Source organism: Paenibacillus sp. 37, assembly GCF_008386395.1.
In the GTDB taxonomy this organism is placed as follows: Bacteria; Bacillota; Bacilli; order Paenibacillales; family Paenibacillaceae; genus Paenibacillus; species Paenibacillus amylolyticus_B.
Genome location: NZ_CP043761.1, coordinates 2418560 through 2476230 on the forward strand (window position 1 = coordinate 2418560; position 57671 = coordinate 2476230).

The 57671-nt window shown below is 46.3% G+C and carries 54 protein-coding genes (2 of these 54 running past the window's edge); 48 read left to right on the top strand and 6 right to left on the bottom strand.

Features of this window, described 5'->3' with window-relative positions:
* A protein-coding gene (locus F0220_RS10890) for a beta-galactosidase (protein ID WP_105598178.1) crosses the window boundary here: on the bottom strand, positions 1-318 show its start. Its footprint begins 1710 nt before the window's first position; the window shows 318 of its 2028 coding nt (coding positions 1-318); the start codon lies at positions 316-318; its stop codon lies off the left edge, out of view.
* Positions 319-446: 128 nt separating this feature from the next.
* Here F0220_RS10890 and F0220_RS10895 point away from each other — a divergent pair, with 128 nt between their 5' ends.
* The 16 genes from F0220_RS10895 to coaD all read left to right on the top strand — a co-directional run bounded on the left by F0220_RS10895 (position 447) and on the right by coaD (position 20930).
* The gene (locus F0220_RS10895; RefSeq protein WP_105598179.1) at positions 447-1280 is read left to right on the top strand and encodes an AraC family transcriptional regulator; all 834 of its coding nucleotides are present in this window, start codon (positions 447-449) and stop codon (positions 1278-1280) included.
* Positions 1281-1423: 143 nt separating this feature from the next.
* Complete coding sequence (locus F0220_RS10900; RefSeq protein ID WP_091017368.1) at positions 1424-2212, top strand: alpha/beta hydrolase; 789 nt, start codon at positions 1424-1426, stop codon at positions 2210-2212.
* Between the two features lie 84 nt (positions 2213-2296).
* On the top strand, positions 2297-2962 hold the full coding sequence (locus F0220_RS10905) for an SGNH/GDSL hydrolase family protein (protein ID WP_047842445.1): 666 nt from the start codon (positions 2297-2299) through the stop codon (positions 2960-2962).
* 12 nt (positions 2963-2974) lie between these two features.
* The gene (locus F0220_RS10910) at positions 2975-3856 is read left to right on the top strand and encodes an SMP-30/gluconolactonase/LRE family protein (RefSeq protein WP_105598180.1); all 882 of its coding nucleotides are present in this window, start codon (positions 2975-2977) and stop codon (positions 3854-3856) included.
* A 265-nt stretch (positions 3857-4121) separates the two neighbouring features.
* Positions 4122-4460 (top strand): VOC family protein, encoded by a 339-nt coding sequence (locus F0220_RS10915; RefSeq protein ID WP_091017364.1) that lies wholly within the window; start codon positions 4122-4124, stop codon positions 4458-4460.
* Positions 4461-4779: 319 nt separating this feature from the next.
* The gene (locus F0220_RS10920) at positions 4780-7848 is read left to right on the top strand and encodes a cellulose binding domain-containing protein (RefSeq protein ID WP_105598181.1); all 3069 of its coding nucleotides are present in this window, start codon (positions 4780-4782) and stop codon (positions 7846-7848) included.
* Positions 7849-8119: 271 nt separating this feature from the next.
* A complete protein-coding gene (locus F0220_RS10925) occupies positions 8120-9667 on the top strand; it encodes a response regulator transcription factor (RefSeq protein ID WP_105598182.1) in 1548 nt (515 codons plus the stop codon).
* Between the two features lie 18 nt (positions 9668-9685).
* A complete protein-coding gene (locus F0220_RS10930; RefSeq protein WP_105598183.1) occupies positions 9686-11455 on the top strand; it encodes a cache domain-containing sensor histidine kinase in 1770 nt (589 codons plus the stop codon).
* A gap of 350 nt (positions 11456-11805) precedes the next feature.
* Positions 11806-13089 (top strand): extracellular solute-binding protein, encoded by a 1284-nt coding sequence (locus F0220_RS10935; RefSeq protein WP_223199980.1) that lies wholly within the window; start codon positions 11806-11808, stop codon positions 13087-13089.
* Between the two features lie 141 nt (positions 13090-13230).
* A complete protein-coding gene (locus F0220_RS10940) occupies positions 13231-14121 on the top strand; it encodes a carbohydrate ABC transporter permease (protein WP_036610887.1) in 891 nt (296 codons plus the stop codon).
* Positions 14114-14944 (top strand): carbohydrate ABC transporter permease, encoded by an 831-nt coding sequence (locus F0220_RS10945; RefSeq protein ID WP_036609483.1) that lies wholly within the window; start codon positions 14114-14116, stop codon positions 14942-14944. Before F0220_RS10940 ends, F0220_RS10945 begins: the two co-directional genes overlap by 8 nt.
* A gap of 157 nt (positions 14945-15101) precedes the next feature.
* Complete coding sequence (locus F0220_RS10950) at positions 15102-18149, top strand: beta-galactosidase, LacZ type (RefSeq protein WP_105598184.1); 3048 nt, start codon at positions 15102-15104, stop codon at positions 18147-18149.
* A 171-nt stretch (positions 18150-18320) separates the two neighbouring features.
* Entirely contained in the window at positions 18321-18626 is a 306-nt protein-coding gene (locus tag F0220_RS10955) for a hypothetical protein (RefSeq protein WP_062833752.1), read from the top strand.
* Positions 18627-19078: 452 nt separating this feature from the next.
* Positions 19079-19513, top strand: a complete 435-nt coding sequence (locus tag F0220_RS10960) for an Imm44 family immunity protein (protein ID WP_105598186.1) — start codon at positions 19079-19081, stop codon at positions 19511-19513.
* Positions 19514-19813: 300 nt separating this feature from the next.
* Positions 19814-20422 (top strand): 16S rRNA (guanine(966)-N(2))-methyltransferase RsmD, encoded by a 609-nt coding sequence (gene rsmD, locus F0220_RS10970; protein WP_091017351.1) that lies wholly within the window; start codon positions 19814-19816, stop codon positions 20420-20422.
* A 1-nt stretch (position 20423) separates the two neighbouring features.
* On the top strand, positions 20424-20930 hold the full coding sequence (gene coaD, locus F0220_RS10975; protein WP_085981453.1) for a pantetheine-phosphate adenylyltransferase: 507 nt from the start codon (positions 20424-20426) through the stop codon (positions 20928-20930).
* Here the strand turns inward: coaD and F0220_RS10980 are convergent.
* On the bottom strand, positions 20908-22254 hold the full coding sequence (locus F0220_RS10980; protein ID WP_105598187.1) for a nucleoside recognition domain-containing protein: 1347 nt from the start codon (positions 22252-22254) through the stop codon (positions 20908-20910). The genes coaD and F0220_RS10980 overlap by 23 nt on opposite strands.
* A gap of 313 nt (positions 22255-22567) precedes the next feature.
* Here F0220_RS10980 and F0220_RS10985 point away from each other — a divergent pair, with 313 nt between their 5' ends.
* On the top strand, positions 22568-23608 hold the full coding sequence (locus F0220_RS10985; RefSeq protein WP_105598188.1) for a SepM family pheromone-processing serine protease: 1041 nt from the start codon (positions 22568-22570) through the stop codon (positions 23606-23608).
* A 352-nt stretch (positions 23609-23960) separates the two neighbouring features.
* Here the strand turns inward: F0220_RS10985 and F0220_RS10990 are convergent, their stop codons facing one another.
* Together F0220_RS10990 and hmpA are read right to left on the bottom strand one after the other, a co-directional pair.
* On the bottom strand, positions 23961-25193 hold the full coding sequence (locus F0220_RS10990; RefSeq protein ID WP_105598189.1) for a nucleotidyltransferase: 1233 nt from the start codon (positions 25191-25193) through the stop codon (positions 23961-23963).
* Between the two features lie 218 nt (positions 25194-25411).
* The gene (hmpA, locus tag F0220_RS10995) at positions 25412-26647 is read right to left on the bottom strand and encodes an NO-inducible flavohemoprotein (protein ID WP_149846513.1); all 1236 of its coding nucleotides are present in this window, start codon (positions 26645-26647) and stop codon (positions 25412-25414) included.
* A 461-nt stretch (positions 26648-27108) separates the two neighbouring features.
* Here hmpA and F0220_RS11000 point away from each other — a divergent pair, with 461 nt between their 5' ends.
* From F0220_RS11000 to F0220_RS11100, 21 genes are all read left to right on the top strand, one after another.
* Positions 27109-27615 (top strand): YceD family protein, encoded by a 507-nt coding sequence (locus tag F0220_RS11000; protein WP_047842456.1) that lies wholly within the window; start codon positions 27109-27111, stop codon positions 27613-27615.
* A gap of 67 nt (positions 27616-27682) precedes the next feature.
* Positions 27683-27856, top strand: coding sequence for a 50S ribosomal protein L32 (gene rpmF, locus F0220_RS11005; protein ID WP_017689233.1), 174 nt, complete (start codon positions 27683-27685; stop codon positions 27854-27856).
* A 372-nt stretch (positions 27857-28228) separates the two neighbouring features.
* Positions 28229-28777 carry a transcription factor FapR gene (fapR, locus tag F0220_RS11010; protein ID WP_047842457.1) on the top strand — a complete coding sequence of 183 codons (549 nt, stop codon included), beginning with the start codon at positions 28229-28231 and terminating at the stop codon, positions 28775-28777.
* Positions 28774-29769 (top strand): phosphate acyltransferase PlsX, encoded by a 996-nt coding sequence (gene plsX / locus F0220_RS11015; protein ID WP_017689231.1) that lies wholly within the window; start codon positions 28774-28776, stop codon positions 29767-29769. Before fapR ends, plsX begins: the two co-directional genes overlap by 4 nt.
* An 8-nt stretch (positions 29770-29777) precedes the next feature.
* Entirely contained in the window at positions 29778-30767 is a 990-nt protein-coding gene (locus F0220_RS11020) for a beta-ketoacyl-ACP synthase III (protein ID WP_149846514.1), read from the top strand.
* Positions 30768-30792: 25 nt separating this feature from the next.
* Positions 30793-31725: an ACP S-malonyltransferase gene (gene fabD / locus F0220_RS11025; RefSeq protein WP_149846515.1), complete on the top strand. Its 933-nt coding sequence runs from the start codon at positions 30793-30795 to the stop codon at positions 31723-31725.
* Between the two features lie 37 nt (positions 31726-31762).
* Complete coding sequence (gene fabG / locus F0220_RS11030; RefSeq protein ID WP_017689228.1) at positions 31763-32512, top strand: 3-oxoacyl-[acyl-carrier-protein] reductase; 750 nt, start codon at positions 31763-31765, stop codon at positions 32510-32512.
* Positions 32513-32664: 152 nt separating this feature from the next.
* On the top strand, positions 32665-32898 hold the full coding sequence (acpP, locus tag F0220_RS11035; RefSeq protein ID WP_024630176.1) for an acyl carrier protein: 234 nt from the start codon (positions 32665-32667) through the stop codon (positions 32896-32898).
* A 177-nt stretch (positions 32899-33075) separates the two neighbouring features.
* Positions 33076-34314 carry a beta-ketoacyl-ACP synthase II gene (gene fabF, locus F0220_RS11040; protein WP_062833763.1) on the top strand — a complete coding sequence of 413 codons (1239 nt, stop codon included), beginning with the start codon at positions 33076-33078 and terminating at the stop codon, positions 34312-34314.
* 13 nt (positions 34315-34327) lie between these two features.
* Complete coding sequence (gene rnc, locus F0220_RS11045; protein ID WP_036670338.1) at positions 34328-35032, top strand: ribonuclease III; 705 nt, start codon at positions 34328-34330, stop codon at positions 35030-35032.
* Between the two features lie 219 nt (positions 35033-35251).
* Positions 35252-38821, top strand: a complete 3570-nt coding sequence (smc, locus tag F0220_RS11050; RefSeq protein WP_149846516.1) for a chromosome segregation protein SMC — start codon at positions 35252-35254, stop codon at positions 38819-38821.
* Positions 38822-38929: 108 nt separating this feature from the next.
* Positions 38930-39943 (top strand): signal recognition particle-docking protein FtsY, encoded by a 1014-nt coding sequence (ftsY, locus tag F0220_RS11055; protein WP_149846517.1) that lies wholly within the window; start codon positions 38930-38932, stop codon positions 39941-39943.
* 144 nt (positions 39944-40087) lie between these two features.
* Positions 40088-40735, top strand: a complete 648-nt coding sequence (gene trhA, locus F0220_RS11060) for a PAQR family membrane homeostasis protein TrhA (protein ID WP_017689222.1) — start codon at positions 40088-40090, stop codon at positions 40733-40735.
* A 262-nt stretch (positions 40736-40997) separates the two neighbouring features.
* Positions 40998-41348, top strand: a complete 351-nt coding sequence (ylxM, locus tag F0220_RS11065; protein ID WP_017689221.1) for a YlxM family DNA-binding protein — start codon at positions 40998-41000, stop codon at positions 41346-41348.
* Positions 41349-41411: 63 nt separating this feature from the next.
* Entirely contained in the window at positions 41412-42788 is a 1377-nt protein-coding gene (gene ffh, locus F0220_RS11070) for a signal recognition particle protein (protein WP_062833767.1), read from the top strand.
* A 53-nt stretch (positions 42789-42841) separates the two neighbouring features.
* On the top strand, positions 42842-43114 hold the full coding sequence (gene rpsP, locus F0220_RS11075; RefSeq protein ID WP_017689219.1) for a 30S ribosomal protein S16: 273 nt from the start codon (positions 42842-42844) through the stop codon (positions 43112-43114).
* A gap of 23 nt (positions 43115-43137) precedes the next feature.
* Positions 43138-43368 carry a KH domain-containing protein gene (locus F0220_RS11080; protein WP_024630185.1) on the top strand — a complete coding sequence of 77 codons (231 nt, stop codon included), beginning with the start codon at positions 43138-43140 and terminating at the stop codon, positions 43366-43368.
* Positions 43369-43707: 339 nt separating this feature from the next.
* Positions 43708-44220 (top strand): ribosome maturation factor RimM, encoded by a 513-nt coding sequence (gene rimM / locus F0220_RS11085; protein ID WP_105598194.1) that lies wholly within the window; start codon positions 43708-43710, stop codon positions 44218-44220.
* 1 nt (position 44221) lies between these two features.
* On the top strand, positions 44222-44989 hold the full coding sequence (gene trmD, locus F0220_RS11090; RefSeq protein ID WP_091017334.1) for a tRNA (guanosine(37)-N1)-methyltransferase TrmD: 768 nt from the start codon (positions 44222-44224) through the stop codon (positions 44987-44989).
* A gap of 187 nt (positions 44990-45176) precedes the next feature.
* Entirely contained in the window at positions 45177-45551 is a 375-nt protein-coding gene (locus F0220_RS11095; RefSeq protein WP_105598195.1) for a VOC family protein, read from the top strand.
* 152 nt (positions 45552-45703) lie between these two features.
* Positions 45704-46951: a rhamnogalacturonan lyase family protein gene (locus F0220_RS11100; protein WP_149846518.1), complete on the top strand. Its 1248-nt coding sequence runs from the start codon at positions 45704-45706 to the stop codon at positions 46949-46951.
* A 48-nt stretch (positions 46952-46999) separates the two neighbouring features.
* Here the strand turns inward: F0220_RS11100 and F0220_RS11105 are convergent, their stop codons facing one another.
* Positions 47000-47920 (bottom strand): polysaccharide deacetylase family protein, encoded by a 921-nt coding sequence (locus F0220_RS11105; protein WP_105598197.1) that lies wholly within the window; start codon positions 47918-47920, stop codon positions 47000-47002.
* A 349-nt stretch (positions 47921-48269) separates the two neighbouring features.
* On the opposite strand from F0220_RS11105, the gene rplS reads away from it, so the two are divergent.
* The 10 genes from rplS (at position 48270) to F0220_RS11155 (ending at position 56985) form a co-directional block, all read left to right on the top strand.
* Positions 48270-48611, top strand: a complete 342-nt coding sequence (gene rplS, locus F0220_RS11110) for a 50S ribosomal protein L19 (protein ID WP_017689212.1) — start codon at positions 48270-48272, stop codon at positions 48609-48611.
* A gap of 357 nt (positions 48612-48968) precedes the next feature.
* Positions 48969-49589: a signal peptidase I gene (gene lepB, locus F0220_RS11115; protein ID WP_047842465.1), complete on the top strand. Its 621-nt coding sequence runs from the start codon at positions 48969-48971 to the stop codon at positions 49587-49589.
* 30 nt (positions 49590-49619) lie between these two features.
* Entirely contained in the window at positions 49620-50483 is an 864-nt protein-coding gene (gene ylqF / locus F0220_RS11120) for a ribosome biogenesis GTPase YlqF (protein ID WP_036670353.1), read from the top strand.
* Positions 50484-50949: 466 nt separating this feature from the next.
* On the top strand, positions 50950-51651 hold the full coding sequence (locus F0220_RS11125) for a ribonuclease HII (RefSeq protein ID WP_105598198.1): 702 nt from the start codon (positions 50950-50952) through the stop codon (positions 51649-51651).
* Positions 51652-51696: 45 nt separating this feature from the next.
* Positions 51697-53703 (top strand): hypothetical protein, encoded by a 2007-nt coding sequence (locus tag F0220_RS11130; protein WP_223199912.1) that lies wholly within the window; start codon positions 51697-51699, stop codon positions 53701-53703.
* Positions 53700-54011, top strand: a complete 312-nt coding sequence (locus F0220_RS11135; protein ID WP_091017323.1) for an EscU/YscU/HrcU family type III secretion system export apparatus switch protein — start codon at positions 53700-53702, stop codon at positions 54009-54011. The genes F0220_RS11130 and F0220_RS11135 overlap by 4 nt, the downstream gene beginning before the upstream one ends.
* Positions 54005-54403, top strand: a complete 399-nt coding sequence (locus F0220_RS11140) for a YraN family protein (RefSeq protein ID WP_091017321.1) — start codon at positions 54005-54007, stop codon at positions 54401-54403. The genes F0220_RS11135 and F0220_RS11140 overlap by 7 nt, the downstream gene beginning before the upstream one ends.
* A 323-nt stretch (positions 54404-54726) precedes the next feature.
* Positions 54727-54888 (top strand): paeninodin family lasso peptide, encoded by a 162-nt coding sequence (locus tag F0220_RS11145; protein ID WP_139331839.1) that lies wholly within the window; start codon positions 54727-54729, stop codon positions 54886-54888.
* Positions 54889-54948: 60 nt separating this feature from the next.
* Entirely contained in the window at positions 54949-56151 is a 1203-nt protein-coding gene (locus F0220_RS11150) for a carboxypeptidase-like regulatory domain-containing protein (protein WP_181155342.1), read from the top strand.
* 282 nt (positions 56152-56433) lie between these two features.
* Positions 56434-56985 carry a nitroreductase family protein gene (locus tag F0220_RS11155; RefSeq protein WP_105598201.1) on the top strand — a complete coding sequence of 184 codons (552 nt, stop codon included), beginning with the start codon at positions 56434-56436 and terminating at the stop codon, positions 56983-56985.
* Between the two features lie 250 nt (positions 56986-57235).
* On the opposite strand, the gene F0220_RS11160 is transcribed toward F0220_RS11155, so the two are convergent.
* Positions 57236-57671, bottom strand: partial view of a YifB family Mg chelatase-like AAA ATPase gene (locus tag F0220_RS11160; RefSeq protein WP_105598202.1) — the final stretch only. It continues 1175 nt past the right edge of the window; the window shows 436 of its 1611 coding nt (coding positions 1176-1611); its start codon lies off the right edge, out of view; its stop codon occupies positions 57236-57238.

Consider the following 57671-nt stretch of genomic DNA (forward strand, 5'->3'; position numbering starts at 1 on the left):
GCGTTTGCGTCCATCGGCATCCACACGAAGCACGTCTGGATATTTCTTCGCCATCCAGGCCGGATGGGCAGCCGTACTCGTTGCAAGGCATATATAGACACCATTCTCATATAGACGATTAATCAGTTGGTCGAGTTCTTCAAAACGGTAAGTAACTTCATCAGGCTGAATCAGTGCCCATGAAAATACGTTGATTGTGGCAATATCAATGCCTGCCAATTGGAACATGCGCAGGTCTTCAAGGTGGGTTTCGTGATCCCACTGTTCCGGGTTATAATCGCCCCCGTAGAACATTTTGGGCAGTTTGCTGCTAATCAATGTGTTCACCTCTTGTATAAGAATAATCCTATATTATATGATACATATGACTTTTAAAATATAATAAAAGTAATGACTCATATAAGAATACGGAAGTTTATTTCAGCTTATACCCAAGGAGGCATCCCATGTTTATCTCCCCCCGACATCAACGATATTTCATGACATCACGTGATCAGCCGCTGCCCCTTTATATTGAGAGCCTGGGTTATAACGGCAATCAGGAGAAGGTGTCCAGACCTGTGGGGTATCCCTGTTACCACTGGCTTCAGACCGTGAAGGGAGCCGGAGAATTCAAGTTTGCCGGGTCCACGGTCATACTGGGGGAAGCATCAGGTATTTTGCTGCCACCGAATGAACCGCATGAATATGTGCGCGCCCAAGGAGAGTGGGAGACCCTTTATATTACATTTGGCGGTTCCCAGTGTCCGGCAATCTTGGAGTCACTTAGGCTGGGTGAAGCGGCGTTCCATCAGTGGGAGCAGAGCAGTCCGTTCAACGATTACGGCCAGGAAGTGCTGAATTCAATCAGAAGTGATCAGGATTTGTCGGGACTCGAGGCGTCAGCGGATATATACCGATTTCTGATTTTGCTCAAAAAACATGGCATGACGGGCAATCGGTCTTCGATCTCTCATGCCGTGGAGAGACTCGCTCCGCTCATTGCATTCATGGAACAGCATTATGCGAATCCTGAGATTGGTCTCGAACATATGGCTGACGTCACGGGGATCTCATCCAGACATCTGAACACCTTGTTCAAGCAGTCCTTTGGCATGACAGCCTACAGTTATTTCATTTTGCTGCGCATTCGCAAAGCCAAGGAAATCATGACCGCAGACCATAGACCCACGATTAGGGAAACTGCGGTTAGGGTAGGGTTTCGCGATGCAAGCCATTTTGTAGCAACCTTTCGCAGGATTGAGGGGGTGACTCCTGAACAGTTCCGTAATTTGTACTAACATGTACCCAAATGAACAAAAAGTGATGCCAGGAAGGTATTGATGCGTTAGGGTCATTACCGTTATGATGGTATCGATTCCTGAGATTCGAAAACGTTTAAACGGACCCATGGTTCCGTTCTATTTGGAGAGGATGATTGAAGATGACAACAACGATACCCTTATGGGATCATGCTGCACCATATGCAGCCCAGGGCCATGAAGACGAAATGCCACATTTGATTCCATTTATTCACCCTGGTTCAGAGAGCGCTGTCATTGTGTGTCCAGGTGGCGGTTATGGATTTTTGGCTGATCATGAAGGTGCTCCAATAGCTGAATTGTTGAACCGTGCAGGTATAAGTGCATTTGTCCTGAAATATCGGGTGGCGCCTCACCAGCATCCTGCACCGATAACAGATGGTCAGCGTGCCATACGTTATGTTCGTGCGCATGCTGAGCAGTATGGTATCAACCCTGCCAAGATTGCAGTACTCGGTTTCTCCGCAGGCGGACATCTCACAGCAACATTGGGAACGCTATATGACGAGGGACAACCGGATCATGAGGACCTCATTGAACGCCAGAGTTCACGCCCGGACCGAGTTATTCTCTGTTATCCGGTCATTACGATGGAGTCCTATGGACATGCCGGTTCCCGTGAGAATTTGCTTGGGTCTGATGCGTCTGCCGAGCAGATCAAGGCTTTCAGTGCGGAGCAGCAGGTGAGAGCGGATGCTCCTGAAGCGTTCATCTGGCACACCAGCGCTGACCAGGCAGTGCCTGTAGAGAATAGCTTGCGTTACGCACTTGCATTGGGTGAGCATGGCATTCCCTATGATTTGCACGTTTTTGAAAAAGGTTCACATGGTCTTGGATTGGCTGAGGACAACCATGCGATTCGGGTATGGTCGGATCTGTGTCTCACATGGCTCAAGAATCAAGGCTGGTAATTTTTCTGGCCGGTATCAAGTGAACGGTCCTGACTAATCGAGTAATCCGTATATTAGCGCTTTGAAGCGAAGGAGAAAATAACGATGAAATTGCAAAAAAACGACAAGCTTTTGTTTATCGGGGATTCGATTACAGATTGTGGTCGGGAGCATCCTGTAGGTGAAGGCAGTTCAGGTCTGGGCCATGGTTACGTAGCGCAAGTGTATGCCCTCTTGCGGTCCATCTATCCGGAATTGATGTTGCGTGTCCAAAATGTGGGTAATGGTGGAAATACGATTCGTGATCTGAAACAGCGCTGGGATCGTGATGTGCTTGACCTTAAACCGGACTGGCTGACGATCATGATTGGCATTAATGATGTATGGCGTCAGTTCGACAACCCATTGTCAACAGACTCACATGTGTTTCTTGAAGAATACGAATCCACATTGCGTGAACTGGTGGCTTCGGTTCGTCCCAACCTGAAAGGTCTGGTACTAATGACGCCTTATTATCTTGAGGCCAATCCGGAAGATCCGATGCGGGCAACGATGGATATCTACGGAGAAGCGGTACGCAGGGTAGCCAGTGAGTATGATGCGGTGTATGTGGACACACAGGCTGCATTTGCTCCATTTTGGGATCATTTCTATACGTCTGTGTTGACTTATGACCGGGTACATCCAGATGCAACGGGCCATATGGTACTGTCCAAAGCATTCTTGGATGCCATCGGATTCGAATGGTCAGGCGGCGTCAAATCTGAATAAGGACGTGATGGCATGAGCGACGTAACTGTAGCAGTACAAACCCCGGCATTACTGGGGGAAGGACCAAGCTGGGATGCGGAGAACAATCGATTATTGTGGGTAGATATTGAAAGCTTTAAGGTGCATGTGTATGATCCGGCTACAGGGCAGGATCAGGCTTATGATGTCGGTGAACATGTCGGGGCTGTTGTTCCCTATCGTGGTGACGAAGTTTTGGTTGCTTTACGCAGTGGATTTCATACGTATCACTTGCATACGGGTGAGCTGCATGCCATTGAGGACCCCGAACAAGATAAGGATACCAATCGTTTTAATGATGGAAAATGTGATGCGAAGGGCCGCTTCTGGGCAGGCACGATGAGCATGAATAATGAAAGCAAAGCCGGATCGTTGTATTGTTTGGAGCAAGGGCAACCCGTTCGCACAATGGTACAAGGTGTGTCTACATCCAACGGCCTGGGCTGGAGTCCGGATCGGCAGACCATGTATTACATTGATACCCCGACACGTTCTATTGACCGGTTTGATTTTGATCTGACGGCAGGTACGATACAAAATCGGACAAGTGTCATTCACATACCGGAGGAATTCGGTTTTCCGGATGGGATGACGGTTGATGGTGAGGGCATGCTGTGGGTTGCGCACTGGGGCGGAGGAAGAGTTACTCGCTGGAACCCGCATACATCAGAACTGTTGCAACAGATCGAGGTGCCGGCAGATCAGGTAACATCCTGCTGTTTTGGTGGACCGGATCTCGAAGAGTTATACATTACAACAGCACGTATAGGGATTAAGGAAGAACGTCTGAAAGAGACACCGGATGCGGGCTCACTTTTTGTCATCAGACCGGGAGTTAAAGGGCAAAAGACTCACGCTTATGGTAGCCAGCAATAAACAGGAGCCTATGTAGTGAACCTTAGTGAACTTCTGTCTTGTTTGCCAGGTAAGATACGATTTCATTTTTTAATCTTATATAAAATGTACAAAGGTGCTGCTCTAACAGCATCTTTTTTTGATTTAGATTATCGTCTGTATAGAACAAAAATAAAACGACTTTTCATTAAAGTAACGGACCAAATAGTTCCATTATGTGGTATTATTTGGATTGAAGATAAAACTCTACGGAGGACGTATTAAATATGTAGGAAAGGGTGTAATTATGAAATTAAATCATCTGAACCTAACAGTTACTGATGTTCCAGCTGCTCGCGAGTTTTTAGAGACTTATTTTGGTATGACATGTGAAGGTACGAGAGGAAACGCATTTGCAGTTATGTTTGATGATGAAGGTTTTATTCTCACCCTAATGAAGGGTAAAAACGTACTCTATCCAATGACTTTTCATATCGGATTTCCCCAACCGACCGAACAAGAGGTTGACAGGATATATAGTCTTTTGAAAGACAATGGTTTTGAAGTAGACGCACCTAAGCATGCACACGGTTATACTTTTTATGTTGAAGCCCCTGGTGGATTTACTGTTGAAGTCTTGTGTTAATCTATATCCCATTGAAGTCGCTATTTTAGCGGCTTTTTTGTTGTGTAAACAAGTTTAAACACTGAAAAAAATTTACAAAAATCGGAATTTCGACAGAGGGGTTTGGAGATTGCCAGCGAATGTTATTTATTGAAAGTATTATCCAGATAACCGCGAATCAAGAACAATTATGTAAGCGCTTAACGATATGACTGGAAGGGGGTGAGGCTTCTTGTATCAAGGGATGCATTGATTCGTCTGGCACGCCATCATCAGCACGATGAGACAGCGGGGATAGACCGAAATGCAGTAACGAAGTAGAAGAGGAGGATAAGTTGATATGAGAACGTTTATGGGGAAATTGCGAATGATGAGCCTGACGGTTGCCGTAGTAACCGCCTCGCTGGGAGGACTTGCTGGAACAACAGCGGCGGCACCAAGTGAAGCTTATGAGTGGAAAAATGTGGTGACGGGTGCAGGAGGCGGGTTTGTACCGGGCATTATTTTCAACGAGTCGGAAAAGGATCTGATCTATGCCCGTACAGATATCGGGGGAGCCTATCGCTGGAATGCGGCTGACGAGAGGTGGATACCCTTAACGGATTTTGTCGGCTGGGATGACTGGAACAAGAATGGTGTGGACGCACTGGCTACGGACCCAGTTGATCCTAATCGGGTGTATATGGCAGTTGGGACGTATACGAATTCGTGGGACCAAAATAATGGCTCCATCTTGCGCTCTACGGACCGGGGAGATACATGGCAGACCACAACACTTCCGTTCAAAGTTGGCGGCAACATGCCGGGACGTTCAATGGGAGAACGTCTGACCGTGGACCCAAATGATAACAGTATTCTGTATTTCGGTGCACGAAGTGGTCATGGGTTATGGAAAAGTACCGATTACGGTGTGACCTGGAACGAAGTCACAAGCTTCCCGAATCCGGGAAATTATGTGCAAGATCCTTCGAATGAATATACCAGTGACATCGTAGGTCTGGCATGGATTACGTTTGACAAAACAACAGGTTCGGCAGGGCAAGCAACCCAGACCATCTATGTGGGTGTTGCGGATAAAGCTCAAAGCGTGTATCGCAGCACAAATGGCGGCCTGACCTGGTCAGCTGTTGCTGGTCAACCTACAGGTTATCTCCCGCATCATGGTGTGTTTGATTCAGACGGCAGCCTCTATATTACCTACAGCGATGGTGTTGGACCGTATGATGGGGCAAAAGGTGACGTGTGGAAACTGAATACGTCGACAGGTGTCTGGACCAACATCAGCCCTGTTCCAAGCAGCAGCACGGATAATTATTTTGGATATGGCGGATTGGCTGTTGATGCTCAGAATCCCGGTACATTGATGGTTGCGACATTAAATTCCTGGTGGCCTGATGCCACGTTGTTCCGCAGTACAGATGGCGGAGCGACGTGGACACGCATATGGGAATTTGATGGATATCCGAACCGGAAGTTACGGTATACACAGGATATTTCGGCAGCGCCATGGCTCACATTTGGTACCAATCCTGCCCCACCCGAAACAACCCCGAAACTGGGCTGGATGATCGGTGATCTGGAGATTGATCCGTTTGATTCGGATCGCATGATGTATGGAACAGGTGCTACGATCTATGGAACGAAGAATCTGACAGACTGGGATGATGATGAAAAAATCAATATTTCAGTGATGGCGAAGGGGGTTGAGGAGATTGCCGTACTGGATCTGATCAGCCCGCCAAGTGGTGCACATTTGATAAGCGGGGTGGGGGATGTCTCCGGATTCCGTCATAACAATCTGGACCAGGCGCCAGCTACCATATTTACGAGCCCGAACTATTCTTCCACAGAAAGTCTGGATTTTGCAGAGTTAAGTCCAAATACGATGGTTCGCGTAGGTAAAGCAGATTATGCTGCTGATCCAAATGCAAAATCCATTGGTTTGTCGAGTGATGGGGGGACTACGTGGTATAAGGCCAATGCAGAACCTGCCGGCACAACCGGAGGGGGGACTGTAGCCATCTCTGCGAATGGTAACCGACTCGTATGGAGCACGTCAGATAAAGGTGTACATTATTCGACTGGCGGCAATTCATGGACGGCAAGTACGGGCATACCTGCACAGGCGAAAGTGATTTCGGATCGTGTGAATCCAAACAAATTTTATGGATTTGCAGCGGGTAAAATCTATGTGAGTGTGAACGGTGGTGCTACTTTCACGGCATCATCTGCGACCGGACTTCCGATGGAAGGAAATGCCGATCTGGATGCCGTTCCAGGTGTTGAAGGCGAACTCTGGTTTGCAGGTGGTAGTGAGGAAGAAGGTCCTTATGGATTATGGCATTCCACAGATTCAGGAGCGACATTCACAAAGCTTGCCAATGTAGAGGAAGCAGACAGTATCGGATTTGGTAAAGCGGCCCCTGGGCAGAGCGTTGTTGCGTTATACACGGTTGCACAGATCGATGGAACACGTGGATTCTTCCGCTCCGATGACGGTGGTGCCAATTGGGTTCGTATCAATGATGATCAGCATCAGTATGCTCGTGTAACCACAATTACGGGTGATCCGCGTTTGTATGGAAGAGTATATCTCGGAACAAATGGCCGCGGAATTTTGTATGCTGACCGTGTTGGAGGTAACAATGGCGGGGGTACTCCAGTGACCAACTCTGCGATTACACCGGTTACAGCCGAATTTGATCGCAAAGCAGGCAATCAGGTTAATATTCCAGTCACGTTAACACTTAACGGCAATACACTTGCATCCATCCGTAACGGGAATGCAACGCTGGTTCCAGGTACAGATTACACGTTGACAGGCAATGAGGTCGTATTAAGTAAAAACTACCTGGCTTCACTGCCAAATGGCGCAGCGACGCTAACCTTTCAATTCAGTGCAGGCGACCCTGCGACCTTGAATCTGCTCATTAAAGACACGACAGCTGCACCTGTTGGAACCATACGCATTGAGATGTTTAACAGCAACACTTCAGCGACGGGCAGCTCGATTAGTCCCAAATTTAAACTGACAAACACAGGTACTACAGCCATGAATCTGTCTGATGTGAAAATCAGATACTATTACACGATAAATGGTGAACAGCCTCAGAACTTCTTCGCTGACTGGGCGACAGCTGGCAGTTCGAATGTAACAGGCACGTTCAGTGCACTCAATCCAGCTCGGACAGGTGCTGACCACGTGCTTGAGATTGGATTCACAGCTTCCGCTGGAACTCTGAGTGCAGGACAAAGCACGGAAATCCATACGCGCATCTCCAAGAACAATTGGACCAACTATACGCAAACGGATGATTATTCTTTTGCAGGTAGTCAGACTTCCTATACGGACTGGTCCAAAGTCACCGGTTATATCGCGGGAAGTCTCCAATGGGGAATTGAACCATAAGTGAGTGATTTAACGAAATAAAGGATTGAAATAGGGGTCCTGATTCGCCAGATGATCAAATGGCGAGTCGGGGCTTCTTATTTTGTCGAAATATAGTGTAAACTATAGATAGTTACCATTGCTTAAAGGAACGTTTTAGGATATAAAAAGATGTACAATTAATTTAAAATTAATGTAACCGCTAACACTGGAAAGTGTTTATAACCGATCTATAATAGTTGGTATAGCCTGTACAGATATAGAGGAAAGATTAGACAAGGGGGTCGCGATCATGAACCGGTTGTGCAAGGTGCTGATTGTTGACGATGAGTTTCTGGTAAGACAGGGCATAAAGCACCATATGAACTGGGAAGCGGAAGGATTTATCATTGTGGGTGAAGCTTCCAACGGTGAAGAAGGATTACAGCAGGTGAACCTGTTAAAACCGGATATTGTGATCACCGACATTGTCATGCCTGTCATGGATGGCGAAACGTTTGTCCGTACACTAAAAGCCAGTAATCCGCAGATTGAAGTTATTGTACTTAGCAGCTTCAGTGAATTCGAGTATGTACGTTCAACGCTTCAGCACGGGGCAGCAGATTATATACTGAAACCCAAGCTGGATACAAATGAATTATTGCAAGTCCTTCAACGCACAGCGGGTAAAATTCCCGAGCTACAGTTCGAGCCGTCGCACGATGGCTGGAGACTGGGGCAATTGATGGAGAAGATGTTGTCCGGATTTACACTGGATGAAGATAGCGAAATGCCGATCATTCGAGATACCTTTCCGTATGAATCCTTTCGCTTGCTGGTGTATAAACCCGTGGGTGCTGGAGGGAATCCGCTGAAGATGGATCAGGAACAGATTGAATCCAAGCTCCGCAGTGATCTGCCTGAAGTAGAATGTGCAATGGTTCCCGCAGAGGGTACATTACCTGTGATGCTCCTTAATGTCGATCCTGCGAGAGATGAATGGATGCTTGAACGGATCAGACAGTTGGCCAGTGAAAATGCAGCAGGAGAAGGCAGTCCTGGTTGGGTGCTTAGTGAAAGCTTTACTTCATTTGAACAGATGGGTGTTGTTTACCGGGAACGCCTGATTAAGCTGATTGAATATCGTTTCTATTATAAGGATCGACCAATCCTGGTGTATGGTGAACTGCCTCCAATGCATCCCGCAGGTTACCAGTTTAATGTGAATATGTTTTTGCAGCATGTGAAGCGTAACCGGGTCGAAGCGGCAAGGGAGTATTTACAGGATCATGCAAAAACACTTGGACGGGATTATATTGCCGATGTGTTTGAGATCAAATCATTTCTCGGTAACTTGATCTTCAACGTGACCATTACCCTCGCGGATATGGATGTCCAGTCTGCCGGGCTGGAAGAGAGCAAATATACGTATTTTAAAAATGTGGACGGGGCTTCGAGTCTGGACGAAGTCATGACTGTGCTTGACCAATTCATGACGGAAGTTCAGGAGTGCTCCGTTGGTGCGGGTGGAAAACGAAGTGATCCCAACATGAAGATGCTGCTGGATTACATGCATGAGCACTTTGATCAGCCGCTCGGGCTTGCTGAAGTAGCCAAGCACTTTCATTTTAATCCCTCGTATTTATCCAGTTATTTTTCATCTCACAAAAAAGAAGGATTTAATGAATACTTGAATAAAATCCGGATTGAAAAAGCCGAGGAACTGCTTCGATCCGATGATGTAACGATTTCTGAGATTAGCAGTATGGTAGGCTATTCCGATCATAGTTACTTTTGCAAGGTGTTCAAAAAATTCACCGGATTATCACCAAGCCGATACCGGCGCAAATTCTGGGCATAAAGTCAGAAGGATAAGATTATGAAGAAATGGATGAACCAATTATCTCGTCTCGGATTGTTTCCCAAGTTGTTTCTGGTTATGGTGGTCAGTATTGTCCTTGTTTCTGTACTCATCTTATGGACGACCATTCATATGTCAACCAATCTGTTTACTGAGACGTTCAGTATCACAAACTCCAAGGTGCTTAATCAGATCAAAACAAATTTTGAATCCTTTAATGAGGCCATTGCTGCCGTATCGAATAATGTGACGCAGAGTGGATCGATCCGAGGATTCCTGTCCGAAGGAGATGCCGATTCCCTCACGATGGCCAAATCCTTCTATAATATGAGGGAAACGATGGATCGAATTCAATCCATCACAGAATCCTACGAAGTCGGGATAACAATTATCGGGATTAATGGACGGAGCTATTCCACGAATCGTGCTCACCTTCAGTTGTCCGTGGATGAATTGAAGCAGGAGCCAATTACGATGGAAGCCGCTGAGACGCCGAGTCGTCTTATCTTTGATGTTTACCAAAACGAGGCAACGCTCGGGAGTCAGCAGATGATCTCTGCAACGAAGGCGTTGACGGACCGAACACGCAGCCGAATATACGGTACGCTCTATGTCACGATGAGAGAAGACATATTCCGGCAATTTTACAGCAGCTTTACAAGTCGTGGCAATGATGTAGTCATTATGAATGAAAAAGGTGAGATTGTATCATCGAATCGTGAAGACTGGATCGGAACAACCCAGCTGGATTTGCTATCATATGCCCGGGATATGAACAACAACTCTCCGAGAAGTATTAATGCTCGTGTGATGGATCAGGATAGCGTTGTGCTATCCGAGTATTTACCGTTCTATCGGTTTTATATTGTCAATGTAGTGGATAAGGATCTGGCGATGGGTCAACTTATCGACATGAAGACGGTTGCCCTGATCTGTGCAGCTATCGTTGTGGGGGCACTCATCCTTGTGTTTCTCATCACCAGTCAGATTACCAAGTCACTGCGCAGACTTGTGAAGCAGATGTCCAACATTACAAAAAGTGATCTGGACAACTACATTCCGGTGAGTGGAAGCTACGAGAGCAGGCAGCTTGGTCATGCTTACAATTACATGCTTGATGAACTGCATGATTATGTGGATCAGTTAGTGCAGACACAGCATGAACAACGGAACGCAGAGCTTGCGGCATTACAGAGTCAGATTAATCCTCACTTCTTGTACAATACACTTGCATCTGTCAAAGTTCTGGTGCAACAAGGCAACAAAGACAGGGCTGCGGAGACGATTAATGCATTAATTGGATTGCTGCAAAATACGATCAGTGATGTGAGTCAGACTGTTACAGTGGAACAAGAAGTCGAGAATTTGAAAAATTATGTCTTCATTAATCACGTCAGATATGGTGGTCGGATTAAAGCAGCTTTCTACGTGGCTCCGGATTGTACACACTATCATGTACCCAAACTGGTGATTCAGCCGTTTATTGAGAATGCATTTTTCCATGGATTCATCAAGAAAGAAACGGGTACGATTCATGTCATGGTTTCCAGAGCGGGAGAATCACTCATCTGTGAGATTATGGACAACGGGGATGGAATTGAAGGACTTGTCTTGGGAGAAACGTTGCCCAATCCAAAGAACAATCGTCAATTATTTAGCGGTATCGGTATTCGCAATGTACATGACCGTATTGAGTTATTATATGGTTCACCTTATGGTGTCACCATTATGAGTACGGTTGGGGAAGGAACGAGAGTCACCGTTACACTACCTTTAATCACGAGTTGAATCGAAACCCGATTCGATTAAATACACTTAAAATCGAGATCCCTCGCTTCTGTTTTATACAGAGTCGGGGGATTTTCACGTGTCAGAGGTAAAGCGTGAAATCATTTTTGTACTATTTCAAGATCAAGAAATTACAAAATCAAAAGAAATTACAAAAAACCAAATTTAATGCAAACGGTTTCTGTAAAGGTTTTCATTGTGGTGATAAGATGACAAATCCGTACAAAATTATTACTAACGAATGGAGATATGGGAATGATAAGATGAATACATCGAAAGCAACCGCTTTCAGAAAACGCAAACAAATTACACACAAAGAGGTCGAAGGGGAGTTGAATGTTTTGAAAAAAATGTGGGTATTGATGCTCGTTACAGTACTGCTGTTGTCCGCATGTTCATCCGGAGGCGGAGGTAAATCCGCTAGTGGTGGTGACGAAAAAACAAACGAAATTACGGTCTGGGCTTGGGACAAAGCTTTTAACGTAGCTGCAATGGAAACAGCAAAAGAAGCATATCAAAAAGCAAATCCTGATGTGAAAATCAACATCATTGAATACGCTCAAGCTGATATCATTCAGAAACTGAACACAGGTCTTAACTCCGGAACTGCCAGCGGTCTTCCAAACGTAGTTCTGATTGAAGACTATCGTTCACAAAGCTTCCTGAATGCATATCCTGATGCGTTCAAAGATCTGTCTTCCAGTATCACGGCTTCCGATTTTGCAGATTACAAACTCGGACCAACAGCGTTTGATGGCAAACAATACGGAGTACCATTTGACTCCGGCGTTGCTGGTTTGTACTACAGAACAGATCTGCTGGAGCAAGCTGGCTACAAAGCAGCTGACCTGCAAGACATCACTTGGGATGACTACATCCAAATTGGTAAAGACGTAAAAGCTAAAACAGGTAAAGAGCTTCTTTCTCTTGACCCGAATGACCTTGGTTTGATTCGTATGATGATCCAAACTGCAGGTAAATGGTATTCCGCAGAAGATGGTAAAACACCTGACATTGCTAATAATGCTGCTCTGAAAGAAGCGTTTATTACTTACAAAGCAATGATGGATGCCAACATTGTTAAATTGCACTCTGACTGGAGTCAATTCGTTGCGAACGCCAATAACGGTAGCGTAGCAACAATTCCTACAGGTAACTGGTTCTCACCATCTGTACGTCAAGAAGCTTCCCAATCCGGTAAATGGGCTGTAGCTCCAATGCCAAAAATGGCTGGTCAACCAAACTCTGTTCACGCATCCAACTTGGGTGGTAGCTCTTGGTATGTTATGAACAACGTTCCTGGTGCAGATCAAGCAGCTGATTTTGTAGCAAAAACATTTGGTTCTGACAAACAATTGTATCAAGATCTGTTGAACAACATCGGCGCAATTGGTACGTACAAACCAGCAGTTGATGGTGACGCGTATGCCAAAGCAGACGAGTACTTCGGCGGACAAAAAATCTTCACAGACTTTGCGAATTGGACGAAAGAAATTCCAAGCGTAAACTATGGTATCAACACATATGCCATTGAAGATATTCTGGTTGTAGAAATGCAAGCATTCCTGAACGGTAAATCAATCGATGACGTTCTGGCTGATGCACAAAAACAAGCTGAAGCACAATTAAACTAAGATACCCAAGGTAACTTATAGAACCCTAGGAAACATCGGAGCCGTCTCCCACGTCCGGCGCAAGTCGAACCGGATATGGCGAGAGGCTCCGTGGGTTCTACCCATGTTCCATGGAGAGAGAGGAGCCATACTGTGAAAGCCATGAATACAGGAGACAGTCTCCAAAAGAAAAATAATTTGACTGGATGGGCTTTTGTTTTGCTGGCTGTTGTCGGGATTGTTGCATTTTACTTCTACCCGATGATTCAAGCGCTGCTCTTATCGTTCAAGTCTGGTGTAGGAGCCAATCTTGAATTTTCGGGCCTTTCTAACTACAAAAGATTGTTAGTTGATACAACATTCCGTACAGCATTATCGAATACTTTTATCTACTTGATTATTCAAGTGCCTGTAATGATTATTCTTGGTTTGTTTATTTCCGTATTGCTGAATGACAGCACACTACGCTTCCGGAGTTTCTTCCGTACAGCGATTTTCTTGCCTTGTGTAACTTCATTGGTAGCGTACTCTGTTGTATTCAAATATTTGTTCGCACCAGATGGAATGGTGAATCAATTCCTGATGGGCTTGCACATTATTGGCGATCCAATTCAATGGATCACAGACCCGTTCTGGGCTAAAATTACGATCATAATCGCCGTTACTTGGCGTTGGACCGGATATAACATGATTTTCTATCTGTCATCCCTGCAAAACATCGATCAATCAATCTATGAAGCTGCAAGAATTGACGGAGCGAATGCTTTTACACAATTCTTCAAAATCACTGTACCTTTGCTTAAACCGATTATCCTTTTCACGTCCATCACATCAACGATTGGTACATTGCAAATCTTCGATGAGATTATGAATATTACCAAAGGTGGTCCAGGTAATGCGACCATGTCGATTTCACAATACATCTACAACCTTTCGTTCAAATATTCACCGGACTTCGGTTATGCAGCAACAGTGTCGTATTCCATCGTAATCTTGATTATTGTATTGTCCATCATCCAGTTTAAAGTGGCAGGTGATAATAAAAATGGCTAAAGCTAAAGCAAAACGGATTTTCACGTATGTGTTCCTATCCATCGTCGCCTTTGTATCCATTTTCCCTTTCTTCTGGATGCTGGTCAGTTCAACGAATGCATCTGTCGATGTAACGAAAGGCAGATTGTTACCGGGTTCAGCTTTCATTGATAACTTCAACAAACTGATTGATTCGACAAATCTGGTACAGGCTCTCGGAAACTCGGCGATTATCTCTGTAGTCTCCACTCTCTTGGCACTGTTTATTGGTTCCATGGCAGGTTATGGTTTCGAGGTATATCGCACGAAGTCTCGTGACATTGTGTTTAATATCCTGTTGTTATCCATGATGATCCCGTTTGCAGCGATCATGGTACCACTGTATCGTATGTTTGCAACAATCTCGGGAGTTGCACCGGTTATCGGAATCAACACGATGGCAGCAGTGATCCTGCCAACCATCGCAACAGCGTTCCTGATCTTTTTCTTCCGTCAGAACACCAAAATGTTCCCGAAAGACTTGCTGGAAGCTGGACGTATTGATGGTTTGAGTGAACTCGGCATCTTCTTGAAGATCTATATGCCAACCATGAAAACAACATATGCAGCGGCAGCAATCATTACATTCATGAGTAGCTGGAACAACTATCTGTGGCCACTCATTGTATTGCAAACACCTGACCAACAAACGATTCCACTGTTGATCTCAAATCTGGGTGCTGGTTATTCTCCGGATTACGGAGTAATCATGACAGCAATCGTGATTGCAACACTGCCTACAGCAATCGTTTTCTTCATCATGCAGAAACATTTTGTTGCAGGTATGGTAGGTTCCGTGAAGTAATGAAAACAGCATAATCCGTGCAAATGACGGATGCAGGAAAGAAGAGAGGGCGCTGTTATGGCGTACCTCTGTCTTTTTTGTTTATGTAAAGCAAAAGGAAATCCAGCGTAAACCTTGAATAAGTCAAACTATAACGTTTTAAAGGGAGAGAGAGCCGATGAAAGCAACAAAGGCAGATATCAACTGGTTGGGGGACGTAAGTGTATTTGAGGTGAACCGTCTTCATGCCTATTCCGATCACCGTTACTACCAAACAATGGACGAGGCTGTAGGTTCAGGCGCGATGTCCATGCGTTATGATCTGAATGGTACGTGGAAATTCAACTATGCAATTCGTCCAGACAGCCGTTCTGAGTTTTTCTATACATCCGATTTTTCCAGTGAAGGCTGGGATGATATTGAAGTTCCGGGGCATATCCAACTTCAAGGATACGGACAGATTCAATATGTAAATACACAATATCCTTGGGATGGCTTGAACGACATTCGTCCACCAGCATTACCACAGGATAAAAATCCGGTTGGAAGTTACATTCGCACATTCCACCTGCCGACAGGTTGGGAGTCGAATCCGGTATATATTTCTTTCCAAGGTGTAGAGTCTGCATTCTATGTATGGCTTAATGGACAATTCGTAGGATACGGGGAGGACAGCTTCACGCCATCTGATTTTGACCTGACACCATTCCTTCAGGATGGAGAGAACAAACTCGCGGTTGAGGTGTATCAACGCAGCACAGGCAGCTGGCTGGAAGACCAGGATTTCTGGCGTTTCTCCGGCATTTTCAGAGATGTGTATCTGTATACCGTCCCGACAGCACACGTACGTGATGTTCATGTTCGCACAGATCTGGACAAGTCCTATACCAACGGTACGTTGCAAGTGGATCTGAAGCTGGAAGGAAAAGCGGTTGCAGGAGCACGTGTAGAGGCTGAACTTCGCGATCGTGAAGGTAATACCGTTAAAACGTTTGAATCCAAAGTTAACGATGGACAAGTAAGTCTTCGGGAAGATATTGGTACAGTGAATCTGTGGAGCGCAGAGATTCCATACTTGTATCGCCTTTATATTCGTGTATATGATGCTGCGGGTACACTGGTTGAGGTTGTTCCTCAAGCCGTTGGTTTCCGTACATTTGAAATGATCGATAAAGTGATGCACATCAACGGTAAACGTATCGTATTCAAAGGTGTGAATCGCCATGAGTTCAACCCGCGTCGTGGACGTGCGGTTACGAAGGAAGATATGCTGTGGGATGTTCGTACGATCAAACAGAACAACATGAATGCCGTACGTACGTCACACTATCCAAACCAAAGTCTTTGGTATGAGTTGTGTGATAAATACGGACTTTATGTTATTGACGAGATGAACCTGGAGACACACGGATCTTGGCAGAAACTTGGCGCCGTTGAGCCTTCATGGGTTATTCCAGGTGACAAACCGGAGTGGCATGATATCGTTATGGACCGCGCTGTATCCATGGTGGAGCGTGACAAAAACCATCCGTCCATTCTGATCTGGTCTTGTGGTAATGAATCACATGGTGGTGAAGTCATCTACAAAGTATCCCAATACTTCAAATCGGCTGATCCAACACGTCTGGTACATTATGAAGGTGTATTCCATGATCGCCGTTTCGATGAAACAAGTGATATGGAGACTCGCATGTATGCCAAACCGGCGGACATTGAGGAATTCCTGAATGCAAACCCGACGAAACCTTATATCAGCTGTGAGTACATGCATGCCATGGGTAACTCTATTGGCGGTATGCACAAGTATACGGAGTTGGAAGACAAATATCCGATGTATCAAGGTGGATTCATCTGGGATTACATCGACCAATCCATTTATAAAAAAGATCGTTACGGCAAAGAGTTCCTCGCTTATGGTGGAGATTTCGGTGATCGTCCATCAGACTATTCGTTCTGTGGCAACGGTATTGTCCATGCTGATCGTAAAGTAACTGCGAAAATGCAGGAGGTTAAATTCCTGTACCAGAACATCAAGCTGTTCCCGGATCGTGAAGGCGTCAAAATCGTAAACGGTAATCTGTTCGCAGATACATCTGTATTGGAACTGGTATACAGCCTGGAGCGTGAGGGACATGAAGTGCTGCGTGGAACATTGGAAGTGAACGTGGATGCGCAAAGCGAGACAGTAGTTAAGCTTCCGCTGGGTACAGAATCCCTGGTGGGCGGCGAGTACGCTGTGAACACCGCATTTGTGTTAAAAGAAGCTACACTGTGGGCTGACAAAGGCGAAGAAGTGGCATTTGGACAGTTTATTTTCACACAGGATCAGGTAAATGATGCAGCCCAGACGGACCTGAACCTTGTAAGTGATGTACAAGTGGTTGAAGGTGACGTTAACATCGGTGTTCGTGCTGGCAAAACGCATGCGCTGTTCTCCAAACAGTTTGGCACACTGGTTTCCCTAAAATTGTCCGGTCGTGAGACCATTGCTGTACCACCTGCACCGCTCTTCTGGCGTGCAATGACGGATAATGACAAAGGAATGGCGATGGGCTTCGAACTGGGTGCCTGGTATGCAGCGAGCCTGATGCCACGTTCTGTAGAGTGGAAAGCGGAACAGAAACCGGATCAATACCGGATCGAGTTCACGTACAAGCTCAACATTTCGGAGGATGTACAAGTGAAAGTGGTCTATACTGTACATGCAGATGGAAGCGTGCGTGTGCATAATACGTACAAAGGTACAGCTGGATTGCCTAACCTGCCAATCCATGCATTGTCCTTCAGAACATCACCTGACTTCGAAAACGTGGAATGGCTCGCGATGGGACCCGAAGAAAACTATGCAGACCGCGCATTTGGCGCACGTCTAGGCATCCATGGCAGCAAGGTAGCTGATACTGTAGCTCCATATCTGGTACCACAGGAATCGGGCAACCGTACTGGCGTTCGTTGGGCCAAATTGACAGACAACGCGGGACGTGGCTTCAAAATTGAGGCATCTGGAACTCCGGTTGAGCTGAATGTATCACCATATACAGCATTTGAGCTGGAGAACGCACAACATGCGTACGAATTGCCTCCTGTGCACTATACGGTCGTGACTGTAGCGGGTAAACAAATGGGTGTCGGCGGTGATGACAGCTGGGGTGCTCCGGTTCATCCGGAATACCTGATCCCTTCGGACGGCGAACTGACATTTGAATTTGTCATTCGTGCACTGTAAGCAGCGCAATCGTTCAGAATAAAGAATATATTTAAATAAAGAACAGAGGTCTTCGCTCGTCGGAGACCTCTGTTTTGTTATGTCTATGAATGGCTTGAGATGTGATCTATGAAACCGTTCTCTCTCCGGCCACGTAATGTAAAAGACAGGAAACATAAGAGGGGGTTCAAGATGAGTAGAAAAGCAAAGACAGGTATATGGGTGACGGTGTTAGTCTTCTTGGGCATCATTGTTGGATGTTTCATATGGTATTTCAATACGGCTTCGGGTGAACGTGCACTCAAAACGATGAGATCCAATAACTCGGGCGGCCTGGAGAGAGTTGTTAAAGTGTACAGTAATAATGGTGAATTGATTCAGACCTATGATGGCAAAATTGACGTGGAAGATACGGAATACGGCAATAAAGTATTATTCGATCTCAATGGGAAACGTGTCGTGATCTACAATGCTACGATTGTTGTTGAAGAGAAGTAAGGCACAATTAAGGAAATGATATAAGGGTCGGGTGAGATTTTTATGGTGGATATGTACCTCATAATCACTGTTGCAATTTTAGGAATGGTTCTGTTCTATAGCTTGATCGCTTATTTCTTGATTCGTTTCATTTCGAAAAAAGCTTTCAAGCTGACGTTAACTAAATATGAAATGATGGAAATTATAACCTGGCTCGCCGTGCTGTTTATTACCTTCATGATGATTAAGAATGGTTCGATTAATCTTCTCTTACCGGTTGTTCTACTTATCATTCCATTGATCAATTTACGACTTTCCAATCGGAAACATAGAGAGCTGAATTAGCATAGCTTCCTGAGTTTGTAATACACAAGAATGATAAACATTAGGAAAGGTTGACGGAGTTTACATCACTAGTCAGCCTTTTTTAGTTTCATTACGAATGTTGAAAATGAACAAGGAGGAGTTTAGGGATGATTCTGGGCCGATCAACGGACACTTCAGGTGTAACGCAAGTTGCCAATCTGTCGGATGAGCTGCAGCCTGTTTTTGATAAAGCAGAAACCAAATACCAAGTAGTTGATATTGAACTCTTCTTTATTTTCAGATGTCTTCCTGAAGAATATGATAGAAGATCCAGCGTTAGGCATGTGAAGAAGGAGAATGTCATCTATTTTGATCTGGTGGTAAGTGAGGATGGGTATAAGACATTAAGCAAAAGCAAACAACGGTATGTGTTAAGCCATGAGTTTTATGCTTTTTTGAGTGAAAAGATTAAGAAATACAAGATTGAACATCTAGATTCAAATGAATTTATCGCAAATATGGGCATGTGGCTGAGGGAGATCGGATGGCTACAGACCGAAGAGGAAGCCGAAATAAGTGATTTTGAAGAAAAATATAACTAACATAATATGTAAACTTAAACAACAAAAAGAAACCCTCTTTCGAGAGCTTCTTTTTCATGGGAGAGGAGAAACCGGACGAAGAGCTTATGGGGAAACGTAAGTCTTCTCCGCGGTTGTCTACGACACTTGTGATGTCGATAATTATAGAATCGCCCGATTGTTTCCTTTTTATACATATGCGTCAACAATTCGTCAACAATTTTCCAAGGGAAATGAAGACCGCACATTTTTCAAACTGAACCCGAGTGTGGTACGATAGTCGTATCAATAAACTTACATAGAGAAAAGGTGACTCGTCAAGTGAGAGTGGTATCTGGGAGTGCAAAAGGCAGGCCGCTGAAGGCTGTTCCTGGCACGGGTACGCGGCCAACCACCGACAAGGTGAAGGAAGCGTTATTTAGCATGGTTGGTCCTTATTTTGAGGGCGGCACAGCATTGGATCTGTTTGCAGGCAGTGGAGGTCTCGGTATTGAGGCGCTGAGCCGCGGCATGGACAAGGCTGTTTTTGTTGATTTGGAATCAAAAAGTATTGAAGTTATCCGCATGAATCTGAAGGCGACCAAGCTGGAAGACCAGGCGGCTGTATATCGTAATGATGCAGGTCGGGCATTGAAGGCACTCGCCAAGCGAGGCACAACGTTTGATCTGGTGTTTCTGGACCCGCCATATCGCATGAAGAACGGGCACGAGTTGATGTTAACCATGCACGAACTGGAACTTCTGGAACCCGAAGCAACCATCGTGCTTGAATATGAATCCAAACATGATTACCCTGAGCAATTCGGCCCGTTTGAACAAACGCGCAAGGCTTTGTATGGGGAGACGGCAGTATCCATCTATTATTATGCGGCAGAAGCAGTTGAAGGTGGAGAATCCATTACACTGGAAGAGGAGGCTCCTCATGACTGAAATGATACATCGACAGGAACGGATCGCCGTATATCCTGGAAGTTTTGATCCCGTAACGATGGGGCATTTGGATATTATCGCCAGAGCGTCGAAGCAATTTGATCGCGTCATTGTGGCTGTGTTGAACAATATGAGCAAAAATCCGCTGTTTACGGTGGAGGAGCGCAAAGAACTGATTACGGAAGTAACCCGCCATTTACCCAATGTGGAGGTGGACAGTTTCCGCGATCTGACAGCCAATTATGTCCGGCAAAAGGAAGCTCAGGTCATCGTTCGTGGTATACGCTCGGTAACTGATTTTGAATACGAGTTGCAATTGGCATCGACCAACAGCAAGTTGAACCCGGATGCGGAAACCATATTTATGATGACAAATCCCAAATATTCCTATTTAAGTTCCAGCATCGTCAAAGAAATCGCTCATTATCATGGAGATGTTACAGATCTTGTCTCACCTGAAGTGGAAGCTGCGCTCCGTCAGAAAATCAGCGAGAAAACCGGCGGTTAAACCAGAAGGTAAGCCCCGATAGACTAACCATGACTGCAAGAAGTAACGCAAGTCCCATGCATGCAGCAGGGAAGATGCTCCAAATGGTGTTGATCGTGTATGTGTTACCTGGACTATGTATGAGTAGCCAACCAAATGGTGTTGAGAGGTCTTGCTCTGCATTCGTCTGTAATGTGGTCCAGACTTCTGTGCTATAACGGCTGAACGGCATCCATAGGAATAGACTGATGAAAAAGGCGATGAATCCATGAGTCAGACGAACTCCAGCAAAGTACAACATCGATTTGCTGCCCGGACCAGTTGTTTTCAGGACAGTAGAGACTTGCAGATGGGAGCATAAACCACCCCATCCAAGAACGGCTGCAAGTAGAGATATGAGCAGCATGGGTGTTAATGAAGTCTGGCTCAAATGATAGGTGCCGAGGTGAAGCTCGAAGAAGGCTGGCCACAGCGCAGCAGAGGACCCGGGAGTCAGATAAAGGGAGACCAACCGGATAAATACGGCAAAACCGATCATGTATCCCCCAGTCATCATTAAGGTCTGCACAGCTTGGGATACGGTGTCACCGAGCAGTTTGCCAAATCCTCTTCCATCACGACGATGGGCTTCTCTGGCTGCAATCATCATATCGGACCATATACTGCGTCGTTTGGACGTTGCGTGGTGGGGTGTAGATGAGCGACTTATGGAACTTACAGGACTTGCAGGGCTTGCAAGCTGAGAATGAAAAGAGTTGTTATCTGCTTGCGCGGCTGTGGAGCCAACCCTGTTTGTCTGGTTACCCGGTGCTGGCAGGAGACGTGTGGCAAGAATGGCAGCAATCCAGCCGCTGATCCAGTGGACCACGAGTAAAAAATATCCGGCCGCTGGCTGGTGGAGAAAAGCAGCACCAACGACCAGTATGATCATCATTGGATTGGCAAAATGAGATGCCGCCGCAAGGACAACCACCTGCTTGGCGGTAATTTGTCTATCCTGAAATAAACGGGATACCACATCTGCTCCTGCGGGGAATCCGCCGCACATGCCAACGGCAATCGCCAGACCTGCGTTGCCTGGGAGTCTGAACCAGCGTTGCATTAACGGTCCGAGCAAGGCGCCGATCGCGTGGGTGAAGCCAAACGCAGTGAGCATTTGGGATAACATGAGGAAAGGGAGCATGGCAGGGAAGATGATTTTCCACCATATATCCAGACCTTGAATAGAGGCGTCAAACGCTTCTTTGGGGGACGCAACTACCGCAATGACCAACATTAAAGCGCCGGTGCTTAGGATTATCGTTCGTAACGGGCCAGAATCTCTAACCTCGCTCTGTAATGTCATCGTTTCACCTCATATCAGATAACGCCGATTTGGCATCTGAATCGTAATGGACGGCCGAATGACGCCCGAAGGGCGGTTCGGCCTTGACCGGACAGGCTATTGTATACAGCGGCCTATCCGGCCTGTACCATTGTATGCACAAGGACCAGAGTGTTAGACTTGAAAAAATGATTAAACAAGATCAGCTGAGTATCTGCATTACAAAGAGCGTGAATCCAACCGGAGAATCGAAGTATTCACAAGGTGGAATTACGATCGCTGATTAGTGTAGAATTCGGCTTGTATAGAGATACAAAGAACGGAGGCTCATGTGATGAATCGGATTCGGAAATCTGGCGGATTCAGAGCTTCGATCTTTGTGATCGTGGTGGCTCTGGTCGTCTATGTTGCTGTGTACATGCCAACGCCGTATATCATATATATGCCTGGCAGTGCAGATGAAGTAAAACCAATGGTAACCGTTAAGGGTGGAGACCAGGAAGAACGCGGTGTGTTCATGATGACGACCGTGTCGGCAACATATGCCAATGTGTTTTTGCTAGGAACCTCTCTGTTCAATAAAAATGCTCAAGTGGATAAAAAGGAAGACCGACTGCGCGGCAAAAGCGAAGCGGAATACTCTGCCGAACAGGTATGGTTCATGAGTGACTCACAATCCTCCGCAATGGAGGCTGCATATGAGCAGGCTGATGTGGCTTACTCTATTGTACCTGAACATATCTTTGTATTTGGACTGTCCGAAGACCCAAAACCGGAAGGAGACATTGCTCCGGGAGATATCATTCTGGGAGTGAACGGAACAGCTACGCCGGATAATACGGTGCTTTCTTCCCAGTTAAAAGATAAAAAGGTCGGAGATACAGTCGAAATGCAACTGGAACGTGGTGGAGAGACCATTAGCCGGGATGTGAAACTGATTCAGGTCAAAGACAATAAAACAGGTGAAACCCGCCCGGGACTCGGTGTAATGATTGGTGCGGTTCAGAAGGTGAAAGCTGAGGACCCGAATAAACAGATTTCCTTCACAGATACTCAGGTGGGGGGTCCGTCTGCGGGCTTGATGTTTACGTTGGAGATCTATAACCAGTTAACACCTGGAGATCTGACCAAAGGGCATCGAATCGCGGGTACAGGTACCATTACCAAAGAGGGTGTTGTGGGTGCCATTGGTGGTGTAGTACACAAGATAGTAGCCGCTGATCGAAAAGAAGCGGAGATCTTCTTTGTACCTAAGGATAACTATAAGGAAGCAGCAGCCAAGGCTGAACAGATCGGCACCAAAATGAAACTTGTGCCTGTGAGCACGGTGGATGATGCGCTGGCTTATTTGAAAACCTTGTCCGTGAAATCATAGGTTATAATCGGGCCGGAAGAGATCGAGCCAACGTTGAACCGGATGGATAAAGAACGGATAAAATCGGAATAATTGATTACAGTGGAATGAAGTGTGATCAAGAGATTTGAGAAGATTAACAGACTCACTAGACCCAAAGGGGTAGAGATACCCAAAAGATCTAAGAGAACAAGAATTAAGATAACAAGAGAAGTTAATAAGGAAATCCCCTTGTTGCGAGGTGCCTGAGCGGCGCGCAACAAGGGGATTTTTTAAGTTGTATAGTTTAGTTTTCAGTAGTCGACATCAATGACCTGTTTGATGATGGAATATAAAGCTCCTTAGGAAATGAAGCTTTGTGGTCCAAAGCGGATTACAGTCTCACAGGCGACTCATAGTAGTCACTGAACATCTTGCGTGTGTCCCTATGCTCGCAAGCGAGCCCATACGCAACCTGAGCTTGTATATCCAGTTCAAGTTGATTGTGTGTGAACGTCGACGGTTTCAGTACAACAGGCAGCGATGCAGTCTTCTTCATTTGTTTAAGCAGGCTCTGCCCTTGAGCATTAAATCCGAGGACTCGGAGATATCCGGGTCCGGCAGCCAATTGCTCTGGTGAACACTCGGCTTTGGTGTGATTCAGGAGCAGGTGTGCGAGCATACGCTGGAGTTTGGTGCGTGTGTATCGTTTGGTCTTCATTGCATTCAGGAGTGCTTCGACTGAAGGTTCCGGGAGCTGAGCGAGTGCACGGATCAGTCGGTGTTCCAGGCCTTCCGTGACTTCGGCGATGCGTTCCAGCTCGGAGGCACGGCGGGTGGCCGCGAGGTGCAACAGCGGCTGTGCAAAGCGCTCCCAGTGTATGGGAGCGCGCCCTTCCTGCCATTCGCGATGCAGAATGGCAAGGGTTGCCGCCGGCACGTATGGCGCGGCGGCGTTGGGTCCGTCCGCCATCAGCAGACGGCGGACGGCTGTGGCACTGGCGATCGCCCCCGGCCCGGGCATCGCCTCATGATACGCGGCACCGGTACGCGCCGCCGTAAAGGGCTGGATCGCACTGCCAAGTCGTTGCAGCGCGATCAGGTAGTGCAGCCCAAGCGAATTGTTGGGCTGCTCCAGCAGTGCAGCGGCGTCGTGAGCATCGACGCCGCCGGGCGCCAGCGCTGCCGCCGCGCCTGCGTACGCGGCGGGGTAGCTGGCGCCTTCCCGCAGGCGGCGCGCGATGTCCTCGCGCATCCCTGCGGGCTCCACAGCCAGCACGCGCGCAATGCGCTGCAGGCTGTCCAGGTCGCCGGACTCGCTGCCAAAGCAGAGCGAGTCCACAACGCCGGTGCGGTGCAGCAGCGATACCGCGCCGAAGGCAAACCACTCGGCCGGTTGGACCGCGTACGCAACCGGCAGTTCAAGCACGAGATCCGCGCCTGCGTGCAGCGCCATCTCGGTGCGCGCCCTTTTACCCACGATGGCGGGTTCGCCACGCTGGAGAAAAGGGCCGCTCATAACTGCGACAACTGCGTCTGCGCCGCTTAGCCGCCGAGCTTCCTGCAAATGATAGACATGTCCATTGTGCAAGGGGTTATATTCAACAATGACGCCTACGGCTCTCATGATTAGACGTACTCCTTTCAATTGGATAACTGAGTATGTATAACATCCATTCCATCATAGGGGATGACATGTATTAGATCAAATCATGCACCTATTCAGACAAGAAAAAGCACAAATCCGACATCAACGGATGTCAGACTGTGCCTGCAAATTTATTGTATATTACAGATTTTTCGATCATCGGAGAACGGCTTCTTCATCTGAATAAATCAGCACGCTTAGACACTTTCCGGCGCGGGAGATAGACTTGCTTTGGGCCCGAAAAATTCATAATGAATGTTGTCCGCTGCAACACCTAGCCCCTGAAGTTCCGTATACACTGCCCGCATGAACGAAACCGGCCCACACAGATAATAGGTGGCATCCAGTTCATCAATCACTTGACGAAGCCAGGTGGCATCCATATAACCTTCCTTATGAAAATACTCATTTTCACGATCAGCATCCTCAGGTTGAGTATAACAATAATAAGCTTTAACGCCCTGATTACGTTTGGCCAGACTGTCCACATAATCACGGAACGCGTGAGATTGACCATTGGGACTTGCATGCAAAAATGTAATGGTGCGATTTTCATTCAAGTTAACCAGCGTATTTAACATACTGATCATGGGCGTTAAGCCAACACCACCACTCAGGAGAACAACAGGCCGTTTATCGTCTGCATTCAGCGTGAAGTCGCCAGCAGGAGCGGATAGCTCCACTAGACTGCCTTCTTCAATGTGATCGTGGAGATACGTGGATATAACTCCGTCAGGGCGCTCTAATACACCTCGCTCACGTTTAACGGAAATGCGATAGTAGGGTTTACCCGGGGTATCTGAAAGGCTATACTGACGAATCTGGGTAAATGACTGTGCCTCTGGTTTGATTTTGATACTGATGTATTGTCCCGGTTCATAACTGGCAATGGGCTGACCATCATCTGGAACGAGGTAAAAGGACGTGATGACTTCACTTTCCTGCACTTTCTTGGCAACCTTGAAGGTACGAAATCCTTCCCAGCCACCCGTCTGGTTTTCCGCTTCTGTATACATGTTCTGTTCGATCCCGATAAAGGCGTCTGCAATGACATTATAGGCTTCACCCCACGCCGTGATAATTTCATCCGTTGCCGCGTCTCCAAGTACATCTTTGATGGCTTGAAGCAGATAGGTGCCAACAATCGCATATTGCTCGGGAACGATACCCAGGCTGCGATGTTTATGTGCAACTTGCCGGACGGCAGGCAGGATGGAGGACAGATTATCGATATGCAGGGCAGCGGTGTATACCATATTGGCGAGGGCGGCTTGCTGTCGTCCTTGTTTCTGATTTGCGTGATTGAAAATATTCAGTAGTTCCGGATGAGCTGTGAACATCGTTTCATAGAAATGGCGTGTGATCGCTTCGCCGTGGACTTCAAGTACGGGTACTGTAGATTTAATCACTCTAATGGTGTGCTCGCTTAACATACATTTTCCCTCCCGATATGATATGAAATAGTTGGATAATAAATCGGTCATGGAGCTGATCGTGTTTCGGTTTATAGCAAGTATAGATAGGGGACAAGCGGGTCTGTGTGATATAGATCACACTAAACGTTAACGAAATGTGACCGGTGTTTGCAAGGAACTACAACTAAAATGACGACTTGTGATTTATCTTGAAGTGAGTCTATAATAGACCAGATGGAGTAAACGTCTGTGCGGTCAGTGTTTTTAAAAAGGGTGTAAAGTTAAAAGTGTTGACAAACGTCTTGAAAAATCGGTATAATGATTTTTGTTTGTTAAGTCAATTTCATAATACTTTTAACGAAGATTCGTCAGAATACATACAGTCAGGATTTAGCTTTACAAAAGCAGGCTTGACCTGTATAACTGTCGTGAAACGTTTGATACGAATTATGAAATTGGTTTCGTTTGGAGTGATGGAAATGTTAATGCCATTTCGCAAAGTGGCTACCAGTGATGGTCCCCTGAAGTTTAACGAACAGTGGGAGATTAAGGAACTGGTTTCTAACCGACAAGATATCACAGCCGTTACCCCGCTGACTGCGGACTTATCTGCAGAATTCAGAGAAGGTGACGTTGTGGATGTTCATGGCAAGCTGACTGTAGGAGTGGACATGTTGTGCTCCCGTTGTCTTAAGCCAATCAATGAACATTTTCATATTGATTTTCATGAGCAATTCAAGCAGGGAAAACAGCCAAAGGAATTACACGAAGACGATGATACGCTCTATGTGGATGGAGATAGCGTTGATCTGAAGGGTTATGCCGAGGAAGCTTTTCTGCTGGATCTTCCGTTTATACCGCTATGTAGCGATACATGCAAAGGGTTATGCCCTAAGTGTGGCCATGAGCTGAACGAAGGTGACTGTGGTTGTGATAACGAGGTTATCGATCCGCGGCTTGCAGGGCTCAAGGATTTTTTTAAATGAGCATGATTGAAAATCGAACATTTTAAGACTACCTGCAAAGGTTGATTTTGATAAGGAGGTGGGAATAATGGCAGTACCTCAACGGAGAACGTCCAAGACGCGTCGCGACAAACGTCGCACTCACTTTAAATTGGCTGTACCGGGTATGGTGAAATGTGAACAATGTGGCGAACTTAAACTTAGTCACCACGTGTGCAAAGTGTGCGGAACGTACAAAGCAAGAGAGATCATCTCTCAATAATAGTTTGACATTAAGTAGCACTTCATTTCGATGAGGTGCTACTTTTTTTGGATTAGAGAGTGCAGGTAGAGTGAGCTAACAAGCATGAAATCCTTGCACCAGAAGGGTGAATTGTTTTTGTTAGGCCAGTCTTTCTTTTTGACACGGGATGAGATATACTATAGTTTAGTACCAGGTTCTAAGATTTGACGTTACATATAGATGAACCATAATCCGTTTGAGAACGACCCTGGTGACCAGGGATGCAACTATAGAAGCAACACGAAAGAATGGTTGAACTGGCCGGACGGGACGGTTCCGTAAACGATACAGCGGGGGGTGTCAGGCATCGAACGTGTACCGAAAAGACAGAGGCAACAGCAGTTAACCAAAATGATAGAAGAGAACCCGTTTGTGACGGATCAGGAACTTACACGCCAATTGAAGGTGAGTATTCAGACGATTCGTCTTGACAGGCTGGAACTTGGAATACCCGAACTTCGGGAGCGGATGAAACTGATGGCAGAGCTCTCGTATGATCAGGTACGCTCGTTGCCCTTGCATGAGATTATCGGTGATATTGTGGATCTGCAACTGGATAAGAGCGGGATTTCCCTGTTTGAGATTAAGGAAGAACACGTGTTTTCCAGAACAGGGATTGCACGCGGACACTATGTCTTTGCACAGGCTAACTCCTTGGCTGTAGCCATTATTAATGACGAGATCGCGTTGACTGCATCAGCAGACATTCGCTTTGTCCGTTCGGTTCATTTGGGAGAGAAATGTATTGCAAAGGCTTATGTGAGATCGATTCCGGGTCAAAAGGGCAAAGCCAAAGTGGAAGTATTCACTTATGTAGGTGAAGAAATGGTGTTTCAAGGCAACTTTGTAATCTACCATTCAGGTGGAGAAGACAGCGGAGAAGGAGGTCATTTGGAATGAAAATCGTCATTGATGCCATGGGAGGTGACAATGCACCTGCATCAACGGTAGAAGGTGCGATTGCCGCAGCCACGGAATGGGCGGATACACAGATCGTCCTGATCGGCGATGAAGCCAAGCTGGAGCCTCTTTTGAGTCAGTCAGGTGTGAGACCTGCTAATCTTACGGTCCGGCATGCTTCCGAAGTTATTGGTTCGGATGATGAACCCGTCAAAGCAGTGCGTCGCAAAAAGGATGCCTCCATGGTGGTCGCAGGCCGCATGCTGAAAGAGGGCGAAGCGGACGCGATGATCTCGGCGGGCAATACTGGAGCTTTGATGACAGCGGGTTTGCTTGTTGTAGGTCGCATGGAAGGCATTGAACGTCCGGCGCTTGCACCTATGATTCCAACGATTGATGATGTAGGTGTGCTTGCGCTGGATCTTGGAGCGAATATGGATGCCAAACCGGAGCACCTTGCACAATATGGTCTGATGGGCAGTTTGTATCGGCAAAAAGTACAGGGCATTGAGTCCCCGCGAGTGGGCTTGCTTAATGTAGGAACAGAGCCAGGCAAGGGAAATGAGTTAACCAAACATGCATACCCTTTACTGGAACAACTCCCAATTCGTTTTGTCGGTAATGTTGAGGCACGTGATGTGCTGACTGGTGCTTGTGATGTGCTTGTATGTGACGGTTTTGCAGGGAATATCCTGCTGAAGTCGCTGGAAGGCACAGCAGGTGCCATTTTCGCCTTGCTTAAGGAACAATTTTCATCTTCTCTCAAAAGTAAACTGGCTGCAGCTGTACTAATGCCTGAGCTGCGTGGGTTGAAACGAAAGCTGGATTATACGGAGCATGGCGGAGCGCCACTCCTCGGTTTGAGCAGACTGGTTGTGAAAAGTCATGGATCTGCTGATGGCAATGCCATCAAAAATGCTGTGCGCCAAGCTCGGATTGCAGTGCAGAATCAGCTGGTAGAGAGCATATCTAAGGAAATTAGCGGGAAGTGAGTGACGATATGAATAATTTGCGCCCAGTAGGGATTATTGGTACAGGGAAATATGTGCCTGAGAAAATTTTGACAAATAGCGATCTGGAGAAAATGGTCGATACCAATGACGAGTGGATCGTCAGTCGTACAGGAATCAAAGAGCGTCACATCGCTGCACCCGAACAGGCAACTTCTGATCTGGCATATGAGGCGGCTATTAAAGCCCTTGAATCTGCAGGCATGACAGGCAGTGATCTTGATCTGATCATTGTTGCAACGATTACTCCGGATTCTTCGTTCCCATCGACAGCCTGCATTTTGCAGGACAAATTGGGTGCAAAAGGTGCTGCGGCATTTGATCTGTCGGCTGCTTGTTCCGGATTTGTATACGGTTTGGCTAGTGCTACGAGCTTCATCCAAAGCGGTATGTACAACAATGCACTTGTTATTGGAGCGGACTGCTTGTCTCGTATTACGGATTATACAGATCGTAACACATGTGTCCTCTTTGGGGACGGAGCAGGCGCGGTAGTCGTAGGTGAAGTTCCGGAAGGTCGCGGATTCAAAGCGTTCGATCTCGGTGCCGAAGGTGCTGGCGGTAGTCTTCTTCAGATGGAAGGCGGCGGTTCCCGACTGCCTGCTACTGCAGAGACCGTTGAAAATAAAAAGCATTACATCAACATGAACGGTCGTGAAGTGTTTAAGTTTGCGGTACGTGTCATGGGGACGGCTACCATTGAGGTATTACGCAAGGCTGGTATGGAGCGTACGGATGTGGATCTGTTTGTTCCTCACCAAGCGAATATTCGAATTATCCAATCTGCGATGCAACGCCTTGAACTTCCTGAAGAAAAGGTTGTAGTCAACGTGGATAAGTATGCAAACACATCGGCTGCTTCCATCCCGCTTGCTTTGGTAGAAGCAGCAGAAGAAGGTCGCATGAAAGCCGGAGATACCGTTCTGATGGTTGGATTCGGTGGCGGTTTGACATGGGGTGCATCGGTACTCGTTTGGTAAAATAGACATCTGGGAGATGAATGAGATGGGTAAAATAGCATTTGTATTTCCCGGACAGGGATCACAGGCTGTAGGCATGGCCAAGGACGCGTATGAGTCCGTGCCTGCGGCAACCGAGATTTTTCGCACAGCAGATGAAACATTGGGTTTCTCGCTGAGCACCCTTGTATTTGAAGGACCGGAGACCGAGTTGAAACAGACATCAAATACACAACCGGCTCTGTTGACAGCAAGTATTGCCTTGCTAGAAGCTTTCAAAGAAAAAGGAATTCAGCCTGACTATACGGCTGGACACAGTCTGGGAGAATACAGTGCACTGGTGGCAGCGGGCGTTCTTTCGTTTGCTGACGCAGTGAGCACTGTGCGGGCACGTGGTCAGTATATGGAACAGGCAGTACCGGGTGGACAAGGAGCGATGGCTGCTGTGTTGGGTGCAGATCGGGAAGCGCTGGGGGTGCTTTGCCGTGACGTATCTGAAAGTGGTCATGCGGTTGAACTTGCCAACATGAATTGTCCGGGACAAATCGTCATTTCTGGTGTGAAGGAGGGCGTAGCTGCTGTCGCGGAACGAGTGAAAGAAGCAGGCGGTAAACGCGCTATTGCATTGGAAGTAAGCGGTCCGTTCCACTCTTCATTGATGAGGGGTGCAGCTGATAAGCTGGCAGAGAAACTGAAAACCGTTACGTTCTCACCGGCAGCGGTCCCTGTAGTCGCTAATGTGACTGCAAGACCTGCAGAGGATGGACAGGTTCAGGATTTGTTGACAGCTCAGGTCTATTCTCCTGTATTATGGGAAGACAGTGTGACATGGCTTATTGAGCAAGGCGTGGATACGTTCATTGAGATTGGATCTGGCAGTGTATTGACCGGTTTGATTAAAAAAACAGATAAAACCGTAAAACTGTACAATGTGAACAGTCTTGAAACGCTCGAAGCAACGGCAAGTGCGTTGAAGTGATTAGCAGGGATTAGATTTGGGGAAAGGAGGAATGATTATGTCTAAACCATTAGAAGGTAAAAATGCACTCGTTACCGGGGCATCCCGGGGCATTGGACGCAGTATTGCACTGGCACTTGCAGAAGCTGGAGCGAACGTAGCTGTGAATTATGCGGGTAGCCAAGCGGCAGCTGAGGAAGTGGCGGAAGCGATTCGTGCCAAAGGAGTCAAGGCGATTACACTTCAAGCCAATGTTGGCCTGATGGATGAAGCTGAACAAATGGTCAAAGCTACACTCGAAGCATGGGGCAACGTTGATATTCTGGTGAACAATGCTGGTATTACCCGTGATAATCTGATCATGCGTATGAAAGAGGAAGAATTCGATCAGGTTATTGAAACCAATCTCAAAGGTGTGTTTAACTGCCTTAAGGCGGTTACACGTCCAATGATGAAACAACGGTCGGGAAGAATTATCAATATCTCCTCGGTTGTAGGTGTGCTCGGTAATGCTGGACAAGCGAACTATGTTGCTGCCAAAGCAGGAGTCATTGGCCTGACAAAGGCATCTGCTCGTGAACTGGCTTCTCGTGGAATCACAGTCAACTGTGTTGCACCAGGTTTCATTGAGACGGATATGACAAAAGAGTTGTCCCAAGAGCTGGTGGACGGTATGCTAAGTGGTATTCCGTTGTCCCGTCTGGGTCAGCCGGATGAAATCGCCGGTGTAGTCACGTTCCTGGCTTCACAGGCTTCATCTTATATGACAGGGCAGACGTTGCATGTCGATGGTGGCATGTACATGTAATTCTTCCCGGACTTGAACAATAGTCGGGGAACAGGCGCTGGACGATCCGAAATGCCGGAAAAAGGCCGGGTTCCCCGGCCGGGAGCCGCATATGTCTTCTATGGCATTTTGCCTGCGATTCTCGTATAATACCAAAGAAGGAGGTGAACCGGATGTCCGATGTATTGGAGCGTGTAAAACGCATCGTCGTCGACCGCTTGGGCGCAGACGAAGCTGAAGTTACACTTGAAGCATCTTTCAAAGAAGATTTGGGTGCTGATTCTTTGGATGTAGTGGAATTGGTCATGGAATTGGAAGATGAATTTGATTTGGAAATCTCTGATGAAGATGCAGAAAAAATCACGACCGTAGGTGAAGTTGTAAACTACATACAATCTCATACCTAAAGTCATTTTTAGTCCCGCACATGTTTTCGAACAGGCGGGACTTCTCATCATTCATTGGTTTTTCTCATTCCGCAAGCAGCTCTACTCAAACAGGCCTATCTTGGTTGAATAGATGTCTGTTTGCGGATATTCCCACAAAATACTTGCGTAATGCAGTCGATATAGAGGTGACTCGGTTTGAAACAAAGAGTAGTAATTACCGGAATGGGCGTAATGACATCGCTCGGAAAAGATTTGGAAACGTTCTGGGGCAGTTTAATGGCAGGAAAGTCCGGAATTTCTCAGATTGAGGCGTTTGATGTTAGTGAATACACGACACAGATTGCAGCCGAGATCAAGGATTTCAACCCGGAAGAATATATGGATCGCAAGGATGCTCGCAAAATGGACCGTTTTGTACAGTTCGCTGTGGCAGCCGGCTTCAAAGCCGTTGAAGACAGTGGTCTGAAAATTAACGAGAATATTGATGCAGAGCGTTTCGGTGTATCTATCGGATCAGGTATTGGTGGATTGGGTACGTGGGAGGACCAACATAATGCATTGTTGCAAAAAGGTCCAAAACGGGTAAGCCCATTCTTTATTCCCATGATGATCTCCAACATGGCTTCAGGCCAAATGTCCATTTCCCTTGGTGCCAAAGGTCCTAACATTAATGTTGTTACCGCTTGTGCAACAGGTACACACTCCATCGGAGATTCCTTCAAGCTGATTGCCAATGGTGATGCAGATGCCATGATCTGTGGTGGTGCGGAAGCAACAATCAGACCAACGGGTCTTGCAGGGTTCTGTGCGATGCGCGCAATGTCTACACGTAATGATGATCCTGCGAAGTCAAGCCGTCCTTTTGATACAGAACGTGATGGGTTTGTTATGGGCGAAGGCGCTGGTGTTCTGATCCTGGAATCCCTGGAGCATGCTCAAAAACGTGGTGCACGCATTTATGGTGAAGTGATCGGTTACGGTCTGACAGGTGATGCACATCACATGACAGAACCAGATCCGGACGGAGCGGCACGTTGCATGAAGATGGCACTTCGTAATGCGGGCATTGAGCCTGAAGAAGTGGACTACATTAATGCACACGGAACTTCGACACCTGTAGGCGACAGATCCGAAACGCTTGCGATCAAAAAGGCGTTTGGTGATCATGCGTACAAGCTCGCCGTGAGTTCCACTAAGTCCATGACGGGCCACATGCTTGGCGCTGCTGGTGGTGTAGAAGCGGTTATCTGCGGATTGTCACTGACACATCAGACACTGGCTCCAACGATTAACCTGGAAAATCAGGACCCGGAATGTGATCTGGATTATGTACCAAATGTTCCACGTCAAACCAAAGTTAATATTGCCATGTCCAATTCATTTGGATTCGGCGGTCACAATGCCACCATTATTCTCAAAAAATTTGAAGCATAAGGGGCTAGTTCGTTTGAGTGAAGATCTGAAGCAGTTACAACATAAACTTCAAATCAAATTTGACAACAGGCAGCTTTTAAAACAAGCGTTTACCCATGCTTCTTATGTAAACGAACACCGGTTCAGTCAGCATCAGGACAACGAGCGCCTGGAGTTTCTGGGCGATGCCGTGCTGGAACTGACTGTATCGGAGTACTTGTATCATTTGTATCCTAACCGTCCGGAAGGTGAATTAACTAAGCTGCGGGCATCCATTGTCTGTGAGCCTTCCCTCGTCAAATTTGCTGAAGCGTTGGGTTTTGGGCAGTATGTACTTCTTGGTAAAGGTGAGGAACTAACTGGAGGACGGACACGGCCGGCTCTGCTGGCAGATGTGTTTGAATCTTTCATTGGTGCATTGTATCTGGATCAGGGGCTTGCGCCTGTTCGGACATTTCTTGATCAGCATGTCTTCCCATTAATCGTATTGGGCAGCAAGCTGCAAATGAGTGATTACAAAACGGAACTGCAGGAACTTACTCAGCATCACAATATGGGAGCTTTGGAATACCGTATCGTTGAGGAACGGGGACCTGCCCATGAACGTGAGTTTGTCTCGGAGGTCCATATGGGTCAAGAAAGGCTTGGCAGAGGTACAGGACGTTCCAAAAAGGAAGCGGAACAACAGGCTGCATCTGCAGCACTTGATCGACTGAAGCTTCCGGAAGCCGGAGCTTAACCGATAGCGCATAGACAAACGAAGAGCAAAGAGCAGCCCGCGGGTCCGCCCCGGCGGAAGTAATCGGCCGGACTGCTTTTTGCTCTTTTTTTTTGTAAAGAGGTTCAGGAGAAGGTTACCTGATCGTTAACTAGATAAATGAACTTTATTTCAGTTCAATTTATTTAGGCGCTGGAATGCAATACTTGAAATTTGCAAGAGGAGGTGACGAGAAACCCTATGTTTTTAAAACGGATTGAATTGGGTGGATTCAAGTCATTCGCCGACAAAACGGAGATGGAGTTCGTTCGTGGCATTACGGCTGTTGTAGGTCCGAACGGAAGTGGAAAGAGTAATATATCGGACGGAATCCGCTGGGTTCTGGGGGAACAAAGTGCCAAGTCGCTGCGTGGTGGCAAGATGGAAGATATCATCTTTGCAGGCAGTGACGCACGGAAGGCCGTTAATTTCGGTGAAGTGTCGCTAACGCTTGATAACGAGGATCACGCACTTGCATTGGATTTCGGTGAGGTGACGGTGACTCGTCGTGTACATCGCAGCGGAGATAGTGAATATTTTATTAACAAACAATCTTGTCGTTTGAAGGATATCACGGAGTTGTTTATGGATACCGGCATCGGTAAGGAAGCCTACTCCATTATTGGACAGGGGCGAATCGAAGAGATTCTGAGTACCCGTTCAGAGGATCGTAGAGGCATCTTTGAAGAAGCTTCAGGTATCGTTAAATATAAATCCCGCAAGCGGGATGCGACGCGCAAACTGGATGAGACCGAGCAGAATTTGCTGCGGATTCATGATCTGGTGACTGAACTTGAAGATCAGATTGGACCGCTAAAGGAACAATCGGAGAAAGCGATCCACTATAAAGAACTTCGTTCACAGCTCAAATCGCAGGAAATTTCCATGTATGTGTACCAGATCGAACAGATTCATGCTTCCTGGAGTAAGGCAAATGAGCGCCTGCAATCGCTAAAACAGGAAGAGGTTGGACTCGCAGCGATTGTCTCTACCCATGATGCCAAGCTGGAAAATGATCGGAATGCGCTGCGTATCCTGGAAACAGAGACAGAGCAACTGCAAGCCGCCTTATTGCAATTCAGTGAAGCGACAGAGAAAAGTGAAGGACTTGGAGAATTGCTCAAGGAGCGCTCTCACCATCTGCAAACAAATCAGGAGCAGCTCAAAGTAACACTTTCTGCTAGTGAAGAGAGACATCGCGAACGGGAAACCGAGCTGCTTGCACTGCGTGAGAAGTTTGGCAAACTTGATCTCGAACTGAATGATGTGAGAAATCAGTTGTCCCAGGAAGAAGCCAAACTCATCGGTGTTACAGGTGGCATTAGTCAACAGCAAGAGGAAAGCCTCAAAGGCAATTTGCTGGAACTGATGAATCAGATGGCTCAGACACGCAATGAAATTCGTTATGTGGATCAGCAGAAAGAAACGCTGGAGCGCAGAATGAATCGCGCGGCTGAAGAATCAGGCAAATGGGAAGATCAGAAGGAGACACTGGAGAGTCGCAAAGCGGACATTGAGAAAAAAGTTGTTCGTTTGGGCAAAGAAATCAGTGATCTACGTGGTGGCTACATTACGGAAAGTGAACGACTCCAGTCGCTGCAGAAGCTGCTCGAAGAAAGTCGGGGTACGGTCCGTAAATGGGAACAGAAGCGTGAAGCTCAAGTTTCCCGCCGCGATACGATGAAAGAGATGCAGGATGATTTTGACGGATTCATGCTGGGTGTCAAGGAGGTTCTCAAGGCTTCGCGCAAAGGCACACTTAACGGTGTTCATGGAGCTGTAGCTGAACTCGTAAAAGTTCCCGAGAAGATCGAACTTGCGGTAGAAACAGCAATGGGAGCGTCCTTGCAACATGTAGTCATGGAAAATGAATCAGTTTCCAGACAGGCAATTGCTTTTCTGAAGCAACGCCAGTTGGGGCGTGCAACGTTCCTGCCTCTGGATGTCATTCGTCCTCGTGCCATTGGAGTGGCTGAACGTTCCATGATCGAAGGTATGGAGGGTTTTGTGGGGATCGGTGCTGATCTTGTACAATTCGAATCCAAGTACGCTTCAATCATTGGCAGTCTGTTAGGTAATGTTATTATTGCCGAAACGTTGGAGGTCGCCAATAAAATTGCGGCTCGCTGTCAGTATCGTTTCCGGGTTGTGACGCTTGAAGGTGACGTGGTCAATGCGGGTGGTTCCATGACAGGTGGTAGCCAGCACAAGAAAAATGTGAGTCTGCTCAGCCGGAAACGGCAGCTGGACCAGCTCGACCAGGATATTCTGGATACGGAAAATCAGATCGTGAAACTGCATCGCAGTGTGGATGATGTAAAAGTTCAACTGGAGCAGTGTCAGGACAAACTGGATGAACTTCGTCAGTCCGGTGATGATACCCGAAATGCAGAACAGCAGGCTTCGATGGAAATGAAACAGGTAGAGCATGAGCTTCGCCATGTGCTTGAACAGGTTGCCGTTGCCGGGCAGGAGAAGAGCGGCTTTACCGAAGAGATCAAAGAGCTGGATACGGCTCGTATCGTCGCTGTGAAGAAGCTGGAGCAGCTTGAAGAGGAAGAAAAAGCGACTCATCGTGCCATTCATGCAGCCGAGTTTGCTCGGAAAGCCAATGAATCCGCGAAGGAAGAATTGCAGAGCCAACTCACCGAATTGAAAGTGCGCGAAGGCAAGCTTGATCAGGAGCGATTCTCCAATGGAGAACAATTGCGACGTCTGGAGCGGGAAGTAGAGTCGCTGGTGAAAGATCTTCGTCAGAATCGCACGTTGCTGGCTTCGATGGAAGCAGATCTCAAGAAAACACAGACCGAGAGTGTTAAACAGATTGAAGATCTGAACCAGTATAAGCTGAAAAAAGCGGAAGCTTCTCAGGAGCTGGACTTCAAACGTGCTGCCCGAAGTGAGTTGTCGAAAAAGCTTGAGCTTGCCGAGAGCGAAACGAAGGAACAGCGCACGCAATTAAAAGCTGTGGAAGAACAGATGCGACAGACGGAAATTTCCGTGAACCGGCTGGATGTTGAGCTGGAAAATATACTGCGAAAACTGACGGATGAATACGAACTGGGCTATGAACTGGCCAAAGAGCGTTATCCTGTGCCAGAAGACGTGGAGCATACACAGGCAGAGGTACAGAAGCTGAAGCGCAGTATATCGGCCCTGGGTGATGTGAACCTGGGAGCGATTGAGGAGTTCCAGCGAGTCAATGAGCGATACGAGTTCCTGAGTGAACAGAAGAATGACCTGGTTGAAGCTAAAACAACGTTGTACCAGGTTATTCGGGAAATGGAAGACGAGATGGCGAAGCGATTCAAGATCACGTTTGATGCCATCCGCCGTGAGTTCGGTACCGTGTTTAGCAAGCTGTTTGGCGGGGGACGTGCTGACCTTGTTCTGATGGACCCGGAGCGCTTGCTTGAAACGGGAATAGATATCGTGGCTCAGCCACCAGGCAAGAAACTGCAAAACCTGCAACTGTTATCCGGTGGGGAGCGGGCTTTGACGGCGATGGCTTTATTATTTGCTATTCTGCATGTGAAACCAGTACCATTCTGCGTGTTGGATGAAGTAGAGGCAGCACTGGACGAAGCTAACGTGGTACGTTTTGCCCAGTACTTGCGTGAATTCTCCGAACAGACACAGTTTATCGTTGTTACCCATCGTAAAGGTACGATGGAAGAGGCAGATGTGCTGTACGGTGTTACAATGGAAGAGGGCGGAGTATCCAAGCTTGTTTCGGTTAAACTGGAAGATGAGGAAGCAGTAATTGCCTGATCTGATCCAAACCTGCGAGACAAACGAACTCATTGTAATCATTGAAAATCATTCAGATTGAGCATTTTTGCAGAAGCGCTTAGATTATGGACACGATGGAGGGGCTTTATGAGTTTTTTTAAAAAGCTGAGAGACAGCATTGCAAGCAAAACGGAGTCGGTCACCAAACAGTTCAAGGATGGATTGGAAAAGACACGTAAAGGGTTAGTGGAAAAAGTGTCGGATCTCGTAATCCGCCGCAAAAAAATCGATGAAGAGTTCTATGAAGAACTGGAAGAGATTTTGATCGGAGCAGATGTTGGCGTGAATACAGTCATGAATCTGATCGAAGACCTGCGCGTTGAGGTGAAAAAACGCAAAATTGAGGACGCGGCTGAGCTGCAGCCTGTATTGTCCGAGAAACTGACGGGTCTTCTTCGCGGTGAACAGAATAACGAATTGAAAATGAATCCGAATGGCATTACCGTTATTTTGTTCGTTGGCGTTAACGGTGTTGGTAAAACAACAACGATTGGCAAGTTGGCACATCGATTTAAACAACAAGGTAAAAAAGTCATCATGGCAGCTGGAGATACGTTCCGTGCCGGAGCCATCGAACAGCTGGAAGTATGGGGACAACGTGCCGGTGTCGATGTGATCAAACAGCAATCTGGTTCTGATCCAGCAGCGGTTATGTATGATGCGGTACAGGCAGCGAAACAACGGGGTGCGGATGTTCTGCTCTGTGATACAGCAGGTCGTTTGCAAAACAAATCGAACCTGATGGACGAGCTTAACAAGATCTATCGTGTCATTCAGCGTGAAATTCCGGATGCTCCGCATGAAGTACTGATGGTACTGGATGCAACAACAGGTCAAAATGCTTTAAACCAGGCTAAACTTTTCGGTGAGAAAAGCGGTGTAACTGGCCTCGTACTGACGAAACTGGATGGAACGGCCAAAGGGGGTATCGTTGTTGCGATCCGTCAGGAGTTGGATTTGCCAGTGAAGCTCGTGGGACTGGGTGAGAAGATCGATGATCTGCAACAATTTGATTCAGAGCAATTTGTGCATGCCTTGTTCGCCGGATTGATTCAGGAACAGCCAGCTGAAAGTGTCGAAGAAAAGGAAGCTAATTCCTAGACATTATTAATTGGACAAATGAATAGCGTTAACCGTATTGCCAGTGATATACGTGATAAGTGTCACGTGTAAAGTCACTGGCAATACGTGTATAATGGAGGAATAAAGCAGGCAATGTTAAAGGGTTAGAAAGGACGGTTGAAAATGGCCAATACGTATACCTATTCTCGCCGTGAAGAAGTCGCCAATGCGGTGACACATGGAATCGGCGCTGCACTCAGTGTAGCTGCACTGGTGATATTGATTGTATTTTCAAGTATGAAAGGCACGGCTTGGCATGTGGTCAGTTTCACGATCTACGGAATCACCATGCTGTTGCTCTATACAAGCTCTACACTCGTTCATGCATGGAAAGATGGAAAAGTGAAAGATTTATTTGAGATTTTCGATCATTCTTCCATTTATTTGTTTATTGCGGGATCGTACACTCCGCTTTTGTTTATTGCTGTTCGCGGTACACTTGGATGGACCCTGTTTGGTATAATCTGGGGAATCGCATTATTCGGCGTGATCTTTAAGGCGTTTTTTACGAAAAAGTTTCTATTCATGTCCACGATTTTCTATATTGCGATGGGCTGGCTCATCGTTATTGCCTGGCAACCGCTTATGGCTGCCATTCCTACAGGCGGCATTGTGCTGCTGGTTGCTGGAGGCCTGATGTATACACTGGGTACGCTCTTTTATGTATGGCGTGGATTTCCGTACCACCATGCGATTTGGCATCTCTTTGTGCTGGCAGGCAGTATTCTTCATTTCTTTATGGTACTGCTGTACCTGACACCACTTCGTTAGAACACCATAAACGGATGCATCTCCACGGACTGAGATGCATTCGTTTTTTCTTCTACAACGAGGTGGATCGCAGGGATACAGATAGAATTTGCTTGTAGTGAAAAAGGGTATAAACCGCCCGTTAAACATCGAAATAACATATCATCAGAGCTGTTTTTATTGTGACAAGTATTTTTGCTTGACAACCTGATTTGTTTTAGGTATTATTAGGAACGTTGCAAGAGTGTAAAGTGTTTTTCCTTGACGAAGGGAGTGCCCCGATGTGAGTCAAGAAAATCGGCTTGAGAAGACAAACCGGATTAACTTGCTGTTTGCTTTTTATGAATTATTACTTACCGAGAAACAGCAGACTTTTCTAAAGTATTACTTTCATGACGATTTCTCACTTGGTGAAATTGCAGCCGAGTTTGAGATCAGCCGCCAGGCGGTATACGAGCATATCAAGCGTGCCGAACAAGTGCTGGAAAATTACGAAAGCAAGCTGGGCTTGCTGGAAAAGCATGAACGGCGTAATCGCAATCTTGAAGATTTGCAAAATGCATTGGAACGCGCAGGCGTCTCCATTGATAACAACAAACAAATACACGATATCGTTGCTCAGCTTAGTGAATGAAAAATTGGCTGAGCGGAACGGATCGGTCTTGAAAACAGTATTAAAGCTTAAGGAGGTGGGATCATGGCATTTGAAGGATTAACGACCCGATTACAGAATGTGTTCAGCAAGCTGCGCGGCAAAGGCAAGGTGTCTGATGAAGATGTAGCCGAGGCTATGCGCGAGGTACGTCTGGCATTGCTCGAAGCGGATGTAAACTTCAAAGTGGTCAAGGAATTCATCGCCAAGGTGAAAGAGAAGGCTGTTGGCAAAGAAGTGATGGAGAGCTTCACGCCAGGAATGGTCATCATCGACATCGTTAACAAGGAACTAACGGATTTGATGGGTGGAAGCCAAGCAAAACTGGCTAAAGCGAACAAACCGCCTACGGTGCTGATGATGGTTGGTTTGCAGGGTGCTGGTAAAACAACCACATCGGGTAAACTGGCTAAAATGCTGCAAAAGCAAAACAGCAGACCATTGCTTGTTGCAGGAGATATTTATCGTCCGGCAGCGATCAAACAGTTGCAAGTACTTGGCGAGCAGATCAAAGCGCCGGTATTCACACTGGGAGATCAGACAAGCCCTGTTGAGATCGCACGTCAAGGTCTTCAACATGCCAAAGATAACGGTAATGACTATGTCATTATCGATACAGCTGGACGTCTGCATGTTGATGAAGAACTGATGGAAGAACTTCGCCAGATTCACAGCGTAGTGAATCCGGATGAAGTACTGCTTGTCGTAGACAGCATGACAGGTCAGGATGCGGTTAACGTAGCAGAACACTTTAACCAGCAGCTTAATCTGACCGGGGTTGTCCTGACAAAGCTGGATGGAGATACTCGTGGTGGTGCTGCGCTTTCTGTCAAAGCAGTTACGGGTTGTCCAATCAAGTTTGCTTCCCTTGGAGAGAAACTTGACGCTTTGGAGCCGTTCCACCCGGAACGTATGGCTTCACGGATCCTCGGTATGGGTGATATGTTATCTCTGATTGAGAAAGCACAATTAAACATTGATACCGATAAAGCCAAGGAAATGGAACGGAAGATGCGTAATGCAGAATTCACGTTTGAAGATTTCCTGGAGCAGATGGATCAGGTGAAAAAGCTGGGACCAATCGACCAGATCATGGATATGATTCCCGGCATGGGCAAGATGAAACAAGCCAAGGATCTGAAAGTTGATGATAAACAGATGGGCCGGATCGAAGCGATCGTTTACTCAATGACGACCGAGGAGAAACGTAATCCGGATATGATCAACCATAGCCGCCGGAAGCGTATTGCTACCGGAAGCGGAACATCTCTGGCTGAAGTAAATCGTCTGATCAAACAGTTTGATGAGATGCGCCGCATGATGAAACAGTTCTCGGATATGATGGGACCTAAAGGCGGTAAAAATAAAGCGATGAAGCAGCTTAAAGGTATGGGTAAAGGAATGAAGTTTCCTTTCCGTTGATTTAAGCAAAGCTGGATCATATACAGATTTCATTGAAGGAGGTGAATTTTCAAATGGCAGTTCGTATTCGTCTGAAACGTATGGGTGCTCACAAAGCTCCTTTCTACCGCGTAGTGGTATCGGATTCCCGTTCCCCACGTGACGGTCGTTTTATCGAGGAGATCGGTTACTACAACCCGGTTGAACAACCGGCTGTTGTTAAGATCGATGAAGATAAAGCATTGGCATGGCTTCAAAACGGTGCACAAGCATCTGACACTGTCCGCAACTTGCTTAGCAAAGCGGGCGTGATGAAGAAGTTCCACGAGTCTAAATTATCTAAATAAAGTGCTGATTCGGAGGGTCATCTATGGAAGAATTAGTAAGCATAATTGCTAAGGCTTTAGTCGATCATCCGGAAGATGTGGCGGTTCGGACGGTTGAGAAAGACCGGCTTGTCGTTTATGAGTTAACCGTTCATCCTGACGATGTCGGGAAGGTAATTGGTAAACAGGGACGAATCGCGAAATCACTTCGTACGGTCGTCACATCAGCAGCAGTTAAGATGGATAAACGGGTTACCGTTGATATCATATCTTAAAGATATACGAAAGGGGGTTAGGATGCATGTCCTAGCCCCTTTTCGTGCATGCTGAAACTAATATGTCAGACTAGATATTATAATGTATTAAATTTTGGGGTATGAGTGACTTCGGAGCAGTACAGGGGACGGAATCGATTCTGGAGAAGCGTTAGCGCTCGCCTTAAAGCTTTCTGAAAGAAAGCTACATCGGAAGCATACGCTATCACCTCATTTTCACCTTTTAAAGCAATTTTCAAAATGAGGGGGTAACAGCGATCGAAAGAACGAACCGTCGCCGGAACGGCTGTACCGAGTCGAGGTACCTGTTTAATTTGATTTAATTTTATAGGAGGATTTATGGCAGAGTTTATGAATGTAGGTAAAATCGTTAATACGCATGGAATTCGCGGTGAGGTGAGAATCATGCCTATAACCGATTTCCCAGAAGTGCGTTTCGCGAAAAATGCAGAGTTGTTTTTCTTTACACCAGATAATCATCCCGTCATAGTTAACGTGGAATCTGCACGTTTGCATAAGAATATGTATATTCTTCGTCTGAAAGAGTATGGCAATATTAATGAAGTAGAGAAGTTTAAGGGCGGCATGGCCAAAGTGTTGAAAGAGAATCTGGCTGAATTGGAGGAAGGTGAATACTACTTCCATCAAATCGTTGGGTGTTCGGTTATCACCGAAGAGGGTGAAACGCTTGGAACCATCTCTGAAATTTTGACTCCGGGTGCCAATGATGTATGGGTTGTCAAAATGCCTGCAGGTAAAGAAGTGCTGATTCCCGTTATTGATGATGTAGTACTTGATGTGGACATCGAACAGAAGCAAGTGAAGATTCACCTGATGGAAGGGCTGCTGTAACATGAAAGTGGATGTATTAACGCTATTTCCGGAGATGTTTGACGGTGTGTTCGGAGCAAGCATTCTGGGTAAAGCTCAAACGAAGGGGCTCGTATCCCTTGGTGCAACCAACTTCCGTAATTATGCGACCAATAAACATAATACAGTAGATGATGCTCCTTACGGTGGGGGTGGGGGCATGGTGCTGAAACCAGATCCGATCTTTGCTGCTGTAGAAGATGTTCTGGAGCAACGCGGAGAAGCTGCGGCATCGATGAAATCTCCACGTATCATTCTAATGTGTCCGCAAGGTGAGACGTTTACACAGAAAAAAGCAGAAGAACTTGTGCAAGAAGATCATCTGATTTTTATATGTGGACATTATGAAGGTTACGATGAGCGTATCCGCGAATTTCTCGTGACGGATGAACTATCCATTGGTGATTACGTACTCACGGGTGGGGAGTTACCTGCTATGGTTGCGATCGACAGTATCGTACGTCTTATACCCGGTGTGCTTGGCAATGAGACAAGTGCTGTGACGGATTCATTCAGTACTGGACTCCTCGAATATCCACACTACACACGTCCACCCGAGTTTAGGGGCATGAAAGTACCGGATATGCTGTTGTCGGGACATCATCTGAACATTGAGGCATGGCGCAGAGAACAGTCGTTGCTTCGTACGCTGGAGCGCAGACCGGAGATGTTGGAAAAGGCCGATTTGACGGATAAAGAACGTATTTGGTTGAAAAAGATACGCCCGAACCGTAAAGATAGCACAGAGTAAGTATATGTATCGTATAAACACGTAAATATTATTTTCCAGAGTTCGAAAAGGCCGACCTTGATACCAAAGGTTGGCTTTTTTTTGTGTACATTGAAAAGAATACTGGATTTTCATTAGTATATTTTATAAAATGTAAGTATAATAATGAAACTTAGTTTCATTAAGTGAAACGAAAGGCGGTGTATGAATGGCTTACAATATTATTGGTCTTGATCATATTCAGCTCGCGGCACCTGAAGGTTGTGAAGCGGAGGCATGTCATTTTTTCAATAACCTGTTAGGCTGGACGGAGATTCCCAAACCTGAAATTCTGAGAAAACGGGGTGGTGTATGGTTCGAGTGTGGCAGACACCAAGTGCATATTGGAGTACAAAAAGATTTTATTCCCGCCACAAAAGCTCATCCGGCATTTCATGTACAACATTTGGATCAGTTGCGTGATCATCTCATTCATAACCAAATTCATATTGTCGATGACGAAGCAAGAGCAGATGAAGGTGTAAGACGTTTCTATATAAATGATCCTTTTGGCAATCGCCTTGAGTTTTTAGAGTGGGTTTAAAATCATTCATTTAAATCGTTTAATTACGTAGGCACTTTTTTGCAGCTTTGAACTTTTTTGCATGATTCTAAATAGGGTTGTAAAAGAAAGGGATTTTCTTTATGGTGAACTCAGCTGGATTTGAATAATAAAGATAGCTGAGGAGGAAGGTTATGAATCATCAGCCTTATGAAATCGCCAGAGTAGATATTAGCCAAGCTGGAGAACGCTGCAAAATGCTTTTGGGGGATCTAAACGGGGATGGCAGACTTGAAATGTTGCTGGTACAGGCAGATGGGGGTATAGACGATCGGTATGTCCCACATCAGGTATGTTGTTTGACTGCGTTTGATCTGGAAGGAACATTACTATGGCAGGTTGGAACTCCTGATCCCGATGCAGGTGGTCCGGGTTCAGACTATCCCGCTCAGATCGCAGATTGGGATGGAGATGGAAATAATGAAGTATTGTGTGTTATGGACAAACAATTTCTCGTGTTGGATGGCCGGACCGGAGAGATCAAAGAAACACGTGATCTGCCAGGGGATGAAGCACATGACTGCATTATTCTCGCCAACCTGACGGGTAACCAGCAGAAAATGGACATTATACTGAAAGACCGCTATAGGACGTTATGGGCACTCGACCATGATTTTAATTTGTTATGGAAGTATGAAGGGAATCCGGGACATTTTCCATGGGTATATGACATCGATGGAGATGGGAAAGATGAAGTGATGGCCGGATATGACATGCTGGATCATGATGGGACGTTGTTATGGTCTTGTCATAATCTCGAGGATCATGCTGACTGTATATGGTTTGGAGACGTTGACGGTGATGGGGAAGTTGAGGTTGTTATCGGTGGCAGTGTCACGGTCATGATGGACCGCTATGGTAATGAGAAGTGGCGTTATGAAGATTCGATTGAATCACAGCATATTGCATTGGGTCATTTTTGTACTGGAATGGAAGGTTTACAGATTGCAGGCCTGGACCGGATTGTCCGAGGGGATGAGCATGGTAAGGATGGAATGTTCATGCTGGATAGCGCAGGGCAAGAAATTTGGAAAGAAAATCGCACGACTCGGGGCTGGTTAACCATTATAGAGCCTGTGTGTAACTGGGATGAGGGTGGACTCGATTATATATTGGCGTATCGCAGAGGTGGAGATGTGTTGCCTTCTTTGGTAGATGGAGATATGAAAACGGTTACTGAATTCCCGAAAGAGGGATATGCGGTGCATGCAGACCTGGTTCAGACGGGGAAAGAACAGATCATTATCTATGACGCAGAGGAAGCGGTGATGTATTCCAGCTCTCCGATGACATTATCACTTACCGATGCAAAAAGAGCCAAGCCACAGCTTAAAATGCTGTATAGCTCGACTCTGTATCCGGGCGGTGAAGTTAAAATCTAGATTTTACTGGTCATTCTCCGATGCAGATAATTCGTTCTGCGGACTGGATTAGGGTTGAAGCAAGGTCGCCAAATCAGTACCTGTCGTGACCGTCAAGCGAGGCAGCTTCATGGGATGATCTCCTGGATGCACAAATCCAGACTTTACGGTAAAGGCCATGCGATATCCATGTTGCTGTAACTTGTAGATCATCTGTGTACTGGTATAACCAAAAGGATAGGCCAGATAAGGTGTGTCTATACCGGTTTCCTTCATATGCTGGATATCATCATCCAGAAGACTGGTGTCCAGACCGACAGGAACACTGTTACCACAGCGCATAAATCCCTTGTGATGCAGGTTATAGGTATGGCTGTTAAATTCAAATACATCAGTTGCTGCCTGCATCTCTGGTTTGGAGATGAAACTGTTAATTGCGGGCTCAAATTCCGAAGGTTGATCTTGAATTTTACTGCCTATGACAAACAGCGAGGCATGAAAATTATATTTTTGAAGCACAGGGTAAGCTAATGTATAATTGTTCTGGTATCCATCATCAAAGGTAATCACAATGGATTTCTGTGGCAGGGAAATCTTCCCGCTAACATATTGCTCAAGCTGATCCAGTGTAATCGTGCGGTAGCCTTCATCATGCAGGTATTTCATATTTTGCTCAAAATCCTCCAGATTAATGATGGATTTATTATCTGTCTCGTGATTATTCAATTTAGGCTCTATGTAATGATACATCAGTACAGGTACTTCTGTAGCAGTACCTTGTTCAATCCTGAAGGTAGAACGATCCAGCGCAGATTGGTTAGAGAAGTCAGTGTGTGACAGCTCGAATGCTTTGCGTTTGACTATGTCCCAGGATGTGCAGGCTTTGTGTGACAGTGCATTCGTTGGGTGAGTTACGGCATATGAATATAGTGTAATGGAGCATGTGAGCATGGCGAGTAGGACAAGTGTGATCTTTTTCCAATATTTCATAAGTCTGGGTATTCTCCTTTTAAAGTGGTCAATAAGTTATATCATAGACGATATTACTACACTGGAAGTTACAGTTTTTTTTCCTGTATCAGGTTGACTTGCAGATGAGAGCGTTGATTCACTATCCATATGGGAGAATGTATTTTAGAATGAAGTTAACATGTGATGGATGAGTTTCAGAGTGGCAGATTGAACAATAGGCATTTGTTTAAATTCTCTTGTGTTTTGATATGCTGCGTGATACAATAAGTCTGTTATGTGGAATACGGCGGTCCTCTATGGATGATGAAGGAGACAAGGTGATCTCTGGAAGAAGTATGAACGCCTGTATGGAAGGAGGGAGTCATAGATGAATATCGTTCAAGCGATTACACAAGAACAACTTCGCAAGGATCTTCCGAGTTTTCGTCCTGGTGACACTTTGAAAGTGCACGTTAAGGTAATCGAGGGAACTCGCGAACGTATCCAATTGTTCGAAGGTGTTGTGATTAAACGCCGTGGTGGTGGAATCAGTGAGACTTTTACAGTTCGTAAAATTTCTTACGGTGTAGGTGTGGAAAGAGCTTTCCCGCTTCATTCCCCTAAAATCGATAGAATCGAAGTGGCTCGCCGTGGTAAAGTTCGTCGTGCGAAGCTTTATTATCTTCGTGAACTACGCGGTAAAGCAGCGAGAATTAAAGAAATTCGTTAATATAACGGATACCGGGAAGGGCTTGGAGACAAGCCCTTTTCGTTTTTGTCCGGGAAAAGTTGAACCGGAGGTACACTTCCGAGTAAAATGGTATGGCAACACATGCGGTGAATAGTCCGGGAGGCTTGTAAAGTCAGTTATTGAAGTGCGTGTTCAAAAGACCGGTTTCAGTACCGACTTTTTGAACAACCTCTTGAAGGCATTTGAATTGTGGATTAAATGTACTGTAATGCTTGGTGAAAGATTACATAACTGATGTGAATGTTTTGTATCCATCCATTGAGTTATTGGAACGATACAGAATGCTGGATGTGTGTACTGCTATAAACATGTACTGTGAAGAGAGGAAGATCTTGAATGGAACAAGAAGTTCAACATGACCAGGGCAATCCTGCCGAAGAGAAAAATAGTCGATCCAAAAAAGCCAAAAATGAAATTGTTGAATGGCTTAAAGCTATTGTTATCGCATTAGTTCTTGTCATTCTCATTCGGTGGTTGCTCTTCAAACCGTTTGTTGTGGACGGTCCGTCCATGCAGCCGAACTTTGAAACGGGTGAACGTGTGATTGTCAACGAAATCTTATATGATATCAGAGAACCGAAGCGCGGTGAAGTTATCGTCTTCCACGTACCATCCGAAGGTCGAGATTTCATTAAACGTGTTATTGCTGTAGAAGGTGATACCGTTGAGGTTCAAGACGATACCGTGATGGTTAACGGTAAAAAGGTTGATGAAACGTATATTCAAGGAGCCATTGATGCAGCTGAAGCAAATGGTGGAACCTATAACGTGAAGGATTTCCCGAATGAACAGTTCCCTGATGGCAAAGTGCCGGCAGGTCATGTGTTTGTCATGGGAGATAACCGTCCAAATAGTACAGACAGCCGTATGATCGGTTATGTTTCGTTAAAAGATATTATTGGTCGTGCAGATGTGATTTTCTGGCCGATCGGTGAGATCAAGTGGATCAACCACTGAAATTGAAGTAAATAATGAGGTGAAGACAAGTTGACGATACAATGGTTTCCAGGTCATATGACTCGAGCCAGACGCCAGATTCAGGATAAGTTAAAGCTCATCGACGTGGTCATCGAACTATTGGATGCCCGTCTGCCTGTCTCCAGCCGTAATCCAATGATTGACGAAATATTGCTGGATAAACCCCGGATGATTTTGTTGAACAAATCGGATTTGGCAGATGCAAAAGTGACGCAAGAATGGATTGAATATTTCAAAAAAGAAGGAATTACCGCTTTTCCTGTAGATGCTTCGACGGGAACCAATGTTAAAGATATTCCCGTGCAGGCCAAGCTTCTTCTTAAAGAAAAAATTGATCGTCAAATTGCCAAAGGGATTAATCCTCGTGCGGTTCGCGGGTTGATCGTAGGGATTCCCAATGTAGGTAAATCAACACTGATTAACCGACTGGCTGGACGGAGTATTGCGTTAACAGGAGATCGTCCTGGTGTGACGAAGGGGCAACAGTGGATCAAAGTAGGCAAAGAAATGGAGTTATTGGATACTCCGGGTATTCTTTGGCCTAAGTTCGAAGATCAAAATGTAGGTTATCGTCTTGCCGTAACAGGTGCAATCAAAGAGGAAATTTTGAATGCAGAGGATATCGCCTTTTTTGGGATCAGTTACCTGATGCGTTATTACTGGGACGCTCTTGAAGAGAGATACGGACTTCAGGAGTTCTCCAAGGATGCAGATGATTCAGACAGTGTTATTGCGATTATGGAACAAGTCGGCCGTATCCGTGGATGTGTTGTAAGCGGTGGACGCATTGATCTGGAAAAGGCATCACGAGCATTTCTGCGTGAACTGCGAGCGGGTAAAATGGGACGTTTTTCTATGGAAGCTCCCTATTAAAAAAATGGACTCTACACGATGAAGATCATTATCTTCATTTGTTCATTTTATATATACAAGTGCCGAAAGAAGCGGCCGTTACCGGATTACCGGGAGCGGTCGTTTTTTTATGTATATAAACGCGGAAGAAGAGCTGGAACATACATCGAAAACGATAAAATGGAAGAGGATTGAAGAACAGTACGCTTTATGGAATTGGCTGACCTATATATCAGGTGCATCTAAATCGTGCTATGATGAATGGTGGTGCAATTTAAATTAGACGAGGTCTGATATATTCAATTTAAACCATCAAATACCGATAAATGAAGACATAACTATCTTTATTATTGTAAACCTCAAGGAAAAGTTTGCTGAGAGAGACAGGTTGTACAGAACAAAAGACAGAGGATCTACGTCTATATTATAAAAAAAAGTTGTAAGTGATACGCATGCTGAAAAAGCGTGGGTAGAGGAGATGAGTATTATGTTTGAAAAGAATGAAGAGATCGGGTTGAATCTACTGGATACCCCGATTGGACCAAAGAAGAAAAAAGAAGCCAGTGAACCTCGAGACCTGTTGCTCTACGAGCGGGAGTATTGGGACAGTGGATTTGAACGTATTGCTGGCATTGATGAGGTAGGACGGGGCTGTTTGTTTGGGGATGTTGTTGCAGCGGCGGTTATTTTACCGAAGGATCTTATCCTGGAAGGTGTGAATGACTCCAAGAAATTAACGGAGAAAAAACGAGATGCATTATATGACATCATTATGGAAAAAGCGCTGGCGGTAGGTATCGGGTACGCGGATGCAGAGACAATTGATCGGCTTAACATCAAGCAGGCTGCGAGACTTGCGATGAAACGAGCTGTTGAAGCATTGGGAGAAACTCCTGATTATATGCTGGTGGATGCCGAGAAGGTGGATGTAAATGTACCTCAACTATCCATCATTAAAGGTGACGCTAATAGTCAATCGATCGCAGCGGCATCTATTATTGCCAAGGTAACGCGAGATCGGCTGTGTAAGGAAGAATGGGATACGTTATATCCGGAATATGGTTTGTCGATACATAAAGGATATGCAACAAAAGTTCATCGGGAGCAAATTATGGCATTGGGGGCAACCCCGATGCATCGGCGCAGTTTTTTGGGCAACCTGCTTGGAGAGCAACAATCGTTGTTTTAACACAGGTTTGAAGAAAGGAGGGGGAGAGATTTGAATATCGGTTCCATGATAAAGGGATTAATGGGAGATAGTAAGCCCGGCAATGCCAAACCGCTTGAATTAAAGGAAGGTCAGGTGGTTCGTGGCTCCGTCGTTAGTGTATCCGATGATGGAGGAGAAGCAGTTCTGCAGATTCAAGGTGTGCAAGTGCGCGCCAAGTTGGAGACTCCACTCCGTCCGGGTGAGACCACGTTGCTTCAAGTGCAGCCTCCAGGTGAAAATGGCATAACGGTAATGAAACCTATGACGGGTACACTTGCTGAGCTGCCACAAGCTTCGCTGAACAACCTGCTTAAGGATGTCGGACTGCCGGATACAAAAGGGAACCGGGAACTGTTACTTGCCATGCAGCGTAGCGGATTGCCGCTAACGAAGGATAATGTGGCTATGGTCCAGAATATGATGACTGCCAAACCCGCACAGGTTCCTGTGGAAGAATGGGTGCAGGCGACGGGGATTGCTTTTCAGCGTGGTCTTCCGGTTACGGCGGAAACGGTAAAAGGACTACACCAGACGGTGTTTGGCCCCCCTCTGCACCAGTTGTTAAGTGGGTTGGCTGACCAGTTGGAAACGATGCTTACTCAAACAACAGGTAAACCGGTATTGCTTGGAGAACAATCTGCTGCGATGAAACCAGCAGTCATGGCTGGTACACCTGTTGTGTCGAATGCATCACAAACGGAAGAAGGATTGGTTGCATCAAGCAATGGTCGTCAGGTGACTGGAACCGGAACGCCTGCTTTGTCGACGCAACAAGGACAAGCGGCATTGGCAGGATCTATATCCATGACGGATGGCGGGGCAGAGGATGCAGGTACTGCGGTGAAAGGAAACCTGCAGACTGGCGCAGGGGCAGGAAATGCTGAAGCCGGGGCAAAGGCAGTTGCCAGCAGCGTTGAAACGGCTGGCAAAGGGGGCGCAGGTATTCCGTCTGGAACCGGAATACCTGGGGAGAGCCCGCGCGGAGCTGACGCGGGCCAAGTCGGGAGCCGCCCAGGTACACCGGGGGCGGCAGCTGAATCTGTGGCTGGCCGTGTAATTACAGGCCAGCCTGAAACGCCTGCTGCTGCGGGGACGCCGTCCGCAGCAGGCCAGGCGGCGCCAGCAGCGCCTACGGCAGCGCAGCTGGCGCCCAAGCTGCTGGCGCTCCTGGACGCCTTGCGCAGCGCGTCCACTGCCGCACCGGCACAGCCTGGTGCGGCAGCACAGGCCGCCCCTGCATCGCAGGGCGGCCAGGCGGCTGCGGCTGCCGGAGGCGTGCCGCAGCCGTTGCCAGCCGGCGCTGATGCGCCGCCGGCTGGCGGTAATGCCGCAGCACCTGCGGGAGCTGCGGCAGTGCACGCGCCTGTCACCCACGAGGGGGACCCGTGGGTGGGGCGCGTGCTGAAGCTGCTCGGTGCGGAGCACGAGCAGCAGGCCGTTCACGGCGCGGCAGCGCAGCCGCGCGTGGGGGATGCGGCGAGTCCGGCGAATGCGGACACGCTGAAGGGCTTGCTGCTGCAGCTTGCCAGCAGCGAAGGTGCACCGGCGGCGCTTAAGGATGCCGCCGGACAGGCCGTGCAGTATCTGACAGGTCAGCAGTTATTGCTGACGACAGATCGCAGTGCTACCTTTGCACAGATGCACTGGTTTATTCCGATCACTGGACCGGACGGGGAAGAAACGGCGTCTGTTCAGATTCAATCACGTCGTGGACCTCGTGGAGAGCTGGATGCGTCCAACTGCCGTCTATGGTTTGATCTGGACATGAAAAGTCTTGGGCCTACTCTGGTAGATGTCCATGTGGTTAATAACATTGTCAGTCTGCGTGTATTGAATGATCGCGAAGGAATGGGACCGCTCCTGGAGAGCGGACGAGAGGTCATCCATCAGGCATTGGACAAGCTGGGCTATCAACTGCTGACCTTCAAGGCGGAACCGTGGCCTGCGGGCCAGGAGCCGGGCGCGGAGAGGAAAATGACGGCCTCGGATTATAGTCCTGAACGTTACAAAGGGGTGGACTTGAAGGTATGAAAGACGAGTCGTCACAACCGGACCTGCTCTCCAAAAAGGCGGTTGCCCTAAAATATGTTCCTGGAGAGAGTGAAGCACCTGTTGTTATAGCTAAGGGGCGCGGTAAAGTGGCAGAAGCCATTCTGGATAAAGCCAGAGAAAACGGCGTGGCAGTTCAGGAGGATGCAGCACTTGTGGAGGTACTCTCCAAGTTGGATCTGGATGAACAGATTCCGGCAGAACTGTATCAACTGGTCGCAGAGGTGCTAACGTACGTCTATCGTGCAGATCGAATGGCCTCAGGACGTGAGGAAAATGAGTCATGGTAGACCGTAGATTGGGTCAGGAGCCAGGATTAAAGCTCACACGACAGCAGAAAGGCCGATTAGGTGAAGAGGCTGCCTGTCAATGGTTGCGAGAGAACGATTATCGGATCATTAGACAGAACTGGCGTTGCCGTAGCGGTGAGATTGACATCATTGCTTCCTGCGAGGGTCTGATTGTCTTTGTAGAAGTAAGAAGCAGAAGTGGAGCCGCTCAGTACGGTACACCTCAGGAATCGGTTGATATGCGTAAAATGCAGCAGGTGCGTTCAACCGCATCCGTTTATTTGCAAATGACGGGAGAGACGGAACTTCAGATCCGTTTTGATGTAATTGCCGTAATGCTTGATCAAGCAGGAAAACCTGTCTCTGTGAATCATATTGTTAATGCTTTTTAAGAATTACACTCCAAGTTGTTATTGTTGTATTAATTGATACGAAATGTATCTTTTTAATGTGTGTTGGTCAGTGATTTCGAAGTACAAGTTTAATTATGTCTTATCTTTGCATTCGTTTTAGTTTTAAAATTAGTTAATATACTAAAGCCGTAGTTCCTGTTTATACAGGAGCTGCGGCTTTTTTTGATTTAACTATGAAATCATTAAACAGAGGATAGGGCATTGATAATAAAATCATTGTATTTCAGAAATTTATGGATACAAAATGTATCATTTGTAATAAACTAAGAAAGTTGAAATTTAAAGAGAGGTTGGTGGGATGTATGAAAGAGCTTCAGAATACTTCGAACAACACAGTAAAACAAGTATGGGAGTGCCCTCGGATGGAAGTGCTGGATATCAGCGAGACCATGAACGGTGGACAGGGGATTTGGCAATATGTTTGGGACGGAGAATTCTGGAAGCTTGAACTTATGGTCAGTTAATTTAAGAGGTTAAAGAGGAATGTTTGATCAATAAAATAAATGGTGAGGTGTAGTGAGAAGATGCAGACAAGTATCAAATGGATCATTCGACTAAGTACACTATCTTTATGTTTCATTTTGTTTGGAATCATGTATTCCGGAGTTTCTTATGCAGCGGATCCGTCTAGCCAGGCAAAAATATCAGGTAAAGTTACTGATCTCGAAGGGTTTCCTATCCAAGATGCAACAATCAAGTATTCCCTTAGATATCAAGGGGAAGAAACTGAAAAAAGCGTAAAGACAGATGGCACTGGAAATTATTCCATACTTGAGTCTGTCCAGGATTATACGGAAATTAGTTTTATAATTGAAGCAGAGGGCTATGTGACAGACAGGCACCGTAATACCTACTATTTGTCAGAAGGAGAACAGATTCTGGTTAATTTCGAGCTATATGAACCTTCTACGATTGTAGGGTCTGTAACCGATCAAACAGGCAAACCGATTCCAGATGCCTTGGTCAAAGTAACAGGAGCCTTGGATCGCCCGGTTAAAACAGATCAGCAAGGCCGTTATGCCGTTACTGGGCTTGATTTTGACTACAATCCGAACATTGCGATCTGGGTAGATTCTGCGGATTATATGCTTTATGAACAGGATCGATTGAATGTTCAGGCTGGAAAAACCTTAATCGTAGATGTTGTTTTGACAGAAGCCGCACATGTACGGGGGAAAGTAGTAGATGAGGCGGGTAATCCAGTAAGTGGAGCTAAAGTGAATGCCGGAGGCTCGGCAACAACAACAACGGATGCTCAAGGAAATTATTTCATAAAGCGCGTGCCAACAGGCACCAGAACAATAACGGGGGAAGCAGCAGGATACTTAAAATCTACTCAGAACGTTACCTTCGTACAAGGAGATCATAATACGTTTAATATCGTACTTAAGAAAGATGCAGATATTACACCTCCAGTAACCAAGTACAGATTAGTTCCTATTACAGATACTGTGAACGGGAAAATATACATCAAAGGATTTACATTCAGACTTCAGGCAACGGACGAAGTCAAAGGTTCGGGTGTAAAAACAACGCAATATCGAATCAATGGGGGAGCATGGGAGACTTATGAAGGACCCGTCAAGTTTTATGCCCCTGATGTCAAGGTGGTAGAGTACTACAGTACAGATGTTGCAGGTAACCAGGAGAAGTATAACAAAATGGATTTTGTTAATGGCACATTTGAAGGGAATGGCACGTTTGAAGGGGAGAGTTACGACGATTGATTACTCGTTGATATGATATGTGAATGAATAACATGAGAATAAAAGACGGTTCTGACTTGATGATCCCTCTTGGTGAATCAAAATTCAGAGTCGTCTTTTCTATTCGTAATGACCTTAACGGTAATGATCTCTGCCGCCCCTTTGAATCTCGCGATCAGATGGGTGTATAATCAAGAAGGTAAACAGGTAATCTTTTATGTCATAATGAAATTATATTGAATGTACAAAGCCGCGAATCACTATTGCGGTTGCAAACGATTTTATAAACAGGAGGTACGGCCGATGAGTAAAGCTACGAAAACAATAAATGAAGTCAGAAATGCGATTCAAAACCGTCGTACGGTGAAAAAATTCAAAAAAGAAGCTGTTCCTACACAGCAGATTATAGAATTACTGGACACCGCAGTCTGGGCTCCTAACCATAAACTGCGTGAACCTTGGAGATTTTTGTTGTTTACCGGAAATGGACGGAAGAAACTGGCCGAAGCTATTGATGCAGAAATGGGAGAAGACAACAAATTCTCAGCCAATATTATGCAAGTTCCATCCGTTATGCTTGTCGTGCTGGAAGAAGATCCAAGACAGAATATCTGGGACGAAGACTTTGCTGCGGTCAGTGCTTTGGTTCAGAACTTTATGCTTGCAGCCTGGAGTGAAGACATTGGAACGTTCTGGGTGACCAAGCCATTTTTGTACGCTCCCAAATTCCGCAAACCGCTTGGAATAGAGGCGGGAGAGAAGATTGTAGGCATGATTTATATGGGATACCCTGATGTTATTCCTTCTGCCAAAGAACGCACACCAGCTAAGGACAAACTCACTCTTTTTGAATAATATATTATTAAATTATTGTAGACCTTAGCTATATACGATCCCCTTATGTTACAGGGAAATTTACGTACAAGTACCTTTCTTCACAGAAGAGAAGGGCTTGTACGTTTTTTGTCATGTTGGCGTATCCGCATTGTAGAATCTGCATAAGGCACCTTTCTCGATTTTCCTCTGCTGTCTACAGTTGCATGCCCATTTCACTGCCTTTGGGTAAATCGACCCGTTCTTCTTCCATATGCTTCTTAAAATAGCTTCAAAATAAATTAAGATCCAGTTGACGATACTGGATGGCTTCAGCCACATGAGCTGTCACAATTTCACCTTCATGGTCCAGATCGGCAATGGTCTGTGCCATCTTGATAATCCGATCATGTGCACGCATGCTCAGGTTTAATGTTTGCAGCGTTTGCTCTAACAGTTGCTCTGCCTCTTGGGGGAGATGGATTGTTCGTCGCAAAAGCGTGCCGGATAGCTGGCTATTCCAACGAACCGAACTTTTGGCATAACGTGTAGCCTGAATTTGATGAGCGTGGATCACTTTTGCCTGCATTTCTTCAGAGGAAGGGGAAGCAGCAGACTTGCGCCACTCGCCTGGTGGAGGAACCTCAACCTGAAGATCAATACGGTCCAGCAGTGGTCCTGAAATCTTGGCTCGGTATGCGGCAACACGGGCTGGACTACATATGCAG

What these genes read in the sequence shown, in the direction of transcription:
- F0220_RS11125 (WP_105598198.1), top strand. Translation starts at nt 50,950, where the DNA reads ATGTTTGAAAAGAATGAAGAGATCGGGTTGAATCTACTGGATACCCCG.
- F0220_RS10920 (WP_105598181.1), top strand. Translation starts at nt 4,780, where the DNA reads ATGAGAACGTTTATGGGGAAATTGCGAATGATGAGCCTGACGGTTGCC.
- rplS (WP_017689212.1), top strand. Translation starts at nt 48,270, where the DNA reads ATGAATATCGTTCAAGCGATTACACAAGAACAACTTCGCAAGGATCTT.
- F0220_RS10910 (WP_105598180.1), top strand. Translation starts at nt 2,975, where the DNA reads ATGAGCGACGTAACTGTAGCAGTACAAACCCCGGCATTACTGGGGGAA.
- F0220_RS10985 (WP_105598188.1), top strand. Translation starts at nt 22,568, where the DNA reads ATGAATCGGATTCGGAAATCTGGCGGATTCAGAGCTTCGATCTTTGTG.
- F0220_RS10900 (WP_091017368.1), top strand. Translation starts at nt 1,424, where the DNA reads ATGACAACAACGATACCCTTATGGGATCATGCTGCACCATATGCAGCC.
- F0220_RS10925 (WP_105598182.1), top strand. Translation starts at nt 8,120, where the DNA reads ATGAACCGGTTGTGCAAGGTGCTGATTGTTGACGATGAGTTTCTGGTA.
- F0220_RS10895 (WP_105598179.1), top strand. Translation starts at nt 447, where the DNA reads ATGTTTATCTCCCCCCGACATCAACGATATTTCATGACATCACGTGAT.
- F0220_RS10905 (WP_047842445.1), top strand. Translation starts at nt 2,297, where the DNA reads ATGAAATTGCAAAAAAACGACAAGCTTTTGTTTATCGGGGATTCGATT.
- F0220_RS11145 (WP_139331839.1), top strand. Translation starts at nt 54,727, where the DNA reads ATGAAAGAGCTTCAGAATACTTCGAACAACACAGTAAAACAAGTATGG.
- F0220_RS11000 (WP_047842456.1), top strand. Translation starts at nt 27,109, where the DNA reads ATGTTAATGCCATTTCGCAAAGTGGCTACCAGTGATGGTCCCCTGAAG.
- coaD (WP_085981453.1), top strand. Translation starts at nt 20,424, where the DNA reads ATGATACATCGACAGGAACGGATCGCCGTATATCCTGGAAGTTTTGAT.
- rpsP (WP_017689219.1), top strand. Translation starts at nt 42,842, where the DNA reads ATGGCAGTTCGTATTCGTCTGAAACGTATGGGTGCTCACAAAGCTCCT.
- F0220_RS10945 (WP_036609483.1), top strand. Translation starts at nt 14,114, where the DNA reads ATGGCTAAAGCTAAAGCAAAACGGATTTTCACGTATGTGTTCCTATCC.
- F0220_RS11130 (WP_223199912.1), top strand. Translation starts at nt 51,697, where the DNA reads ATGATAAAGGGATTAATGGGAGATAGTAAGCCCGGCAATGCCAAACCG.
- trmD (WP_091017334.1), top strand. Translation starts at nt 44,222, where the DNA reads ATGAAAGTGGATGTATTAACGCTATTTCCGGAGATGTTTGACGGTGTG.
- F0220_RS10935 (WP_223199980.1), top strand. Translation starts at nt 11,806, where the DNA reads ATGTGGGTATTGATGCTCGTTACAGTACTGCTGTTGTCCGCATGTTCA.
- rimM (WP_105598194.1), top strand. Translation starts at nt 43,708, where the DNA reads ATGGCAGAGTTTATGAATGTAGGTAAAATCGTTAATACGCATGGAATT.
- lepB (WP_047842465.1), top strand. Translation starts at nt 48,969, where the DNA reads ATGGAACAAGAAGTTCAACATGACCAGGGCAATCCTGCCGAAGAGAAA.
- fabD (WP_149846515.1), top strand. Translation starts at nt 30,793, where the DNA reads ATGGGTAAAATAGCATTTGTATTTCCCGGACAGGGATCACAGGCTGTA.
- hmpA (WP_149846513.1), bottom strand. Translation starts at nt 26,647, where the DNA reads ATGTTAAGCGAGCACACCATTAGAGTGATTAAATCTACAGTACCCGTA.
- F0220_RS10930 (WP_105598183.1), top strand. Translation starts at nt 9,686, where the DNA reads ATGAAGAAATGGATGAACCAATTATCTCGTCTCGGATTGTTTCCCAAG.
- ffh (WP_062833767.1), top strand. Translation starts at nt 41,412, where the DNA reads ATGGCATTTGAAGGATTAACGACCCGATTACAGAATGTGTTCAGCAAG.
- F0220_RS11155 (WP_105598201.1), top strand. Translation starts at nt 56,434, where the DNA reads ATGAGTAAAGCTACGAAAACAATAAATGAAGTCAGAAATGCGATTCAA.
- F0220_RS10980 (WP_105598187.1), bottom strand. Translation starts at nt 22,254, where the DNA reads ATGACATTACAGAGCGAGGTTAGAGATTCTGGCCCGTTACGAACGATA.
- F0220_RS11020 (WP_149846514.1), top strand. Translation starts at nt 29,778, where the DNA reads ATGAATAATTTGCGCCCAGTAGGGATTATTGGTACAGGGAAATATGTG.
- acpP (WP_024630176.1), top strand. Translation starts at nt 32,665, where the DNA reads ATGTCCGATGTATTGGAGCGTGTAAAACGCATCGTCGTCGACCGCTTG.
- rpmF (WP_017689233.1), top strand. Translation starts at nt 27,683, where the DNA reads ATGGCAGTACCTCAACGGAGAACGTCCAAGACGCGTCGCGACAAACGT.
- F0220_RS11100 (WP_149846518.1), top strand. Translation starts at nt 45,704, where the DNA reads ATGAATCATCAGCCTTATGAAATCGCCAGAGTAGATATTAGCCAAGCT.
- F0220_RS10940 (WP_036610887.1), top strand. Translation starts at nt 13,231, where the DNA reads ATGAATACAGGAGACAGTCTCCAAAAGAAAAATAATTTGACTGGATGG.
- F0220_RS11080 (WP_024630185.1), top strand. Translation starts at nt 43,138, where the DNA reads ATGGAAGAATTAGTAAGCATAATTGCTAAGGCTTTAGTCGATCATCCG.
- ftsY (WP_149846517.1), top strand. Translation starts at nt 38,930, where the DNA reads ATGAGTTTTTTTAAAAAGCTGAGAGACAGCATTGCAAGCAAAACGGAG.
- F0220_RS10955 (WP_062833752.1), top strand. Translation starts at nt 18,321, where the DNA reads ATGAGTAGAAAAGCAAAGACAGGTATATGGGTGACGGTGTTAGTCTTC.
- F0220_RS11150 (WP_181155342.1), top strand. Translation starts at nt 54,949, where the DNA reads ATGCAGACAAGTATCAAATGGATCATTCGACTAAGTACACTATCTTTA.
- F0220_RS10915 (WP_091017364.1), top strand. Translation starts at nt 4,122, where the DNA reads ATGAAATTAAATCATCTGAACCTAACAGTTACTGATGTTCCAGCTGCT.
- trhA (WP_017689222.1), top strand. Translation starts at nt 40,088, where the DNA reads ATGGCCAATACGTATACCTATTCTCGCCGTGAAGAAGTCGCCAATGCG.
- smc (WP_149846516.1), top strand. Translation starts at nt 35,252, where the DNA reads ATGTTTTTAAAACGGATTGAATTGGGTGGATTCAAGTCATTCGCCGAC.
- F0220_RS10990 (WP_105598189.1), bottom strand. Translation starts at nt 25,193, where the DNA reads ATGAGAGCCGTAGGCGTCATTGTTGAATATAACCCCTTGCACAATGGA.
- plsX (WP_017689231.1), top strand. Translation starts at nt 28,774, where the DNA reads ATGAAAATCGTCATTGATGCCATGGGAGGTGACAATGCACCTGCATCA.
- F0220_RS11140 (WP_091017321.1), top strand. Translation starts at nt 54,005, where the DNA reads ATGGTAGACCGTAGATTGGGTCAGGAGCCAGGATTAAAGCTCACACGA.
- F0220_RS11135 (WP_091017323.1), top strand. Translation starts at nt 53,700, where the DNA reads ATGAAAGACGAGTCGTCACAACCGGACCTGCTCTCCAAAAAGGCGGTT.
- F0220_RS10950 (WP_105598184.1), top strand. Translation starts at nt 15,102, where the DNA reads ATGAAAGCAACAAAGGCAGATATCAACTGGTTGGGGGACGTAAGTGTA.
- F0220_RS11105 (WP_105598197.1), bottom strand. Translation starts at nt 47,920, where the DNA reads ATGAAATATTGGAAAAAGATCACACTTGTCCTACTCGCCATGCTCACA.
- F0220_RS11095 (WP_105598195.1), top strand. Translation starts at nt 45,177, where the DNA reads ATGGCTTACAATATTATTGGTCTTGATCATATTCAGCTCGCGGCACCT.
- fapR (WP_047842457.1), top strand. Translation starts at nt 28,229, where the DNA reads ATGATAGAAGAGAACCCGTTTGTGACGGATCAGGAACTTACACGCCAA.
- F0220_RS10960 (WP_105598186.1), top strand. Translation starts at nt 19,079, where the DNA reads ATGATTCTGGGCCGATCAACGGACACTTCAGGTGTAACGCAAGTTGCC.
- fabG (WP_017689228.1), top strand. Translation starts at nt 31,763, where the DNA reads ATGTCTAAACCATTAGAAGGTAAAAATGCACTCGTTACCGGGGCATCC.